The sequence below is a fragment of the Pseudomonas anuradhapurensis genome, from assembly GCF_014269225.2.
Classification (GTDB): domain Bacteria; phylum Pseudomonadota; class Gammaproteobacteria; order Pseudomonadales; family Pseudomonadaceae; genus Aquipseudomonas; species Aquipseudomonas anuradhapurensis.
Genome location: NZ_CP077097.1, coordinates 55,511 through 111,822 on the forward strand (window position 1 = coordinate 55,511; position 56,312 = coordinate 111,822).

Below are 56,312 nucleotides of genomic sequence, written 5' to 3' on the forward strand. Positions count from 1 at the left end.
ACCGCACCGCGAGTGCGTGGCCTGCGGCTTTACCGACACCCTCAACGAGCAGGGCCTGTCGGTGCCGAAGGAACTCGGCACGCGGGTCAACCAGCTGGCACCGAAAGCGGCGCCCGCCAAGGTTCAGACCGTGCAGTTCTTCCCCAACCCGAAGCTGAAGAAACCGGCTGACTGAAGCCGCAGTGCCGCCCGGGCGCATGCCCGGGTGGTAGATAGTCAGGCCTCGTGCCGCGCAGCAACCCTGCAAGCTCCCCTGCTCCCCACTACGAGCAAGGTGTAGCGTCATGGACAACCCGCTTCTGCAAAATAGCCATATCCCCGTCGATTATTCGGCGATCACCCTGGAAAACATGGCTGCTGCCTTCGCGCATGTGCTGTTGGCACATGAGCAAGGCATCGACCGCATCATCCGCGACCAGAAGGCGATGCCTACCTGGGATGACATGGTGTTGGCGGTGGATGGCCTGGATGCCCAGCTGCTGTCAGTGCTGTACGCCGCTTCACCCCTGGTTGGCCGGGATGATGACTGGGCCAATGCCATTATCGGGTTTTATGGCAGGGTTACGGCACGCTTCGACCAGAAGTTCGCCAACTCTGCGCTGCAGGCGCTGTATGAGCGCCTTGCCAACAGCGATATCGGCAAGCAGCTGGATGCCCGCAAACGCGCGACCTTGCGCTGGCATCTGGACAAGTTCAACGCCAATGGTGCGAAGCTCGACGCCGCCGGCAAGGCGCGCCTGGCCCAACTGCAGGCGCAAATCGGCACTGCACGCGAGGCTTTCCGCGCCAATATCAACCGGCCAGGTTTGAGCATCACCGATGAAACCGAGCTGAGCGGCATCCCGCAGCGGGTGCGCGATGAATGGGCCGAACGCGCGCGGGAAGCAGGGGAGTCGGGCTGGTTGATCGCCTGTGAAAGCGTGGCCACTGATGACGCGCTCAAGTACGCCAGTAACCGCCCGTTACGTGAGCGTGTGTATCGCGCTTACCATGCCCGCGGGGTCAGTGACGAGCCTGGGCAGGATAATCGCTTGCACTTGCAGCAACTGGCGACGTGGCTTGACGAAAAGGCGCGCTTGCTTGGCTTCGCCAGCCATCTGGAGCAAAGCCTGCTGGTGAAGAGTGCGGGCGCGGTGGACGAGGTACGGGGCTTTCTTCGCCACCTGGCGGACCAAGTCCGCCCTGGCATGTTGCAACGGCGCGCGGAAATCGAACGCCGGGCGGCTGCCCAAGGGCTGGCGCCTGTGCAGCCCTGGGACATTGCCTACCTCGAGGCAGGGCACACTGCTGTTCTCACCACCGAAACCCTGCGCGAATACTTCCCGCTCAATGCCGTCGTCACTGCGTTGCAACAGTTGGCGGAGCAGCTGTTGGGCGTAGTGTTGCAGCCCAGGCCGCTGGCCACCTGGGATGACAGCGTGCAGCCGTTCGAAGTGTGGCAGGACAACGCCTTCATCGGTTTCCTCTACCTGGATGCCGTACAGCATGCTGGCAAGCAGCCTGACTCGGTGTTCACCACCTATATACGCAACCGCCGGGTCGATGCCGAAGGGATCTACCAGGCGGCCTCGGTGGTAGTCTTCAGTGACGTGCCGCAAGCGTTGCCGGGTGACCAGCCGTTGCTCGACCACCTGTCGCTTCGCAAGCTGTTCCATGAGTTCGGCCACGCCCTGCACCATTTGCTGGTGCGCACGACCAATCATGTGATGTCCAACGTTACCGAACTCGGTACCGATGGCGTGGAACTGGTCGGCAAGTTGTTCGAGCGCTGGGTCTGGGACGCGGATTACCTGGTGGCGATCTCGTCGCACCAGCTGGATGGCAGGCCGCTTGACCGTGCGCGGGTCGGTGAATGTCTGTATCGCTTGCGCCAGCAAGGCGTGGAAGAGATTGCGCGTGATCTGAGCCTGGCGCTGTTCGATCTGGACCTGCATGCCACGCCAAACGACGGCAGGACGCTCGAGCAACGCCTGGAGCAGGCTCGCGAGCGTTGCGGTTATTGGCCCCTGGCAGGCTTCGAGCACCCGGCGCATGCCTTCGACCACCTGGTGAATGGCTACGATGCAGGCTATTACGCGTACCTGTGGTCGGATGTGCACGCCTTCGACCTGTTCACCCGCTTTGAAGCGGCAGGGCTGCTGGACCGGGCGACTGGCCGTGAACTGCAGGAGGCGCTGTTCGCGCCAGGGGCATCGCGGCCATTGCGCGAAGGCATCGAGGCATTCCTTGGCCGACAGGCGAGCCCTACGGCATTCCTGCGCTGGCATGGTTTGGCGTGAAGGTGTGCTGACCAGAGGTGCTGGAAAGATCGTGGCGCACCCTTTACTGTGTATGGATACAGTGTCGAGGTAGGGCCATGATTCATCCAGCACCGCCAAAGGGCCGTGGTACGGCGCACAATCCGTATAACCGTTTCGCCCCGAGCCATTCGGTGGCGGAGGATGACGGCTGGTACCAGGAGGTGCCGCAAACCCAGGGCACCGAGGTGCGGGTCGAGATGGCCAAGTCGGTAATCAGCCGCAATACCTCGCCCGACCTGCCCTTCGACCGTTCGATCAATCCTTACCGCGGTTGCGAGCATGGCTGCATCTACTGCTACGCCCGTCCTTCGCATGCTTACTGGGACCTTTCCCCCGGCCTGGATTTCGAGACCAAGCTGATCGCCAAGACCAACGCTGCCGAGGTGCTGGCGCAACAACTGAGCAAGCCGGGTTATGTCTGCGCGCCGATCAACCTGGGCTCCAATACCGACCCATACCAGCCAATCGAGCGGGAACAGATGTTGACCCGTCGCCTGCTCGAAGTGCTGCTGCGCTTTCGCCACCCGGTGACCATCGTCACCAAAGGCGCGCTGGTCTTGCGCGACCTCGACCTGCTGGCCGAAATGGCCAGCCAGCGCCTGGCACGGGTGATGATCAGCCTGACAACCCTGGACGATGGCCTCAAGCGGGTGCTCGAGCCGCGTGCGGCCTCGCCCAAGGCAAGGTTGCGTGCCATTCGCGTATTGCGCGAGGCCGGCGTGCCGGTAGGTGTGCTGTGTTCACCGATGATTCCGATGATCAACGACAGTGAGTTGGAGCACCTGCTCGAAGCGGCCCGGGAGGCCGGTGCACAGAGTGCGGCCTACATGATGCTGCGGCTGCCGCTGGAGGTGGCGCCGTTGTTCGAACAGTGGCTGCAGGACCATTACCCGCAACGGGCGGCACACGTCCTGAGCCTGATCCGTCAGAGCCGTGGTGGTGAGCTGTATGACAGCCGGTTTGGTGCGCGCATGCGCGGTGAAGGGGTGTTCGCTGATTTACTGGCGCAGCGGTTCGCCAAGGCCATGAAACGGCTGGACTTCGAGGGACGGGAAGCGCAGGCGCTGGATTGCTCGGCGTTCTGCCCGCCCGGTGGACAGATGGCACTGTTCTAGTGGGAAAAGCGCACGTTGCAAACCCTCAGTGAGACTCATGCAAGCAAATAATTGTGGTAATGGCTCTTGGCAGTTGATGGTTTTTTGCTATTATTCAATTCCCGCCTCTTTGTTCTGGAACGGCCGTTCTAGAGCTGTCGAATTAAGTTTCAGTTAAGTTTTCCCCGCTAGCGTAGCAAATCAGTTTGCAGCGACTGTGATCTATGGCCCATGCGCGTCATCTAAAACCCTGCATAGCCAAAATCTTTCACCGGTAAAATGGATTTACCTACACACCGTCAAGAGGATGAATCATGCCCATCAAGGACCCATCCAAGGTTGTTCCGCAGGTCCCCGCGGAGAGCGCCGATGCCGCCCTTAAGCACATCGTCGACGGCTTCCTGCGTTTTCACCATGACGTTTTCCCCGAGCAGCAAGAGCTATTCAAGAAGCTCGCCACCGCGCAAACCCCACGTGCCATGTTCATCACCTGCGCCGACTCGCGCATCGTTCCCGAGCTTATCACCCAGAGTTCGCCAGGCGACCTGTTCGTGACCCGTAACGTCGGTAACGTAGTACCGCCTTATGGCCAGATGAATGGCGGCGTTTCCAGCGCTATCGAGTACGCGGTGCTGGCGTTGAAAGTGCACCACATCATCGTCTGTGGCCACTCTGACTGCGGCGCAATGCGTGCAGTGCTCAACCCGCAATCGCTGACCAAGATGCCGACCGTTTCCGCCTGGCTGCGCCACGCCGAAGTGGCCCGCACCGTGGTCGAGAACAACTGTTCGTGCGGTAGCGAACACGAAACGATGCAAGTGCTGACCAAGGAAAACGTCATCGCTCAGTTGCATCACCTGCGCACTCACCCTTCGGTGGCTTCGCGCCTGGCAGCCGGTGAGCTGTTTATCCATGGCTGGGTCTACGACATCGAGACCAGCAAGATCGAAGCCTACGACGCTGCCAGCGACAGCTTCCTGCCGCTTGCCGCTGGCGAGCCGGTCCCCTGCGCTACTCCGAGAGGCCGCTACTAAGCGACCCATCCACCCGCTGGAACCTTGATAGCCGGCTGCACCCTGCTGGGGTGTGGCGCGGCTTTCGGCTGCCCTGAATTCCCTGACTGCCCTGCCGGCATGCCTGCTGGCGGCCCGCGCCTGCGCGCTTGTCAGGGGCAAACGTGCCCATGGCCAGGGGAATGGCTGTGTGACAGAGAAAGGAGAAACAACGGTGAACATTACACAGTTGAAAGCGGCCCTGCCGCGTGAGTTGCTGGCGTCGGTGGTGGTCTTCCTGGTAGCCCTGCCGTTATGCATGGGTATTGCAATCGCTTCGGGGATGCCGCCGGCCAAAGGCCTGATTACCGGCATCATCGGCGGCATCGTCGTGGGTTTCCTCGCTGGCTCGCCGCTGCAGGTGAGTGGCCCGGCCGCTGGCCTGGCCGTGCTGGTGTTCGAACTGGTGCGCCAGCATGGCATGGCCATGCTCGGGCCGATCTTGCTGCTGGCTGGCCTGCTGCAATTGCTGGCCGGGCGCCTGCGCCTGGGGTGCTGGTTCCGTGTCACCGCCCCGGCGGTTGTTTACGGCATGCTCGCAGGTATCGGTGTGCTGATCGTGCTGTCCCAGGTGCATGTGATGTTCGACACAACACCGCAGCCTTCGGGCCTGCAGAACCTGGTGGAATTTCCTTCGACCGTGGCGGCTGCCCTGCCGGTGGAGAATGCGGGCTCTGGTTGGCAAGCCGGTGCACTCGGGCTGGGTACCATCGCCATCATGTGGGGGTGGGAGCGCTTGCGGCCGCGCAAGCTGCGTTTCGTTCCCGGTGCCTTGTTGGGCGTGGCAGCGATGACGGTTATCGCCATGTGGCTGGCACTGCCGGTGAACCGGGTACAGGTGCCGACGGACCTGACCGAAGCCATCGACTGGATCCGCCCCGATGACCTCATGAAGCTGGCCGATCCGTCCCTGCTGGTGGCCGCTTTCGCATTGGCCTTCATCGCCAGCGCCGAAACCTTGTTGTCCGCCGCTGCGGTGGATCGCATGCATAGCGGGCAACGTTCAGACTTCGACCGTGAGCTCTCGGCACAAGGGATTGGCAACATGCTTTGCGGGTTGCTGGGCGCGCTGCCAATGACTGGCGTCATCGTACGCAGCTCGGCCAACGTACAGGCAGGTGCACAAACACGGGCTTCGGCCATTCTGCATGGCGCATGGTTGTTGGCGTTCGTCGTGGCTCTGGGCAGCGTGCTGCAGCAGATTCCGGTGGCGAGCCTGGCGGGCGTGCTGGTGTACACCGGCGTGAAGCTGGTCGACTTCAAGGCCCTGCGCGGCCTGAGCCGCTACGGCAGGATGCCGATGTTCACCTATGTGGCAACAGCCGTGACGATCATCTTTACCGACCTGTTGACCGGGGTGTTGCTGGGCTTTGCCCTGACGCTGCTGAAGCTGGCCTTCAAGGCGGCACGCCTGAAGATCAGCCTCGCCCAGCTCGAGACCAGCGGCCATATGGAGTTACGCCTGAGCGGTGCGGCAACCTTCCTCAAGGTACCTGCCCTGACCCAGGTACTCGATAGCGTGCCTGCGGGGACTACGTTGCATGTGCCGCTGGCCAACCTGACCTACATCGACCACTCCTGCCTGGAGCTGCTGGAGGACTGGAGCAGAACCAGTGGCTCGATCCTGCGCATTGAACAACGAGGGCTCAAGCGCAGGGTGGAGGGACGTCTGCGAAGCGTGGCGGGTGCCTGAGGTCAGTTCTTCACCTCGATCATCTCTGGTGAACCCGGCCAGGTACCGGTCAGGTTGACCGTACGGGTGCCACCCAGCCACTCGGTGGCGGGGGTGTTCCACTTCAGCGATTTGCGGGTATTGGCGCCGATGTTGACGAATTCCGCTGTCAGCACCATCTCGGTGGCTGTCAGCGGGATATCGCCAAAGCTCGCCGAGCTACCGCCGATTACGGTGCTGGAATGTTCCACAGGGCCAGAGGGCGTCTGGTAGGCGAGTGTGACTTTGGTGACGTAGGTAGTCAGAGACGAGGCCTTGCTGTCGACATGCAGGTTCAATACGCCGATCTTGCCGACCCAGCTCGGAATCAACACCCGGCTGCCTGCGTACGATGCGAAGTAATAGGCCACAGGCAGGGGGGCTGTTGCCACTTCACCGCTTTTGGCCGGCAGGGTGTGTGTCTCGACTTCACTTGAGTTGCTGGTGAACAGGTAGCTCGCCTTGCCGTTGCCCGAAATGCCCTCTTCACCGAGCAACCGGTTCAGGCCAGTCGCGCTGCCGGCAACGGTGAAGCTTGCCTTGCTCTTCTTTGACACCGCATTCAGGCCACTGCTGGCGTAGACCACCGAGGTGACGACGCCAAAACCTTCCGATATACCGGCGCTGGTTGCCATGTTCACCTTGCGTGCCTGGGCAAGCAGCCATTCGTACTGATCGTCCAGCACGCAAAGGTTGCAGATGCTGTGCTCACCGGCGATGGCAAACTCGGAGGTAATGGCATTTTCCTTGTCGAAGGTCCACTCCAGTGCGGCATCCGGTTTGACCTCGACCCCCGTGCCCGGATCGAGGATCACTCCCTGCCCTTTGGCGCTGACGCTCCTGCAGGTCACGCCACTGGACTTGAAGTCCCACTTGCGGCTCTGCAGATTCTTGCTGACCTCGACGCCGGGCAGGGCATCGGCGACCAGCTTGAAGTCGCCGGAATCGGAATCGACGATGCCGACGGCGCCAGGCTTGATCGATGGGTTGAGGCCCCAGTTGCCCCATATCGTGCCATAGGTACCACGCAGCAGGTCCGTGAACATTCGGTTTCTTCTGATCGTCATTGTCATCACCTTGAAATAGTAAAGCGCCGCCTTCAGACGGCGGGATGACAGTAGCGATGAGCCCGAATGGGCAGCAGAAGGACCGCCTTCCCCGGACGGTCGTGCGGGTCAGGCGCCTGTCTGGCCGAACGCCACGTTCAACTGACGGGACAGGCACGGCCAGCGCTTCCAGGCCGCGCCTGTCTGCGGGCTGCTCAGGGCTGCGCGATAGGCTTCCACCGATTCGCTGGCGAAGCTCTCGTCGTCGAGCATCTGATCCACCGAATGATGCACCACCTCATCCAGCTGGTTGGCGAAGGTTTCACCAATCAACTGGTGGGCGACCAGGTTGGCCACGGTGGTATCCACAGGTATCAGCGGTTGCTTGAAATGGCGGATGTACAGGTCGTTGACCTCCTCCACCAGGCGGTGAGCCAGGTAGGCTTCATCCAGCAGGCAATCCAGCCCCACATGCCCTTGCACCATGCTTGGCGGCTGCAGGAAATAAGCCTCGGCAATCTTCAGTACAGGGGTGATCTGCGATTCGATACCGGCTTCACGGGCGACCTCGTGTGCCGCCTCCAGCAATTCCGGTACCTGGTCGATGTAGGCTCTGACGAAGCGCGCCAAAGTACCCTGGGCGTCCTGCTCAGGCAGTTGGATCGAGGGATGCAGGTGGGGCAGTTGTATCTCGAGACGCTTTTTCAGCTGGCCGGTACGGCTTTCGTGATCGTGGGCTTGGCTAATCTGCTCGCGTACAGCAGCGATGTTCATGACAACTCCAGGGACGTTACGTTTCAAACGGAAGACACTAAATTAGCTCGGTATACAGAATACCTAAGACGCATTTGTTATAAGTGGCGCGACGCTGTGCATGCTCCGGCATATCGAAATGCCATTATCGCGCCATGCCCCGTCAAGTGCGCGGTTTTCCGGGGTGATCGGGCATTTCATGAAGTTCATTTCACGGGTGTCGTTGCGTGCCATTGGTCGCTGTCTATACTCCCGGTGAACGTGATTCGTTGATGAGGCCCAACTGCTTTTAGCAGGGGCTCGGTCGTCGAAGCCAGCAGTCTTGACCGCCGTTCCCTCTTGCCGCAGGCCACGCCTCCGGGACAACAAGAACGAGAAGGGGAACCCGCAATGATGCGACATCCACATGTCTGGATGGGCCTCCTGTTGTGGTCGGTTTTTGCTCAGGCCAACGCTGCCTGGACCGTGAACATGCACCCAGGGGCGACGGAAGTCTCCAACGCCGTCTTCGACCTGCACATGACCATCTTCTGGATCTGCGTGATCATCGGCGTGGTTGTGTTTGGCGCGATGTTCTGGTCGATGGTCATCCACCGCCGCTCCACCGGCCAGCAGGCTGCGCATTTCCACGAGCATACCTGGGTGGAAATCCTCTGGACCGTAGTCCCTTTCCTGATTCTGGTGGCGATGGCCATACCGGCCACCAAGACCCTGATCAACATCTACGACGCCAGTGAGCCGGACATCGACATCCAGGTCACCGGCTACCAGTGGAAGTGGCACTACAAATACCTTGGCCAGGACGTGGAGTTCTTCAGCAACCTGGCCACCCCTGCCGACCAGATCCATAACCAAGCACCCAAGGACGAGCACTACCTGCTCGAAGTCGACCAGCCGCTGGTACTGCCGGTCGGCGCCAAGGTGCGCTTCCTGGTCACCGCTGCCGACGTCATTCACTCCTGGTGGGTGCCGGCGTTTGCGGTCAAGCGTGATGCCATCCCCGGTTTCGTCAACGAAGCCTGGACTCGCATCGACAAGCCCGGCATCTACCGTGGCCAGTGCACCGAACTGTGCGGCAAGGATCACGGCTTCATGCCGGTGGTGGTCGAGGTCAAGTCCAAGGCCGATTACGACACCTGGCTCGGCGAGCGCAAGGCCGAAGCCGCCAAGCTCAAGGAACTGACCAGCAAGGAATGGACCCTGCAGGAGCTGGTGGAGCGCGGCGACAAGATCTACCACACCACCTGCGTAGCCTGTCACCAGGCCGAAGGCCAGGGCCTGCCGCCGATGTTCCCGGCGCTCAAGGGCTCGAAGATCGCTACCGGGCCCAAGGAGGCCCACCTGGGCATCGTCTTCCATGGCAAGCCGGGTACCGCCATGGCGGCGTTCGGCAAGCAGCTGTCGGAGGTCGATATCGCCGCCGTGGTCACCTACGAGCGCAACGCCTGGGGCAACAACAAGGGCGACATGGTCACGCCGAAGGACGTGCTGGCGCTGAAGCAGGCAGAAGCGCAATGAACCGGGTTACTCGCGGCAATCAGCGGATTGCAGGAGGCAGGACATGAGTGCAGTGATCGACGACCACGCCCACGGCCATGAGCATGCACACGGGCCGGCCAAGGGCCTGATGCGCTGGGTGCTGACCACCAACCACAAGGACATCGGCACGATGTACCTGTGGTTCAGCTTCATCATGTTCCTGCTCGGTGGCTCGTTCGCCATGGTGATCCGCGCCGAGCTGTTCCAGCCCGGGTTGCAGATCGTGGAGCCGGCGTTCTTCAACCAGATGACCACCATGCACGGCCTGATCATGGTGTTCGGCGCGGTGATGCCGGCCTTCGTCGGCCTGGCCAACTGGATGATCCCGCTGATGATCGGCGCACCCGACATGGCCCTGCCGCGGATGAACAACTTCAGCTTCTGGCTGCTGCCGGCGGCCTTCCTGCTGCTGGTCTCGACCTTGTTCAGCCCGGGCGGCGGGCCGAATTTCGGCTGGACCTTCTATGCCCCGCTGTCCACCACCTATGCCCCGGCCAGTGTCACCTTCTTCATCTTCGCCATCCACCTGATGGGTATCAGCTCGATCATGGGCGCGATCAACGTGATCGCCACCATCCTCAACCTGCGTGCCCCGGGCATGACCCTGATGAAGATGCCATTGTTCGTCTGGACCTGGCTGATCACCGCGTTCCTGCTGATTGCCGTGATGCCGGTACTGGCTGGCGTAGTGACCATGATGCTGATGGACATTCATTTCGGCACCAGCTTCTTCAGTGCCGCCGGTGGCGGTGACCCGGTGCTGTTCCAGCACGTGTTCTGGTTCTTCGGTCACCCCGAGGTGTACATCATGATCCTGCCGGCCTTCGGCGCGGTCAGTTCGATCATCCCGGCGTTCTCGCGCAAGCCGCTGTTCGGTTACACCTCCATGGTGTACGCCACCGGCGCAATCGCCTTCCTGTCGTTCATCGTCTGGGCCCACCACATGTTCGTGGTCGGCATCCCGGTGGTCGGCGAGCTGTTCTTCATGTACGCCACCATGCTGATCGCCGTCCCCACCGGGGTAAAGGTGTTCAACTGGGTCAGCACCATGTGGGAGGGCTCGCTCACCTTCGAGACCCCGATGCTGTTCGCCATCGCCTTCGTCATCCTGTTCACCATCGGCGGCTTCAGTGGCTTGATGCTGGCCATCGCGCCGGCCGACTTCCAGTACCACGACACCTACTTCGTGGTGGCGCACTTCCACTACGTGCTGGTGCCCGGGGCCATCTTCGGGATCTTCGCCTCGGCCTACTACTGGCTGCCGAAATGGACCGGCCACATGTACGACGAAACCCTCGGCAAGCTGCACTTCTGGCTGTCTTTCGTGGGCATGAACATGGCGTTCTTCCCCATGCACTTCGTCGGCTTGGCCGGCATGCCGCGGCGGATCCCCGACTACAACCTGCAGTTCGCCGACTTCAACATGGTGTCCTCGATCGGTGCCTTCATGTTCGGTGCCACGCAGGTGTTCTTCCTGTTCATCGTCATCAAGTGCATCCGCGGTGGTGCGCCAGCGCCGGCCAAGCCTTGGGATGGCGCCGAGGGCCTGGAATGGTCGATCCCCTCGCCTGCGCCCTACCACACCTTCCAGACACCACCGGAAGTGAAATAGGAACGCTGCCATGAATGGCCTGTCGTTGAAACGCCTGGTATTGCGCCTGCTGATGCTGACGGTGGTGATGTTCGCCTTCGGTTTCGCCCTGGTGCCGATCTACGACGTGATGTGCAAGGCCTTCGGCATCAATGGCAAGACCGGCGGGCAGTATGAAGGCAGCCAGCTTGCCGACCCGACGCGTTCGGTGCGGGTGCAGTTCATGTCGACCAATGCCAGCGACATGGTCTGGGACTTCTACTCCACGGCCGATCAGCTGGAGGTCAACCCGGGAGCGGTGAACCAGATGATTTTCGTCGCCCACAACCCGACCGACCGGCCAATGAGTGCCCAGGCCATCCCCAGCATCACCCCGGCCGAGGCCGCGGCGTACTTCCACAAGACCGAGTGCTTCTGCTTTACCCAGCAGGTGCTGCAGCCCGGCGAACGCATCGAGATGCCAGTGCGCTTCATCGTCGACCGCGACCTGCCGGCCAGCGTGAAGCACCTGACACTGGCCTACACCTTGTTCGACATCACCGCTCGCCACCCGCCGGTCGCGCACGTTGCGGCCCAAGACGTCCAGGGCGCCCGTTAAGGGAAGGAGAACAGCAATGGCAAGTCACCAGCACTACTACGTCCCGGCGCAGAGCAAATGGCCAATCATCGCCACCATCGGCATGTTCATCACGGTGTTCGGCCTGGGGACCTGGTTCAACGACATGAAGGCCGGCCACCCCGAGTCGCACGGGCCGCTGATCTTCTTCGTTGGTGCATTGTTCCTGGCCTACATGCTGTTTGGCTGGTTCGGCTCGGTGGTGCGGGAGAGCCGCGCGGGGCTGTACAGCCCGCAGCTGGACCGTTCGTTCCGCTGGGGCATGAGCTGGTTCATCTTTTCCGAGGTGATGTTCTTCCTGGCATTCTTCGGTGCGCTGTTCTACGTGCGCGTGCTGGCCGGGCCGTGGTTGGGGGGTGAAGGGGCCAAAGGGGTGGCGCACATGCTGTGGCCATCCTTCGAATTCACCTGGCCGCTGCTGCACACGCCGGACCCGAAACTGTTCCCGCCGCCCAAGGAAGTGATCGATCCGTGGCACCTGCCGCTGATCAACACCATCCTGCTGGTGAGCTCCAGCGTGACCATCACCATTGCCCACCATGCGCTGCGCCGTGACCACCGCGGTGCGCTGAAATTGTGGATGGCGCTGACCATCGTCCTGGGGGCCAGCTTCATTGCGCTGCAGGCCTACGAGTACCACGAGGCCTACACCAAGCTGGGGCTGACGCTGGGCTCGGGGATCTATGGCGCGACGTTCTTCATGCTGACCGGCTTCCACGGGGCCCACGTGACACTTGGCACGATCATCCTGATCGTGATGTTCCTGCGCATCCTGCGCGGGCACTTCAACCCGGACAAACACTTTGGTTTCGAGGCCGCCAGCTGGTACTGGCACTTCGTCGACGTGGTGTGGGTGGGGCTGTTCATCTTTGTGTACGTGCTTTGACAAACGGCGCGGTCCCTGTAGGAGCGGCCTTGCGTCGCGATGGGCCGCGTAGCGGCCCCAATCCTGCGACCGCCGATACCTCTGATAGGCCGCATTGGCTGCCTTTGGGGCCGCTACGCGGCCCATCGCGACGCAAGGCCGCTCCTACAAGGTGTCTCGTAGGATCAGAAGGGGGCGTGAGAAACCAGCTGGCCACTGATGAAGCCCCAAGCGACCAGGCCGATGGTCAGGGCTGCCAGGGTCACCCGCACGGTCAGCGCCTTCAACAAGCGGGTCGAGTTTTCGTCGTCCTTGACCAGAAACACCAGCCCACTGAACAGGCTGGCAATCGTGGCCAACAGCATCAGGACAATCGCGGCCTTGAGCATGGCGATACTCCGGGGGGATGCGGTGATGTGGACAAGTATAGCGAGCGACCTGGCGAGGCACCGATGAGGCCGTTTCGCCCGGGCTGGGTACCCACCCTGGTGGTGCTTGCGCTACTGCCGGGGCTGATCGCGCTGGGCTGCTGGCAGCTCGGCCGCGCCACGGAAAAGCGCACGCTGCTGGCCACCTATGCCGAGCGCCGGGCCGAGGCGCCCCAGGCCATGGCCCAGTTGACCGCGGACCAGGACAACGCCTTCCGCCGCGTGCACCTGTATGGCCGCTTCGATGGCGAACACAGCTTGCTGCTGGACAACCGTCTGCGCGATGGCCAGGCCGGTGTCGAGTTATTGCAACCCTTTCATGACCAGGCCAGCGGCCTGTGGCTGCTGGTCAATCGCGGCTGGCTGCCATGGCCTGATCGCCGCGTGCCGGTGCACTTCGATACGCCGGCCCAGGCGTTGGCGCTGGACGCCTCGGTGTATGTCACGCCCGGCAGCTCGTTCCAGTTGCACCCCGACCCAACAGGCGGGCAATGGCCGCATTTGCTGACTGCCGTTGATGCCGCACAGCTATGGCAGCAACTCGACCGCGAAGGCTTCGCCCACGAACTGCGCCTGGAACGCGGCCCGGCAGCCTATTGCCTGGACTGGCCGGTTGTCGCCATGGGCCCGGAAAAACACCTGGGGTACGCCGTGCAGTGGTTCGCCCTCGCGGCTGCGCTGGTGCTGCTCTACCTCTACTTCGGCTGGCACCACAACAAGGAGAAACGCCATGGCCACCGCCACTCCACTGGACGTGCCTGAACGCAGCAAACCCAGAGCCCGTGGGCGTTTGCAGCTGATCCTGATCCTCCTGGTGGTGCTCGGGCCGATGATCCTCGCCACCAGCATGTACAAGCTCAAGTTCTGGGTACCGGAGGGTCGCAGCTACCACGGCGAGATGATTGGCAATGGTGAGAGCCGTGCCGATCTTGGCGTGGCGGGCCAGGACGAGCGCTGGCAGCTGCTGGTGAGTGCCCCCGCCGCCTGTGCCGACGATTGCCAGCGCCTGGTGTACCTGGCCCGGCAGATCCAGGTGGGCCTGGGCCGTGACGCCAGCCGTGCCAGCCATGCGCTGGCCAGCGCGCAGCCGCTGAGCGCCGACTACCAGGCGCTGCTTGGCCGCGAGTACCCGCAGTTGCAGCGTTACCCACTGAATGCGCAACGCTACCTGCAGAAGGTCGGCGAGGCCGGCCCGCAGCTGTGGATCATCGACCCGCACGGCAACCTGGTGCTGCGCTACGACGCCAAGGTCAACGGCAAGCATGTGCTGGACGACCTGCGCCACCTGCTCAAGCTGTCCAATATTGGCTAGGAGCCTGCCATGGCCAGACCCGGATTCCGCCTTGCTGTGTTCGCCACCTTGCTGGCGCTGCTGGTCGTCCTGCTCGGTGCCTATACCCGCCTGACCCACGCCGGCCTCGGTTGCCCCGACTGGCCAGGCTGTTATGGCTTTATCAGCGTGCCCAAGAGCGAAGCGCAGCTGGCCCATGCCGAGCTGCATTTTCCCGATCACCCGGTGGAAGCTGCCAAGGGTTGGGCCGAGATGGTGCATCGCTACTTCGCCGGTACGCTGGCGCTGGTAATCGCCCTGCTCGCGTTCCAGGCGGTGCGCCGTCATGCCCGCGATGGCCAGCCTTATCGTCTGCCCTTGCTGCTGCTGGGCGTGGTGCTGGCCCAGGCCGCTTTCGGCATGTGGACCGTTACCCTGCAACTCTGGCCGCAAGTGGTAACTGCCCACCTGTTGGGCGGCTTCACCACGCTGAGCTTGCTGTTCCTGTTGTCCCTGCGTCTATCCCGGGCATTTGCGCCTTTGCCAAAATTGCCGCTGAGCCTTCGTCGGGTCGCTGCGCTGGCGTTGCTGATAGTGATTGGCCAGATCGCCCTGGGTGGTTGGGTCAGCTCCAATTACGCCGCCGTGGCCTGCATCGACTTGCCCACCTGTCACGGTGAGTGGTGGCCGGCAGCCGACTTCAGCAATGGTTTCCACCTGACCCAGCAGGTCGGCCCGAATTACCTGGGCGGCCAGCTCGACAGCGACGCTCGCACCGCTATCCACATCAGCCACCGCCTGGGAGCGCTGGCAGTGACGCTAGTGCTGTTGCTGCTCAGCTGGAAGCTGCACCGCAACCAGCTCAATGGCCTGGCGCGCCTGGTGTTGCTGGCGTTGGCGCTACAGGTGAGCCTGGGCCTGGCCAATGTGCTGTTGCACCTGCCACTGGCCGTCGCCGTGGCGCACAACGCTGGCGGGGCGCTGCTGCTGCTGACCATGGTTTTCCTGAACTACCGCATCCGGGTGGCTGACCAAATTCATATCAGCCATGGCTGGCGCCTGACGCCGATGGCCGGCGCGGGCGTCGCCCCACACCCGAGGAATGCACTGTGGCGACGCTTCTGAAAGCACAGGGACAACGTGCCGGCTGGCGCGACTACCTGGAACTGACCAAGCCCAAGGTGGTGGTGCTGATGCTGATCACCTCGCTGGTGGGCATGCTGCTCGCCACCCGTGCCGGGGTGGCGTGGCAGGTGCTGGTGTTCGGCAACCTCGGTATCGGCTTGTGCGCGGGCGGGGCGGCGGTGGTCAATCACGTCGTGGACCGGCGTATCGATGCGTTGATGGCGCGTACCCACAAGCGCCCTCTGGCCCAAGGGCGCGTCGAGCCGCTGCCAGCGCTGCTGTTTGCCTTGGGCCTGGCGCTGGTGGGGATGGCCTTGTTGCTGGTGTTCACCAATCCCCTCACGGCCTGGCTGACCCTGGCTTCGCTGGTGGGTTATGCAGTGATCTATACCGGCTTTCTCAAGCGTGCCACGCCACAGAACATCGTCATCGGCGGCCTGGCCGGGGCCGCCCCGCCGCTGCTTGGCTGGGTCGCGGTCAGCGGGCATGTCAGTGCCGAACCGCTGTTGCTGGTGCTGATCATCTTTGCCTGGACACCACCGCATTTCTGGGCCCTGGCCATTCACCGCAAGGCGGAATACGCCAAGGCCGACATCCCCATGCTGCCGGTGACCCACGGCGAGCGCTACACCAAGCTGCATATCCTGCTGTACACCCTGGTGCTGCTGGCGATCACCCTGCTGCCCTATGTCATCCACATGAGTGGCCCGCTGTACCTGGCCTGTGCCGTCCTGCTGGGCGCGCGCTTCCTCCATTGGGCCTGGGTGTTGTACCGTGGCAGCCGGCCGCACGCGGCGATCGGCACCTTCAAGTACTCTATCGGCTACCTGTTCGCGCTGTTCATCGCGTTGCTCGTTGACCACTACCTGTTGCTGAACTTATGACCCGAACCCAGAAAACCGTCTTCATCCTCGTTGCCCTGGTCGCGCTGATTCTGGGCCTGACCGTCAACAAGGTGCTCAATGGCCGCGGCCAACCCAATCCGACCGAGCTGATCGATGCCGGCATCATCCTGCTGCCGCAGAGCCGTGCCGTGGCCGACGTCACCATGACCAACCAGGATGGCCAGCCGGTGCGCCTGGATGACCTGAAAGGCAAATGGTCGCTGTTGTTCTTTGGCTACACGTATTGCCCGGATATCTGCCCGACCACCCTGGCACAACTGCGCCAAGTCAAGAGCGAGCTGCCCAAGGAGGCGGTCGATCGGCTGCAGGTGGTGCTGGTGAGCGTGGACCCGAACCGTGACACACCGACCCAGCTGAAACAGTACCTGGGTTATTTCGACAAGGACTTCGTCGGGGTGGCGGGGTCGATCGAGGATACCCAGAAGCTGGCCAATGCCTTGAGCATTCCGTTCATTCCGGCGGATACCAGCAAGCCAGGCTACACCGTGGACCACAGCGGCAACCTGGCGGTTGTGGGGCCGGACGGGCGCCAGCGCGGGTTCATTCGGGCACCGTTCAACAACCAGAAACTGGTGGCGCAGTTGCCGGGGCTGGTGAAGCGGGACTGAGTGGGGCCCCTGAAAAGCTTCGCGGGCACGCCCGCTCCCACAGAGATATCACCAGGCCTGAGGCTAGCGATGTACCTGTGGGAGCGGGCGTGCCCGCGAAAAATCCAGCGCGATAGTTCGGATCAGAACGCCGGAACCACAGCGCCCTTGTACTTCTCGTTGATGAACTGCTTGACCTCAGGCGAGTGCAGCGCCGCGGCCAGCTTCTTCATCGCCTCCGAGTCCTTGTTGTCCGGGCGGGCGACCAGGATGTTCACGTATGGCGAATCGCTGCCTTCGATCACCAGCGCGTCTTTTTCCGGGTTCAGCTTGGCTTCCAGCGCATAGTTGGTGTTGATCAGGGCAGCATCGACCTGGGTCAGTACGCGTGGGATGGTGGCTGCTTCCAGCTCACGGAATTTCAGGCCTTTCGGGTTCTCGGCAACATCCTTCACGGTGGACAGGATGTTCTTGTTGTCCTTGAGCTTGATCACGCCGGCCTTGTCCAGCAACAGCAGGGCGCGGCCACCGTTGGTAGCGTCGTTGGGGATGACCACGGTGGCGCCGGAGGACAGCTGGTCCAGCTTCTTGATCTTGGCCGAGTACACGCCCAGCGGCTCGATGTGCACGCCAGTCACGCTGACCAGCTGGGTGCCCTTGGCCTTGTTGAACTCATCCAGGTACGGCTGGTGCTGGAAGAAGTTGGCATCCAGGCGCTTTTCCGCCACTTGCACGTTCGGCTGGATGTAGTCGGTGAATTCCTTGACCTTCAGCTCCACACCCTCTTTTGCCAGGGCAGGTTTGACGAAGTTGAGGATTTCGGCGTGTGGCACCGGGGTGGCGGCGACGGTCAGGGACTCGGCGTGGGCCGAGAAGGCCGCGACAGCGGCGACAACAGCAAGCAGCTTCTTCATTGATCACTCCTTGTGAGGGCCGCGACGGCCCCCGAACGGGTCGGCCGGGCCGACCCCATTGGGGTTATTTACGGGAAAAATGCACGACCAGTTTGTCGCCCACGCTTTGCAGTACTTGAACCAGTACCAGCAGCAGAACCACGGTTACCACCATCACATCGGTCTGGAAACGCTGGTAACCGAAGCGAATGGCCAGGTCGCCAAGGCCGCCGGCACCCACCACGCCCGCCATGGCGGTGTACGACACCAGGGTGATGGCGGTCACGGTAATGGCCGCGAAGATGCCCGGGCGGGCCTCCGGCAGCAATGCACTGGTGATGATCTGGCGGGTAGTGGCGCCCATCGACTGGGTGGCTTCGATGATGCCGCGGTCCACTTCACGCAGGGCGGTTTCCACCAGGCGTGCGAAGAACGGTGTGGCACCGACGACCAGTGGCGGAATGGCACCCGCGACGCCCAGCGAAGTGCCGGTGATCAGCACGGTGATCGGGATCATCACGATCAGGAGGATGATGAACGGCAGCGAACGCAGGATGTTGACGACCAGCGACAGCAACGCGTACACGCCCTTCTGTTCGAACATCTGCTTGGGGCCGCAGAGGAACAGCAACACGCCCAGCGGCAAGCCCAGCAGCACGGTGAAGAACAGCGAGCCGAACAGCATGATCATGGTATCGACGGTGGCCAGCCAGATTTCGGCCCAGTCGACGTTGGCGAAGAAATTCAGGGCGTCCATCAACGCAGTACCTCCATATGTACGTCAGCTGCCTTGAAGCGGGTGAACGCCGCTTCCATGTCACCGCCGATCAGGGCGAGAGTCAGCTGGCCATAGGGCACGTCCTTGATGCGGTCGATGCGCCCGGCGAGGATGCTGTAGTCCACACCGGTTTCACGGGCGACGGTGCCCAGCAGCGGTGCATAGGTGGCGTCGCCCTGGAAGGTCAGGCGCACGATGCGTCCTGGCACGTGGGCAAAGTCGTCGCGCTGCTCGCCTTCGTCGACCTGCTCGTCTTCCTGGACAAAGCGTTTGGTGGTGGGGTGCTGCGGGTGCAAGAACACCTCGGCCACCGGGCCTTGCTCGACGATCTGGCCGGCGTCCATCACCGCCACGCGGTCGCACACCCGGCGGATCACGTCCATCTCGTGGGTGATCAGCACGATGGTCAGCTTCAGCTCACGGTTGATCTCGGCCAGCAATTGCAGGACCGAGGCCGTGGTCTGTGGGTCGAGGGCGCTGGTGGCCTCGTCGCACAGCAGGATCTTCGGGTTGGTGGACAAGGCGCGGGCGATGCCGACGCGCTGCTTCTGGCCGCCGGACAACTGCGCCGGGTACTTCCTGGCGTGGTCGGAAAGGCCGACACGGGCCAGCAGCTCGGTGACACGCTTGTCGATTTCGCTGCGCGACAGTTCGCCGGCCAGGGTCAGGGGCAGGCCGACGTTGTCGGCGACGGTCTTGGAGGCCAGCAGGTTGAAGTGCTGGAAAATCATCCCGACCTGCTGGCGGAAGCCGCGCAACTGGCTGGCGTTGAACGCGGTGACATCTTCGCCGTCGACGATGATCTTGCCGCCGGAAGGTTCTTCCAGGCGGTTGATCAGGCGCAGCATGGTGCTCTTGCCGGCGCCGGAATGGCCGATCAGGCCGAACACCTGGCCATTCTCGATGGTCAGGGTGGTCGGATTCAGTGCGGGAATTTCCCTACCGGCAACGCGGTAGGTCTTGTGTACCTGTTGGAACTCGATCACGTAGCGAACCTTGTGGGGCGCATGGAAATTTGGGTCAGCGGTTGGCTGGGGTCGCGCATTTTAGCCTTTTCCAATAGCTGTTCTTAGCATTTATTTCGTATTGCACCAATCCTTCGGGCATATCGCGACAACCGGTAAAGTCAATTGAACGCAACCAAGCGGCCTCCAGTCACTACTTGAACATGCCCTGAAGGGCGGCCTGAAGACGGATGAGGAGAGCCACGATGCCCAGCAAGAAGACGGATTCGCCAAGACACAGCCAGCTCGCCGGCACCGATACGCCTGACCGTGCCAATACCAATGCCAAGCTGCAAAGCCTGGAAGACGTACGCAGCGATGCCACCGGCCAGGCACTGCGTACCAACCAGGGCGTGCGCATCGCCGACAACCAGAACACCCTGAAGGCTGGCGACCGCGGCCCCTCGCTGCTTGAAGATTTCATCATGCGCGAGAAGATCACCCACTTCGACCACGAGCGAATTCCGGAGCGCATCGTGCATGCCCGGGGCACCGGGGCACATGGCTATTTCCAGAGCTATGGCGACCACGCAGCGCTGACCAAGGCAGGTTTTTTGCGCGATCCGGCAAAAATCACTCCCGTCTTCGTGCGCTTTTCCACGGTACAGGGCCCGCGCGGGTCGGCCGACACCGTGCGTGACGTGCGCGGTTTTGCAGTCAAGTTCTATACCGATGAAGGCAACTTCGACCTGGTTGGCAACAACATGCCGGTGTTCTTCATCCAGGATGCGATCAAGTTCCCGGATTTCGTCCACGCTGTGAAGCCGGAGCCGCACAACGAGATCCCTACCGGTGCCTCGGCCCACGACACTTTCTGGGATTTTGTCTCGCTGGTGCCGGAGTCGGCCCATATGGTGATGTGGGCAATGTCGGACCGCGCGATCCCGCGCAGCCTGCGGATGATGGAAGGGTTCGGCGTGCACACCTTCCGCCTGGTCAACGACCAGGGCGTGGCCAGCTTCGTCAAGTTCCACTGGAAACCGCGTCAGGGCGTGCATTCGTTACTGTGGGACGAAGCACAGAAGCTGGCGGGGAAAGACCCCGACTTCCAGCGCCGCGACCTGTGGGAAGCCATCGAGACGGGCGATTACCCGGAGTGGGAGCTGGGTGTGCAGATCGTGCCGGAAGCCGACGAGCACAAGTTCGACTTCGACTTGCTGGACCCGACCAAGATCATCCCGGAAGAACTGGTCCCGGTTACACCGCTGGGCAAGATGGTGCTGAACCGCAACCCGGACAACTTCTTTGCCGAAGTGGAACAGGTGGCGTTCTGCCCAGGCCATATCGTGCCGGGCATCGACTTCAGCAACGACCCGCTGCTGCAGGGCCGGCTGTTCTCCTACACCGACACCCAGCTTAGCCGCCTGGGCGGACCGAACTTCCACCAGATCCCGATCAACCGCCCGGTCGCCCCCAACCACAACAACCAACGCGATGCCCTGCATCAGCATGTGGTACACAAAGGGCGCGCCTCCTACGAGCCGAACTCCATCGATGGCGGCTGGCCGAAAGAAACCCCGCCGGCGGCGCAGGATGGCGGTTTCGAGAGCTACCAGGAGCGCATCGATGCATACAAGATCCGCCAGCGCAGCGAATCGTTCGGCGACCATTTTTCCCAGGCGCGGCTGTTCTTCCAGAGCATGAGCCCAACCGAGCAGCAGCACATCATCAAGGCCTACAGCTTCGAGCTGGGCAAGGTCGAGCGCGAGGCGATCCGGGCGCGGGAAGTGAACGAAATCCTGGCCAACATCGACCTCAAGCTGGCGGCGGCGGTGGCGGCAAACCTCGGCCTGCCCGCACCAACGGCGGGTACCGTGCAGGTGAAGGGCAGCCAGTTGGCCCAGTCGCCCGCGCTGAGCCAGCTGAATCACCCGGGTGTGGTCGGTATCAAGGGGCGCAAGATCGCGGTACTGGTGGCGGATGGTGTGGACGCTGCCAGCGTGGACAAGCTGGTCAAAGCCTTGGAAGCACACAGTGCCCGACCATTGCTTCTTGGGCCGACCTCAGCACCGGTGAAGGCTGCGGACGGCAAGCAACTACCGGTGGATGCCTCCATGGAGGGGATGCCATCGATCATGTTCGATGGGATTGTCGTGCCTGGTGGCCAGGCTTCGAACGATGCGCTGGCGGCCAGCGGCTTGGCCAGGCACTTCCTGTTGGAGAGCTACAAGCACCTGAAGGCGATGGTGTTGTCCAAAGAGCTTTTGGGCAGCTTGGGGCTGAAAGAGGACAAGGGGTTGCTGCTGGGAGATGAGCAGAAGACCGTGGATGCCTTCGTAAAAGCGGTAGAACGGCATCGGGTGTGGGAGCGGGAGGCGGCTGCGGAGGCTGTGCCGGCCTAAGGGGCTGCTGCGCAGCCCATCGCGACACAAGGCCGCTCCTACAGGAGATCGCGTCCTTTGTAGGAGCGGCCTTGTGTCGCGAAAGGGGCGCGCAGCGCCCCCGGCGTTCTTAACGCTGGTGCGGAACCAGAACCACCTGCGCCGGCAGCGATCGCTGGATCTCGTGCTTCTGCTTCAACTCGAACCCGCTGTCGATCTTGCGCACGCGCTTCTCCAGCAAGGTCTTCAGCCAAGGCGCATCCTCGGTGCGCGGCACCTGGAACACCACGTCGCACTGGTAGCTGACCACGTCGGCAGCAATGTCATCCAGTTGGCGGCGCATGGCGCGGCTGTCGGTGGTTTTCAAGGCCACCACGGTGCTGGGCGCCGTCGGGTCGATGATCCGCGCCTTGGGCTTGGCTTCGGCGGCTTTCAACGCTGCCTCGGCTTTTTCCAGCTCGGCTTTGCGGGCCTGGGTCACGGCATCGCCACCGGTCACTGCCGGGGCCTGCGGCATCAGTGCACGAGCGCGGGCCAGGGCGGTGGCCGCCGCGTTCACATCGCCCTTTTGCAGGAACACCTGGCTGCGCTGCAGGTAGGCCTCGGCCAACTGGCGCTGGTATTGCTCCAGGCGCGCGTCAGCCGGCGACTGGGCCTGCAGGGCGGCCAGCTGGTCTTCGGCGGTTGCCAGCTCGTTGCTGGCGATGTTCTGTTGCAACTGCTGCCAGGCATCGGCTTGGGCAGGTACGGCGGCCTGTTCGACCGGCGCGCTGGTACAGGCAGCCAGGAACAGGGAAAACGCGGCAACAAGCAGATAACGGGAGGCGAACGGCTTCATTCCTGCGACTCTCTATTTGCGCAAAAAGCGAGCAAGTCTACACCCAGGTGCGCACGCTCGAAAACAAGTCTTACAGACCCTTTACGTGCGAAAAGGTTGCAGGGCGCGCCTTCACGCGCCCTGTTTTTTCAGCGTTTGGGCAGGGCCAGGCTCAGCAAGAATAGCACCGCCGCGCACACCACGATCGACGGGCCGGCGGGGGTGTCCTTGAACCAGGACATGGCCAGGCCACCGCATACCGCAGTCACGCCCAGCAGGCTGGCGCCCAGGGCCATCTGCTCGGGAGAGCGGGCGTGGCGCTGTGCCGCAGCGGCGGGGATGATCAGCAACGAGGTAATCAGCAGCACGCCGACGATCTTCATGGCCACGGCAATCACCACCGCGATCAGCAGCATCAGTGCCATGCGCAGGCCGGCTACGGGCAGGCCTTCGACCATGGCCAGCTCTTCGTGCACGGTGATGGCCAACAGCGGCCGCCACAGCATGGCGAGCAGCAGCAGGACCAGCACGCTGCCGCCGAGGATCCAGGCCAGGTCGGTGGGGCTGATGGCCAGCAGGTCGCCGAACAGATAGGCCATCAGGTCGATGCGCACGTCATGCATGAAACTCAGTACCACAAGGCCCAGCGACAAGGTGCTGGGGGCGAGGATGCCGAGCAGGGTATCGGAGGCCAGCGGCTGGCGCTGCTGCAAGGTGACCAGCAGGATCGCCAGCAGGAGGCAGCCTACGGTTACCGCCAGCGCCGGGCTGACGTCCAGGGCAAAGCCGAGGGCTACACCAAGCAGGGCGGCGTGGGACAGGGTGTCGCCAAAATAGGCCATGCGCCGCCACACCACGAAGGAGCCCAGCGGGCCGGCCACCAGCGCCAGGGACAAACCGGCAAGCAGGGCGTAGAGAAGAAAATCAGCCATGCTTGCAGTGCGCTCCGTGAACATGGGTGCCAGGGGCGACCACCGAGCCGTGCAGGTCGTGGCTGTGGTCGTGATGGTGGTGATAGATGGCCAGGCTGGGTGCGGCGGCCTGGCCGAACAGCTCGACGAATGCCGGGTCGCCGCTGACTTGCTCGGGGTGGCCCGAGCAGCATACGTGGCGGTTCAGGCACACCACCTGGTCGGTGGCGCTCATGACCAGGTGCAGGTCGTGGGAAACCATCAGCACGCCACAGCCGTGGCGGTCGCGCAGGCGGGTAATGAGGTTGTACAGCTCGGCCTGGCCGACCACGTCGACGCCCTGCACCGGTTCGTCGAGCACCAGTAGCTGGGGTTCGCGCAGCAGGGCACGGGCCAGCAGCACGCGTTGCATCTCGCCACCGGAAATGGTCTGGATCGGGCTGTCGATGACCTGCTCGGCTCCCACTTCCTGCAAGGCCGACAAGGCTGCTGCACGGTCTACTCCGGGCACCAGGCGCAGGAAGCGCAGCACCGACAGCGGCAGCGTGGCATCCACCTGGATCTTCTGCGGCATGTAGCCAATGCGCAGCTTCGGCTTGCGCCAGACCTTGCCGTGGTGCGGCTTCAGCAGGCCGAGCACGGCGCGCACCAGGGTGGTCTTGCCCGCGCCGTTGGGGCCGATCAGGGTAACGATCTGGCCGGGTGCAACCGACAGGTCGATGCTATCGAGCACCGCCTCGCCGCCGAAGGTGACACCGACCTGCTCCAGGCGGATCAGTGCATCGCTCATGCCGCGCTCCGGCAGTTGCTGCACAGGCCAACCACCTCCACGGTCTGACCCTCGACCGTGAAGCCTACGCCCTTGGCGCTGTTGATGATGGCTTGGCTGATGCTGTCCTGTTCCAGCTCGATGGCCACATGGCAGGCCTTGCAGATCAGGAACTGGCCCTGATGCACATGTTCTGGGTGGCTGCAGCCGATGAAGGCGTTGAGCGAGGCGATGCGGTGTACCAGGCCGTTCTCCAGCAGGAAATCCAGCGCGCGATATACCGTAGGCGGCGCGGCGCGGCGGCCATCCTGCTCGCTGAGCACGGCGAGGATGTCGTAGGCACCCAGCGGCTTGTGGCTTTGCCACACCAGTTCCAGTACCCGGCGGCGCAGCGCGGTCAGGCGCAGGCCCTGGCGGGTGCACAAGGCGTCGGCTTCAGCCAGTGCGCTGTGCACGCAATGGGAATGATCGTGAGGACGGTTGGCCAGCGGCGTGATGGACATGGGCAGCGACGGTTCTTTATGGAGACGTTATTATGTTACCTGTTTCTGACGACTCGAGTACTCACCGTGTCCCGATTCCTAGCTCTGTTTGTCGCTTTTATCGCATTTTCCGCCCAGGCCGACGTACGTGTGCTGACTACTATCAAACCCCTGCAGCAGATTGCCGCTGCGGTGCAGGATGGTGTCGGCAGCCCCGAGGTATTGCTGCCGCCGGGGGCGTCGCCGCACCACTATGCGCTGCGCCCGTCCGATGTACGGCGGGTGGCGGACGCCGACCTGCTGTACTGGATCGGCCCGGACATGGAGAACTTCCTGCCGCGAGTGCTGGGCAATCGCAGCAAGCCCACAGTGGCCGTGCAGTCGCTGCCGGGCATGAAGTTGCGCCACTTTGGCGAGGACAGCCAGTCCCATGAAGAAGACCATGATGACCATGATCACGACCACCGCCCGGGCAGCCTGGACGCGCACTTGTGGCTATCGTCGGTCAACGCGCGTGTTATTGCTGCGAAGATGGCGACGGACCTGGCCCAGGTCGACCCGGCCAATGCGGCGCGCTACCAGAGCAACCTGAAGGCGTTCGACGAGCGCCTGGACGCACTGGACGGGCGGATCAAGGCGCGCGTGGCCGGTATTGCCGGCAAGCCGTACTTCGTGTTCCACGAAGCGTTCGATTATTTCGAAGCCGAGTACGGCCTGAAGCATACCGGCGTGTTCACCGTGGCAGCCGAGGTGCAGCCCGGCGCGCAGCATGTGGCCGCGATGCGCAAACGCCTGCAGGAAGTGGGCAAGACCTGTGTGTTCAGCGAGCCGCCGTTGCGACCGCGCCTGGCCGAAACCTTGACCGCCGGCTTGCCGGTGCGCCTGGCCGAGCTGGATGCCTTGGGCGGTAGCGAGCCTGTGGATGGCAAGGGCTATGAGCGCTTGCTGGAAAAGCTGGGTAGCGACCTGGCCGGATGCCTGGAGCAGCTCTAGCCTGTACCGACCTCTTCGCGGACGTGCCCGCGAAGAGGCAAAAGTGCATTAGAGGGCGAACGGCAGGTGCAAGGCCACCTGCCGGCGCTGCGCCAGGCGCACTTCGAACTCGCTCGGGTCGTGGATCATCACGTCCATTCCGGCAAACGATTCTGCAGCAATCAGGCGCGACAGCCAGAAGCGTACGCACCCTACCCGCAACATTTCCGGCCACAGCTCGGCCTCGGCAGCGGTAAATGGCCGCAACGCCGCGTAAGCGGCCAGCAGCGCCTGGGCACGCGGTACATCCACAGCGCCGTGCTCATCCAGGCACCAGTCGTTCACGGTGATGGCGATGTCATACAGCATCGGCCCGGAACACGCATTGTAGAAGTCGATTACACCGGTCAGGTGGGTGCCTTCGAACATCACGTTGTCGCGGAACAGGTCGGCGTGCAGATTGGCCCGTGGCAGGGCCAGGATCTGCGCCTTGTGCGCGCGGATTTCATCCAGCGCCGGTTGCAGCAGAGCGGCTTGCTCGGTGGTCAGGCGCGGCAGCAGCTCGGCACCGGAAGCCAGCATCCAGTCCAGGCCACGGTCGGTACGGCGCTCGATGATGTGCTCGCGGGTGGCCAGGTGAATGTGCGCCAGCAATTCGCCGACCTGGGCGCAGTGCTGGGCGTTCGGCGCCTTGATGTGCTTGCCCGACAGCCGTGGCTGCAACAGCGCTGGCTTGCCACACAGTTCACGCAGGCCGTTGCCGTCGCGGTCCCGTATCGCATAGGGCACTGGCATGTCGGCGGCGTGCAGGGTATCGAGCAGCTCGATGAAGAACGGCATGTCCTCGCTGGGCCCGCGCTCGATCAGCGTCAGGACGAACTCCCCCTGTTCGAGGCTGACGAAGAAATTGCTGTTCTCGGTGCCGGCGGCAATGCCCTGGAAGTCGAGCAGACGGCCCAGCGCGTACGGTGCCAGAAAGGTTTCCAGCTCAGGCCGGGTCACGGGGGTGAAGACTGACATGATGAAAAGTTGCCCATACGGGCACTTCCGCCGGGAAGTGCCAGGTTGATGTGAACGGTGCGCGTCAGATTACCACTCGAAGATCTTCCAGGACGGAATCAGCATGTCCGGCTGGTCGGATCGAATGAAATTGCCATCAGAGCCATCGGCGCGTACCAGGAAATAAGGCTTGCCGTGTTTCGGCGTGATCTTGATCGCATACAGGAACCCGTTCTGCCGGTATTCCTGGATGGTTTTGTCGCCTTCCGTGCGAATGGTCACCTCGGGATCGGCCGAGGGGGCGTCGTCCGCCGCCAGGGTGACGACAGGCATGGTTGCCAACAGACCGAGCAGTAACAGGCGATTGAGTGTACGCATGATAACCTTGTCCCTTTGTCGTCAATGATTCTGGCTATTCTAGCGCCGGACCCGTCGAAAAGGTTGATTCTGCTCATGAGCCAAGCGCCCCTCGTCCTGGTGGACGGTTCCTCCTACCTGTACCGCGCCTTCCATGCGCTGCCGCCGTTGACCACCTCCAAGGGCATGCCGACCGGCGCGGTGAAGGGGGTGCTGAACATGCTCAAGAGCCTGCGCAAGCAATACCCCGACAGCCTCTTTGCGGTGGTGTTCGACGCCAAGGGCGGCACCTTCCGCGATGCCATGTTCGCCGAGTACAAGGCCAACCGCCCGAGCATGCCGGACGACTTGCGCTTGCAGATCGAGCCGCTGCACGCCAGCGTCAAGGCGCTGGGCTACCCGCTGTTGTGCGTCGAGGGTGTCGAGGCCGACGACGTGATCGGCACCCTGGCGCGCAGCAGCGCCGCCCTTGGCCGGCCGGTGATCATCTCGACCGGTGACAAGGACATGGCGCAGCTGGTGGACGGGCACATTACCTTGGTCAACACCATGACCGGAAGCGTGCTGGACGTTGCTGGCGTGCACGAGAAATTTGGCGTCGGCCCGGAACATATCATCGACTTCCTGGCCCTGATGGGCGACAAGGTCGACAACATTCCCGGCGTGCCGGGTGTCGGCGAAAAAACTGCAGTGGGCCTGCTGACCGGCATCGGCGGCGGCCTCAGCGACCTCTATGCCAACCTGGACAAGGTGCCGACGCTGCCCATTCGCGGCGCCAAGACCCTGCCGGCCAAGCTCGAAGAGCACCGCGACGCGGCGTTCCTGTCGTATGAGCTGGCCACCATCAAGATCGATGTGCCGCTGGATATCGAGGTCGACGCCCTGGTATGCGGGGAGCCGGATCGCGAAGCGCTGCTGGCGTTGTACAGCGAAATGGAGTTCAAGAGCTGGGTCGCCGAAGTGCAGCGCGACGCGGCGAAGGCCGGTGATGACATCGCGCCGATCGCGGAACCGGTGGCCAAGGTCGAGCCCAGGTACGAAACCATTCTTGACCCGGCCCGTTTCCAGGTCTGGCTGGAGAAGCTGCGCCAGGCACCGCTGTTCGCATTCGACACCGAGACCACCAGCCTGGATGCCCAGCAGGCGCAGCTGGTTGGCCTGTCGTTCGCCGTCGAGCCGCATGAAGCGGCCTACGTGCCGCTGGCCCATGATTACGAGGGAGCGCCAGCGCAGTTGGACCGCGACAGCGTGCTGCTGGCACTCAAGCCGTTGCTCGAAGACCCGGCCAAGGCCAAGGTCGGGCAGAACGCCAAATACGATATCAACATCCTCGCCAATGGCACGCCGGCCATCGAAATGCGCGGCGTAGCCTATGACACCATGCTCGAGTCGTATGTGTTGAACTCCACGGCCACCCGGCATGACATGGATAGCCTGGCGCAGAAGTACCTCGACCACACCACCATTGCCTTCGAGGACATCGCCGGCAAGGGCGCCAAGCAGCTGACCTTCAACCAGATCCACCTGGACAAGGCCGGCCCCTACGCCGCCGAAGACGCCGACATCACCCTGCGCCTGCACCACGCGTTGCAGGCGCGCCTGGCGCAGACACCGAGCGTGCAGCCGGTACTGATGGACATCGAGATGCCGCTGGTGCCGGTGCTGGCCAAGATCGAGCGCCAGGGTGCGTTGGTCGATGCTGCGCTGCTGCGGGTGCAGAGTGGCGAGCTGGGGGTGAAGATGGCCGAGCTGGAGCAGCGTGCCTATGAGCTGGCGGGTGAGGAATTCAACCTCGGCTCGCCCAAGCAGCTGGGTGCGATCCTCTATGACAAGCTGGGCATGCCGGTGCTGAGCAAGACCACCAAGGGCCAGCCATCCACTGCAGAAGCGGTGCTCGACGAACTGGCCGAGCAAGGCTATCCGCTGCCTGAGGTATTGATGCAGTACCGCAGCCTGAGCAAGCTCAAGAGCACCTACACGGACAAGCTGCCAGGGCAGATCAACCCGCGCACCGGGCGTATCCACACCTCGTACCAGCAGGCGGTGGCGGCTACTGGCCGGTTGTCCTCGAGCGACCCGAACCTGCAGAACATCCCGATTCGTACGGCCGAAGGGCGGCGCATCCGCCAGGCCTTCGTCGCCAGCCCGGGCTACAAGTTGCTGGCGGCCGACTACTCGCAGATCGAGCTGCGCATCATGGCCCACCTGGCCAAGGATGAAGGCTTGCTGCATGCCTTCCGCAACAACCTGGACGTGCACCGCGCGACGGCGGCGGAAGTGTTCGGCGTGGCCCTGGAAGACGTCACCACCGACCAGCGCCGCAGCGCCAAGGCCATCAACTTCGGCCTGATCTATGGCATGAGCGCGTTTGGCCTGGCCAAGCAGATCGGTGTCGATCGCAAGCAGTCGCAGGACTATATCGACCGCTATTTCACTCGCTACCCTGGCGTACTGGCCTACATGGAGCGCACCCGCGCTCAGGCTGCCGCGCAAGGCTTTGTCGAAACCCTGTTTGGCCGGCGCCTGTACCTGCCGGACATCAATGCCAAGAACCCGGCCTTGCGCAAAGGCGCCGAGCGCACCGCGATCAACGCGCCGATGCAAGGCACCGCGGCCGACATCATCAAGCGCGCCATGGTCAATGTGGATAACTGGCTGAGCGAAAGCGGGCTGGATGCCCGGGTCATCCTCCAGGTTCACGACGAACTGGTGCTGGAGGTACGCGAAGACCTGGTAGACCAGGTCAAAGATGAAATTCGCCAGCGCATGAGCCAGGCGGCGCAGCTGGATGTGCCGTTGCTGGTGGAAGCAGGAATTGGTGCGAATTGGGACGAAGCTCACTGATCGAGCAGGTAAAGCTGTGTAGGATCTGCGACGTAGGGACGCGGATCCTGGCGCCGCTCAGTGCCATGGGTGCTGACGCTTCATGAAACTATCGCAAATAGTTTCCAGGGCTTCGGAACTAAACCGGTGAAGCGGAACTCAGAGTATCTGAATGGCTGGTGAAGCCTTTCGATGCTCCTATGTTGTGTTAAGTGTTGGCAGATATCCGGACCCCGCCCTAGCGGTCCGGACTTGGACCCCGAACTTCCCCCTCCCCATACGAAGTCCGGGGTTTTTTTTGCCCGGAATTCCTTGGTGATGCGGTCTTTGTGTAGGCGCGACACAAGGCCGCGTCTACACGAAGACGCGCAGGCCTTCAGGCCACTGGCTTGTCTTCCAGCTCCATCCAGCCCGCCAGCACCCGGTAGGCCTCTTCCACGCCCAGGCGCTTGGGTGCCGAGAACAGCTGGATGGTCACGCCATCGCCCCAGCCCTTGCGGATTTCCGACTGCACCTTGAGCAGGGTGTTCTTGCCTGCGCCGTGGGTCAGTTTGTCGGCCTTGGTCAGCAGGATGTGCATCGGCATGCTGCTGGCCTTGGCCCAGTCGAGCATCATCTTGTCGAAGTCGGTCATCGGGTGGCGTACGTCCATCATCAGGATGACGCCACGCAGGCATTCACGGCTGCCCAGGTAGGCTTCCAGGTGTTTCTGCCAATGTTGCTTCAGCGGAATCGGCACTTTTGCATAACCGTAGCCCGGCAGGTCGACCAAACGCCGTTCATCGTCCAGACTGAAGAAATTCAACAGCTGGGTGCGCCCGGGGGTTTTCGAGGTACGCGCCAGGCTGGCATGAGTCAGGGTGTTGAGGGCGCTGGATTTGCCGGCGTTGGAGCGGCCGGCGAAAGCCACCTCGTAACCCTGGTCGTCCGGGCATTGTTCGACCTTGGCAGCGCTGAGGGCGAATGTGGCTTTCTGGCAGAGGCCGAGGATGGGGTTCTTGACTTGCATGGGATATCCGATGTGGGTGTTGCCTGACTCTGTAGGCTCGAGCCTGGCAAGCGGTGTCGTTTCCGTTTGGATGGCGGAAGTATATAATGCCCCAGTTTTTGTGTGCTCATTCTCCCGGCAAAGGGGAACGAGCATGGGGTGTCGAACAATAGCTCGCGCAACAGAACGCAGCGCGGCCCCCAACCCTGAAGGTCGTTCCGCATGGCGAAATGGCTGCTTGCTGTCGGTATGTTCCTGCCGTTTTTCAGCGCACAGGCTACACAGGATCCCGAGGTGTTGTACAACCGCACGTGTGCGGCCTGTCACGCCGGGCAGTTGCCACAGGCACCCAGGCAGGGTGATCGGGCAGCATGGGAGCCAAGGCTGGCGCAAGGCATGGAGGTACTGGTGAAGCACGTGACCCAGGGTTTCAAGGCTATGCCGCCGCGTGGATTGTGCATGGACTGCAGTGCCGAGGACTACCGTTTGGTCATCCTTTGGATGAGCGGCAGTCCCGATACATAACATTTCACCCTTAGCCGTGTTGGATTAGCTGATGAACAAACTAGTCGTGAGTCTGCTGTTGACCCTGGGTGTCGCAGGTGCGGCCACTGCTGCGCAACCTATCAAAGGCGATGCCGCCGCCGGCCAGGCCAAGACTGCCGTGTGTGGCGCCTGCCACAACCCCGACGGCAACAGCCTGGCGCCGAACTTCCCGAAACTGGCCGGCCAGGGCCAGCGCTACCTCGAAAAACAACTGCACGATATCAAGTCGGGCAAGCGCACCGTGCTGGAAATGACCGGGATGCTGGCCAATTTCAATGACCAGGACCTGGCTGATATCGCCGCCTACTTCTCCAGCCAGAAAGGCAGCGTTGGCGCTGCCGATCCCAAGCTCGTCGAGCGTGGCCGTGCGCTGTTCAACGGCGGCGACCTGGAGAAGGGCATGCCTGCCTGCACCGGTTGCCATTCGCCCAATGGCGCCGGCATCGCCCTGGCCGGCTTCCCGCACCTGGGCGGCCAGCACGCGCAGTATGTGACCAAGCAGCTCACCGATTTCCGCGAAGGCAACCGCACCAATGATGGCGATGCCATGACCATGCGCACCATCGCCGGCAAACTGAGCAACCACGATATCGAGGCGTTGGCCAGCTACATCCAGGGGCTGCACTGAGACCCTCGACAGCCTGCCATGGCCCTATCGCTGGCAAGCCAGCTGCCACAGGTACTCCATCGCCTGAGGTCGATGCGGTCGAGGTGGGCGCCGGCTTGCCGGCGATAAGGCCATTACAGGCGGCGCATTAACTTTCAGTTAATGTTGTAAGCCAATGATGAAAAGGGCGGCCGGACCGCCCTTTTTTCAGTCCGCAGCCGTTACACTACAGAACTCGAGCCCTTCCCGGCCTGTCACAGTGCAGGTCGCGTCGGGGCGACCCAAGACTGCTCAGGAGTAAAGCATGCGTAAACTGATTCTCAGCGCTGCGCTGGTCGCCGCCAGCGTATTCGGTATGACTGCCGTCCAGGCCGCAGAGCCTGTGGCTGGCAAGGAATACATCGAGCTGAGCAACCCTGTTCCGGTTTCCGTGCCTGGCAAGATCGAAGTCGTCGAGCTGTTCTGGTACGGCTGCCCACACTGCTACCACTTCGAGCCGACCATCAACCCTTGGGTTGAAAAGCTGCCCAAGGACGTCAACTTCAAGCGCGTACCGGCCATGTTCGGTGGCCCATGGGATGCGCACGGCCAGATGTTCCTGACCCTCGAGGCCATGGGCGTCGAGCACAAGGTGCACGCGGCGGTGTTCGATGCCATTCAGAACCAGCACAAGCGCCTGACCGACAAGAATGACATGGCCGAATTCCTCGCCACCCAAGGCGTGGACAAGGACAAGTTCCTGGCCACCTACGACTCGTTCGCCATCAAGGGCCAGGTCAACCAGGCCAAGGAACTGGCGAAGAAGTACGAAATCACCGGCGTACCAAGCATGGTGGTCAACGGCAAGTACCGCTTCGACCTGGGTACCGCCGGCGGGCCGGAAGGCGTGCTGAATGTTGCCGACCAGCTGATCGACAAGGAGCGCGCCGCTAAGTAAGCGGCGCAGCCCATGCCCCGCTTCAGGTCCACGCGTGGCATTGGCCTGCACCAGCCGCAGGTCAACGAGCACCACCTGCAGGCCCCTGGCCTGCCTGAGGATGGTCGCCTGCGGCTGCTCAGTTTCAACATCCAGGTGGGCATCAGCACCGAGCGTTATCGGCATTACCTCACCCGCAGCTGGCAGCACCTGCTGCCGCACAACGGGCGTGCCGGCAACCTGCAGAAGATCGGCAAACTGCTGGGTGACTTCGACCTGGTGGCCTTGCAGGAGGCCGATGGTGGCAGCCTGCGTTCGGGCTACGTCAACCAGGTCGAACACCTCGCCCACCTGGGTGCTTTCCCCTACTGGTACCAGCAGCTCAACCGCAACCTCGGGCGTTTTGCCCAGCACAGCAATGGGGTGCTCAGCCGCATCAAGCCACACGTGCTCGAAGATCATCCGTTACCCGGCCCGGCCGGGCGCGGAGCGATCCTGGTGCGTTTCGGCGAGGGTGACGATGCCCTGATCGTGGTCATGATGCACCTGGCCCTTGGTGCCAAGACCCGCGCGCTGCAGTTGGGCTACATTCGTGAGCTGATTGGCGGCTACCGCCACCAGGTGTTGATGGGTGACATGAACACCCATGCCACCGACCTGCTGGAGCACTCGCCGTTGCGCGACCTGGGCCTGATTGCCCCGCAAGTCGAGGCCACCTTCCCGAGCTGGCGGCCACAGCGTTGCCTGGACCACATCCTGCTCAGCCCAAGCCTCACGCTGGAGCGTGTCGAGGTGCTGGCACAGCCAATTTCTGACCACCTTCCCGTTGCCGTCGAGATTCGATTGCCTGATGCATTGACTGTGGATACGCTGCCGGTCCCGAGCTAATTGCCATCACCGTTTGCGGACCCGGGCATGACTGAAGACGCTGAGCGCTGGAAAGAAAAATACCTTAAAAGCATCGAGCAGCAGGAACGGCTCGAGCGCCGTTGGGAGGCCCGTCTCGACTTGCTGCGCCGCGGCCTGGTCCGCAGCACCCTGGCTGCCGAAGGCAGTGACAAGGTGGTGGACCAGTGCATGAAGGAAATGCGCGAGGTCATCCGCAGCGACAACATGGACGCTGGCCTCGCCGGCCTGATTCCGCGCCTGGAGAAAGCGGTGCTGGATTCCGAGCAGCGTCGGGAAACCCGCATGAACCAGGTCGGTGACGCCTTGACCGCACTGGTTGGCCAACTGCAAGGCCTGCCGCTGCCGAACGAAGTCTCGCGGCCGTTGAAAAAACTGGCGAAGAAGCTCGAAGGCGGCGTCGCCCAGTCACGCGATCTGCCGCCGTTGCTGGGTGAACTGAGCGGCTTGCAGGGCCGCGCACTGTCAGCCCTGGGCAAGCGTGGGGAAGAGGCCCGGCCGGGTTTGTTGCAGCGCCTGTTCGGCAGCCGTGAGGAAGACACCCCAGGCGCACCGACGCCTGTAGCGGTGGCGCCGCCTGCTGTAACCACGCAGCCCCAGGCGATTGATGCCGCGCAGGCCGACGATGTGGATGCGTTGCAGCCGCTGCCAGCCCCCCAAGCCGCTGTTGACGATGTACCTGTGGCGGCGGAGGCCGAGCTGGAAGTGCCTGGCCCGGCGTTGATCGAAACGGCCGAACTATCGCCAGCCCCGTTGCCGCCGCCAGCTGCGCACGACGAACCCCTACCGCAAGCCTCCGGTGGCGAGCTGCTGGCTGAAGCAGAGCCGCCACAAATACCTGAGGAAACCCCTGGCGAAGACGGCACCTATGCCCTGCCGGATGCGGTCGAGCCGCCCTACAGCCAGGTGGCTGCGCATATCGAGCAGACCCTGCTCGGCCTGCTCGATGATCTCAGCCTGCCCGAGCGGCACAAGGCCCAGGCGCTGGAGATGCGTGAACGGGTTGCCCGCGGCCTGAACTGGTATGAGCTGATCCCGGTGCTGGACGACCTGGCTGTGCTGATGCTGGCGATCACCGACAGCGGCCAGCATGAATTCGAAACCTACCTGCAGCAGCTCAACGAACGCCTGGAAGGCTTCCAGAGCCACTTGCACGAGGCCAGTGTTGGCCATGCCGACAACAGTTCTGCTGCCCGCGAGCTGGATAACCAGCTGCGCGAGCACGTCGACGGGCTGCAAAGCAGCGTGCAAGGTGCTGCCGATGTGGACAGCCTCAAGCACATCCTGGACAACCGCCTGGAAGGCTTGCTGGTAACCATGGACCAGCACAAGCATGAGCGCGATCGCCGTGAGCAGGAGCTGGCAGGGCGCCTGCAAGGGTTGTCGGAGCGGGTGGCGAACATGGAGCAGGAGGCGCTCGGCTATCGCGAGCACCTGGAAGAACAGCGGCAGAAAGCCTTGCTCGACCCGCTTACCGGCCTGCCCAACCGTGCGGCATGGAGCGAGCGGGTCGAGCGCGAAATGATCGAGTGGCAGGATAAAGGTGGCCACCTGACGATGGCGATCCTCGACCTTGACCATTTCAAACGCATCAACGACGGCTACGGGCACCTGGCCGGGGACAAGGTATTGAAAATTGTCGCCGACCAGTTGCGCAAGCGCCTGAACGGTCGCGGGTTCATCGCCCGGTTTGGTGGCGAAGAGTTTGTCCTGTTGCTGCCGCAGACCTCGTTGGCAGCGGCTGCCGAGGTGGCCGAGGCTCTGCGCGCTGCCGTCGAGGCGTGCCCGTTCCACTTCAAGGGCGAACGGGTGGTGATCACCACGTCCATCGGCCTGAGTGCGTTCCGTTCCGGCGAGCGTGGCGACCAGGTGCTCAAGCGCGCCGATGCGGCGCTGTACCGGGCCAAGGACCTGGGGCGCAATCGCGTCGAGCAGGGGTAGTCGGCTGTTGCTGAATCGCGGCACGCACGGTACCAGGGGAGCACGTTATACTGTAGCGCTCATACGCTGAGGCCACTGACGTGCTTTCCACGCTTAAAAGAACGCTGATTTCCTTCTTGCTGTTGTCTGTCGCCGGTTGCTCGACGGGCCTGCGCATCGACCGTAGCCATCCTTCGGCCAACCAGGACAACCGTATACAGTTCGTTGTCCTCCATTACACCAATGCTTCGCTGGATAGGTCCCTGGCGTTGCTGACCCATGGCGAAGTCAGCAGTCACTACCTGATTGGCGATGGCCCGGGCACGGTGTACCAGTTGGTGGATGAGAGCCGTCGCGCCTGGCATGCAGGGGATAGCCAGTGGCAGGGGCGAACCTGGCTGAATTCTTCTTCCATTGGTATCGAAATCGTCAACCCAGGCTTTACCGACACGCCGAACGGCCGGGTCTGGCACCCTTACAGCGAAGCGCAGATCCAGTCGCTGATCGCGCTGCTCAAGGACATCGTGAAGCGTAACCACATCGAGCCCCGCCACATCATTGGCCACAGCGACATCGCGCCGCTGCGCAAGCTGGATCCGGGGCCGCTGTTCCCCTGGAAGCGGCTGGCCGATGCCGGGCTGGGGATCTGGCCGGATGCCAATGCAGTGGCGCGCCAGCAGGCCTATTTCAGCGTCAACCCACCCAGTGTCGGCTGGTATCAGCAGGAGTTGGCGCGGTTTGGCTATGCGATCGAGCAAACCGGCGTACTGGATGTCGCCACCCGCCATGTGATCGCCGCATTCCAGATGCGCTTCCGCCCACAGCGTTTCGACGGCATGCCGGATGCCCAGACAGCGGCGATGCTGCAGGTACTCAACCACATGCGTTAAGCCTGTCGCAGCGGCCGGCAGAGGTTCAATCCAGGCGCCAGACGGCAAAGGTGATTCCCGATCCAGTTGCTATACCTTAGTAATCAACTGGATGCCGTCGATGTCAGCGCTCACCGTGTTGCTGCGCCAAATTTTTTTCCATCCCTGGTTGCTGGCCACCCTGGCAGCATTGGCCAGTGCCGCACTGTTGCTCTCCGCCAGCCTCGGCATTGCCTTGCAGCAGATGAAGCAAAGCGAGAGCGAACAGATGAATGCCCAGGGCGAACGCTTTCTGGAGCGCCTGGAGCAGGTGTTCGGCCAGTTGCGTGAAGGGGTCGACCTGTTGCAGGCCCAGCCCTTGCGCGGTTGCAGCCCGGCGATGCTCACGACACTGCAGCAGGTAAGCCTGAGTTCGCGGTTCATTTATGAGGCGGCGTACGTGGATGGGAGCGTCGCCTGCTCCAGCCGTGGTGACGAGCGGGCCTTCGAACGCTTGCGTGCCCCTGACATTCAGGGGCCGACCTACAGTTATTGGTTGAACACCACGACCGAGCCGAACGAGAACCTGGCCGCGCTGATGTTGGGGCGAGGCAAGTTCGTGGTGTCCACCTCCCGTGGCCACCTGACCGATGTGGTCGACCTTCCTCCAGGCGGTAGCCTGGTGGTGGTATTGGATAATGGCGCCCGGGCCATTCCGGTCCTGGGCCCGCCGCAGGTCTGGCCGCCACCCTCGGCCTGGTCGACCAGCCAGAAGTCGCTGCTCGAACTCAGCGACCGCTTGATCTACCGCATGCCGACCAAGTCACCGGATTACCAGCTGGTGCTGATCGCCCCGCGGGCGAAACTGCCGCTGCGGATGAACGGCATGCTCTGGCTACTGTTCCCCGGTAGCGTGCTGGCAGCCTGCTTCATCGGCTGGGTGGTGCTGCAATTGATCCTGCAGAAGCGCTCGATGAGTTCGGAATTGCAGAACGCCTTGCGCCGCGGTGAGCTGCAGGTGCTCTATCAACCGATCTTCGAACTCGACAGCCGACGCTGCGTGGGGGCCGAGGCCTTGGTGCGCTGGCGCCGCCCGGACGGGACGCTGACCAGCCCGGACCTGTTCATTCCGCTGGCGGAAAACACCGGGCAGATTCGCCAGATCACCGACTTTGTCCTGCAGCGAGTGCTGGAGCAGTTGGGCCAGCTGCTGCGCTCGCACCCCGACTTGTACATTTCGGTGAACCTCGCGGCTTGCGATGTGATGGTGCCGCGGATAGGCCGGGTGGCGGCACGCTTGCTGGCCTTGCACAAAGTGGCGGCCAGGCAGATTGCCTTCGAGGTGACCGAGCGTGGCCTGATCGATGTGGTGGTGGCGCGCGATAACCTGCAGGCACTGCGGGCGGTGGGCCATCAGGTGTTGATCGATGATTTCGGCACGGGTTATTGCAGCCTGGCTTATCTGCAGACCCTGCCGGTGGATTGCCTGAAGATCGACAAGGCGTTCATCGATGCCTTGGGGCATGACGCCGCCAGCAGTGGGGTTGCCCCGCATATCATCCGCATGGCCCATGACCTGCATCTGCGGGTGATTGCCGAAGGCATCGAGAGCGAGGACCAGGCGCTACTGCTCAGTAGCGAAGGGGTTCATTATGGCCAGGGCTGGCTATTTGCCCGGCCGTTGAATGCCCGCCAGTTTGCCGAGTTGGTGACCCGCGGGCGTCAGGCCGGCAGCGCCATGTAGAACTGGGTGCCCTGCCCTGGCCGGGAGAAAACCCCCATGCGCCCGCCATGCAGCTGCACGATCTCCTTGCACAGCGCCAGCCCCAAGCCAGCCCCGCCCTTCTTGCGCCCTACCTGCACGAACGGTTCGAAGATGCGCCCCTGCTGCCCATAGGCGATGCCCTCGCCGTTATCCTCGACGCTGATGATCACCCGTTCCGCATGGCGTCGTGCATGCAGGCGAATCCGCCCGCCGCTGGCAGTATGGCGGATGGCGTTGTGCAACAGGTTGTCCAGGACCCGGTCGAGTTGGGCGACGTCGGCCTGGATGCGTGGCAACGGCGGTTCCAGCTCTCGGATCAGCTCGATCTGCTTGTGCGCTGCCTGCTCGGCAAAGCGCAGTTGCGCACGTTCCAGCAGCTCGTCGATGGCGCACGGGGCCAGCTCGAGCTTCTGCAGCCCGCTCTGGTAGCGACTGAAGTTGAGCAAGTCATTGATCAACTGGGTAAGGCGCTGCATTTCTTCGCCAATGGTTTCCAGCAGGTCCTGCTCGCGAGCCTCGGGTGGGAACTTGAGGCGCTCGCGCAGCAGCCCGAAGGCCATGTGCATGCCGGTTACCGGGGTACGCAGCTCGTGAGAAGCGCGCAGCACGAACTCGCTGCGCACGCGTTCGAAAGCGCGTTGCTCGGTCACATCGTGCAACACCATCACCGCACCGAGGATTGGCCCTTGCGGGTGGCTGACCGGGGTCAGGCTGTAGGTGAGCAGGCGGGTTTCTTCATCGACCTCGATGTTCAGGTCATCCGGTGGGCGGTCGAGGTTGCCGCCGCGCAGCACCTGGCGAATTTGTTGTTCCAGTTCCGGGCGCTGCAAGGCGTCGGCCAGGCTGCTTCCCACGCGGCTGTCGGACCAGCCCAGCTGGCGCTGGGCCACCGGGTTGAGGTGTTCCAGGCGGCCCTGGCGGTCGATGATCAGCAAGCCGTCGTCGATACTGTCCAGTACAGCCTGCAGGCGTTGCTGGCCGGCCAGCAGTTCATCGACATTGGTGGCCTGGTGCTTGCGCAAGGCCTCGGCCATCATGCCGAAGCGGCGGGTCAGCTGGTTGAGCTCGGCGGCCTGGGTCACCGGCAGGGTGACATCGAAATTGCCTTCGCCAAGCTGGTCGGCCGCTTTGGCCAGTGCTTCGATCGGCTGGCCAAAGCGCCGCGCGATGTTGTGCGCAGTGACGAAGCCCAGCACCAGCACTACCAGGCCCATCAGGCCAAGCACGCCGCTGATCAGCAAGGCGTGGTCGCGGGTGAGTTCCTCGCTGCGGGTAATATGCTCCAAAGCCTGTTTGTGGGAATCGATCAGGTCGCTGCGAACCTGGTTGAAGGCGGCGCCCAGCGGCTGCTCTGCACCCATGCTGCGGGCGGGCGCGGCGCTCTCCCGGTAGGCCTGGAGAAATGCCTGGTAATTGCGGCTGGCCTTGCTGAAGCTGGGACGCTCGCCGCCCTGTTCCAGGGCCTGATTGAGCAGGGCCTGGAAATCTTCCTGCAGCAGCCGCAGGCTTTCCGGGGTGGTGTCCTCGTCAAGAATCAGGGTCATCTGTTCGCCGAGGTTCTGGCGCAGTTTCAGCCCAACCTCCAGGACATGGGTCGTATCGCGCACCAATTGCTGTTGCACTGCGGCCATCTGCAGAACACTGACCAACCCCAGCAACAGGCCCAGCAGCGCCACGGTAACCAGCGCCGAAATGCTGAGGAACAGCCGCGTGCGCAGCTTCATGGGTGGCCACTTCATAGGTTGTACTGCTTGCGCTTGCGGTACAGGGTGGAGGCATCGATGCCCAGGGTCTTGGCGGCTTGGTCCAGGGTGTCGCTGGCAGCCAGCACCGCGCCGATATGGGCGCGCTCCAGCTCATCCAGGCTCAGGGCCGCGCCAACGCGCGGGGTGTTGCCTGCGGGCTGCTCGCCCATGCCCAGGTGGCTGACTTCCACGCGCTCCTGCGGGCAGATGATGCTGGCCCGCTCCACCACGTTGCGCAGTTCACGGATGTTGCCGGGCCAGCGGTAGTTGAGCAGCGCTGTTCGGGCTTCGTCACTGAACCCGCGCGCGGGTCGGGAGTATTCCTTGACGAAGCGGGCGAGGAAGCGGTCGGCCAGGGTCAGGATATCTTCACTGCGCTCGCGCAGCGGCGGCAGGTGCAGGGTGATGACGTTCAGGCGGTACAGCAAGTCTTCACGGAAGCGGCTTTCGCGCACCATTTCTTCGAGGTTGAGGTTGGTGGCGGCGAGGATACGTACATCGGCACGGCGGGTGACTGGGTCGCCGACGCGCTCGTACTCCTTGTCCTGAATGAAGCGCAGCAACTTTGGCTGCAAGGTCAGTGGGAAATCACCGATTTCGTCGAGGAACAGCGTGCCGCCGTCGGCCTGGTTGACCCGCCCCAGGGTGCTTTCGCTGGCGCCGGTAAAGGCGCCGCGGGTGTGGCCGAACAGCTCGCTTTCCATCAGTTCGGCGTTCAGCGACGGGCAGTTGATGGTCACGCAGGCTTTGCGCGCCCGCTTGCTCCAGCCGTGGATGGCCCGGGCCAGTTCGCCTTTACCGGTACCGGACTCACCAAGGATGAGGATATTGGCGTCGGTGGTGGCAACCTGGCGGGCGGTTTCCAGCACCGCCATCATCGCCGGGCTGTGCGAGTCCAGGCCGTCCTTGGGCTTGCGCACTTCGCCTTCGAGGGCTTCCAGGCGTGCAGACAGTTGGCGCACTTCCAGCTGCTTGGCGGTGGCCAGGCGCAGCTGGTCGGGGCTGCACGGCTTGACCAGGTAATCGGCCGCGCCGGCCTGGATCGCATCCACCGCCGTGTCGATCGCCGAGTGCGCAGTCACGATCACCACTCGCATCCAGGGGGCCTGGATACGCATTTGCGCCAGCACGTCGAGCCCGTTGTCTTCGCCCAGGCGCAAATCGAGGAAACACAGGTCGAATACCTGGCGCTGCAGCAGGGTTTCGGCCTGCGCCGCGCTATTGGCCGTGGCCACGCTATAGCCCTCATCCTCCAGGCAGTAGCGGAAAGTGCGCAGGATCGCGGACTCGTCATCCACCAGCAGAATGCGGCCTTGAGTGTCCTGAGCTGATTCCATGTCCTGCGCTCCTTAGGGTTAGGTCTTCAAATTAGTGTGGGAAAAATCGGGCAAGTTGCATGGTCAATTCTGAAGGAATCTGTCCTTTGCATGCTAGCCAATGGCCAATCAAAGCCCAGAGGCCGCGCTATTCCGATGATTTGCTTAGAGATGCCGGGTGGCACATTGGTTGCGATGATTTTCAGTATTTGCCTACAGAAGGAGGCATTGCCATGAGCTTTCACCTGCGTACCGCCGTGTTGGCAGCCGCCTTGCTGCCGGTGTTCACCCCGGCATTCGCCGACCCGGTACAGGACGCGCGCCTTGAAGGTGCGCTGCAAACAGCCCTGTCGCTCAACCGCATGCTCGACCTGTTCCGGATCGACGTCGAAGTAAACGGCAAGCAGGCGCGGCTTTCCGGTGAAGTGGAGAACGACGTCGAGCGCCAGTTGGCCGAGCAGGTAGCCCTGGCCACCCGCGGCATCGACAGGGTGGACAACCAGCTGCGGGTCAACGCCCAGCTGGTGGAGCGCCCGCTGGAATTGCGTGCCTACGCCCAGCGTCTGGAAGACGCCACCCTGGCGGCCGTTATCCGCGCCCGGCTGCTGTGGAGCCGCACCACCGAGAACGCCCCTATAGATGTACAAAGCAGCGAGGGCGTGGTGACCCTGCGCGGCAAGGTCGACAGTGCCGAGGCCAAGGAACTCGCAGGCGTGGTGGCGCGTACCACCGATGGCGTGCAGCTGGTGAACAACCTGGTCAGTCTTGATTCGGCTGCCATGGCCAAGGGCAGGGAAGCCCCGGCGGGCGTACCGACCGGGCCGCAACCGAGCGACAGCTGGATCATCGATAAAATCCAGAACAGCTACCGCTTCAGTCGCAACCTTGACGGCCTGAACCTGAAAGTGGCCAGTGAAGAAGGCCTGGTTCGGTTGTCAGGCGAAGTGGTCAGCAGCGAACAGAAAACCATTGCCGTCGAAATCGCCCGGCAGATCGTCGGTGTGCGGGGCGTCGATGCCGACCTGCTCAAGGTGGCGACCAAGGTCGAGGGCTGAGCGATCGTGCAATTCGCACGACGGCCAGGCGGGCATCGTGCAGGATACGAGCTTCGCTGGGTTGGCGATTACTCATAACTCATTGATTTAAAAGGATTTTGCTGAGATTCCTAGGCTGGCATGCTGGCTGCAATTACCTGTTCAGGTTTGAACAAAAATTACAGCAGGAGGAGCCGGCATGAACCGTCAACCCGTCAACCGCTCGCAAGACGCCGCACTGCCCCTGCGCCAGATGCTTTCACTCGCCATGGCGCTGCTGCTGACCTTGGCCGCTGGCCTGTTCTACTACAGCTGGCAGACCGCGCGCCTGGCCGAGCAAGTGGCGGCGCAGACCGCCCTGTTGACCCAGATCCAGGCGACTCATGCCAACACCCTGGTCAAGGCCACCGGCCCGATTTCAGCCGGCCAGGCCACGGCTTCACCGGCCACTGTGGAAACTGTCGTGCCGCAGGATCGCTGGGTCTTCTGACCCGACGGCCAGACCGATTTCGATAAAGAAAGGAGAACCATCATGCTGAGCTGGGCTATCACTTTCCTCATCATCGCCATTGTCGCCGCGGTACTGGGCTTCGGTGGTATCGCAGGCGCTGCAACAGGTATCGCGAAGATTCTGTTCATTGTCTTCCTGGTGCTGTTCGTAGCCTCCTTCTTCTTTGGACGTGGACGAGGTTGAAGATGGGCAGGAAGCGTTGGACAGCCCTGGCTGCCGCCCTGTTGATGGGCGGCAGTGCGGCGGCGATGGCGGCCAATGACGGCCAGGTCCGGGTCGACCAGTTGCTCGGCTCGGACCCGGAATATCGGGAAACCTGGCAGGACGCAATCGAAGGCGAGGAACGCCTGCCCGATTGGGTGGTCAATCTGACCGGCAGTTCCCAGCAACAGATGTCGGCCGTTACCGAGGATGGCGACAAGTATCTGGTTGGCCCGTTGTGTGAACGACAGGACAACTGCACCTACAAGCGCCTGATCGTGGCGTTCAGCTGGGACAAGGACGATGCATACGGGATGCTCGTGGAGGTACCCGAAGGCTTGCCCAAGGACAAATCGCCAACCCGCCATGCCCAGTATCGCTGGTTGGGTAAGCCGGATGACGGCATGAAGGCGATGCTGCAAGAGCAACTCAAGCGTGACCCGAACTGGTACTGAGCGCCTGCGCGGTACATATGAAGAGTCACGCACTGTCACGTAATAGAAGCCGAACCTTTCTATAGTTCGGCCTTCTATGATGCGCCGCCCCGAGGAGGGGCAGCACATGACCAAGGGGCCGGGCCGTTCTGATTGCTACAGGATCGGAGTGGCCTAGGGGTACAGGGAGTGCCTCCAGCATTGGGCCGGGTCAGGAAAGGCGGAATCGGAAGCATCAGGTCGGCGGTGCCACAAGGGCACCTGGCCAGACCTGGCTTCCGAGGAGCCATAGGGCAACCTCCTCTTTCCCTGCGCGAATTCCCTCCCGAGACACATTTTGTTTCGACCGTACATCATTTTTTTTTCCACAGCCGACTCGTCAATCAAGCGGCATTTGCGCCATTCGGATAGTCGAACAAGCCATCCTCCTAGCTCTTTCCACCCCGCCAAATCTGCCGAAAATTGGCGTTTTGGTCTTGTTCGGGATTCCGAACGTTATAAATCAAGCACTTGCGAACTCATCCTGGGGGTCAAAAAGCCTATGCACGAACGGCATGGGGTATGCGCTTCCGGCATTAGATTTCCCCCTTTGCCATCGCAATAGTTGCGGCCTTTTTCGCTGGCCGAGCGTTCTGTCGTTCGCCTGCGGTGTCCTTACATGAACTCGTCGGACGCACCATCCGTTGCCCATCAACAGGGCAATGGCTCTGTTACAAGCGTTCCGCCGGGTGCCCATGACCACTAGAACAAAGGGTAAAGACATGAAGAAGGCAAAACTGAGCCTCGCCTGGCAGATCGTCATCGGTCTGATCCTGGGTGTTGCAATCGGCGCGCTACTGAATCATTTCAGTGCAGAAAAGGCATGGTGGATCAGCAACGTCCTCCAGCCCGCTGGTGACATCTTCATTCGCCTGATCAAGATGATCGTCGTCCCGATCGTGATTTCGTCGCTGATCGTGGGTATCGCCGGGGTTGGCGACGCGAAAAAACTCGGCAGCATCGGCCTGAAGACCATCATCTACTTCGAAGTGGTGACCACCATCGCCATTGTCGTGGGTCTGGTCCTGGCAAACCTGTTCCACCCTGGCGCCGGTATCGACATGAGCACCCTGGGTACCGTGGACATCTCCAAGTACCAGGCTACTGCAGCCGAAGTGCAGCATGAGCATGCCTTCATCGAGACCCTGCTCAACCTGATCCCGTCGAACATCTTCGCAGCGCTGATGCGTGGCGAAATGCTGCCGATCATCTTCTTCTCGGTGATGTTCGGCCTGGGCCTGTCGAGCCTGCAGGCAGAGCTGCGTGACCCGCTGGTACGTACCTTCCAGGCGGTTTCCGAGACCATGTTCAAGGTCACCCACATGATCATGAACTACGCCCCGATCGGCGTGTTCGCCCTGATCGCCGTGACCGTTGCCAACTTCGGCTTCAGCTCGCTGCTGCCGCTGGCCAAGCTGGTGCTGCTGGTGTACTTCGCCATCGCCTTCTTCGCCTTCATGGTGCTGGGCCTGGTCGCCCGCCTGTTCGGCTTCTCGGTGATCAAGATCATGCGCATCATGAAAGATGAGCTGATCCTCGCCTACTCCACCTCCAGCTCGGAAACCGTGCTGCCGCGCGTGATCGAGAAAATGGAGAAGTACGGTGCGCCGAAATCGATCTGCTCGTTCGTGGTACCGACCGGCTACTCCTTCAACCTCGACGGTTCGACCCTGTACCAGAGCATCGCGGCCATCTTCATCGCCCAGCTGTACGGTATCGACCTGTCGTGGAGCCAGCAGCTGCTGCTGGTCCTGACCCTGATGGTCACTTCCAAAGGTATCGCTGGCGTACCGGGCGTGTCCTTCGTGGTCCTGCTGGCTACCCTGGGCAGTGTGGGCATTCCGCTGGAAGGCCTGGCCTTTATCGCCGGTGTCGACCGCATCATGGACATGGCCCGTACCGCCTTGAACGTGGTGGGCAACGCCCTGGCAGCCCTGGTCATCGCTCGTTGGGAAGGCATGTACGATGCTGCCAAGGGCGACAAGTACTACGCCTCGCTGATGGCCGACAAACAGGAAGCCGCGGTGGTTGGCGAAGCTGCCAAGCGCTGAGCCTCACCTACGTTTGACCAAGAGCCCCGACTTGTCGGGGCTTTTTGTTTTCCGGTGTGTTTGCGGTAGGCGCGGCCTTGCGTTGCGAAAGGGGCGCAGAGCGGCCCCGGTAATTTTGAGCAGCGAAGCTTGAGCCCTGGGGCGCTGCGCACCCTCTGGCGAGACAAGGCTGTTGCTACACGCAAGCGCGGCCGCCAGGGGCCGCGATACGCTATCATTCGGGCATTTTTCAGGGGGATCACACGGATGCTCAACGGCCTTTGGCTTGGTTTTTTCCTGGTGGCGGCAGTCTCCGCCCTGGCGCAATGGCTGGTTGGCGGCAACGCCGGTATCTTCGCGGCCATGGTCGAGAGCATCTTTGCCATGGCCAAGCTGTCGGTCGAGGTCATGGTGCTGTTGTTCGGCACCCTGACCCTTTGGCTGGGCTTTCTCAAGATTGCCGAGAAGGCTGGCATCGTCGAGTGGCTGGCCAAGGTGCTTGGCCCGTTATTCGCCCGCCTGATGCCCGAGGTCCCGCCCGGCCACCCTGCCCTGGGCCTGATCACCATGAACTTTGCCGCCAACGGCCTGGGCCTGGACAATGCTGCCACGCCGATCGGCCTGAAGGCCATGCGCGCGCTGCAGGAGCTGAACCCCAGCAGTACCACGGCGAGCAATGCGCAGATCCTGTTCCTGGTGCTCAACGCCTCGTCGCTGACCTTGCTGCCGGTGACCATCTTCATGTACCGGGCGCAGCAGGGCGCAGCGGACCCGACCATGGTATTCCTGCCCATCCTGTTGGCCACCAGTGTCTCGACCATGGTCGGCCTGCTGTCGGTGGCGGTGATGCAGCGCTTGCGCCTGTGGGATCCGGTGGTGCTCGCCTACCTGATCCCCGGTGCCTTGCTGCTGGGCGGCTTCATGGCGTTCCTCGGTACCCTGTCGGCGGCTGCGCTGGCCAGCCTGTCGTCGATCCTGGGCAATCTCACCCTGTTTGGCGTGATCATCCTGTTCCTGGTGATTGGTGCCCTGAGGCGGGTGCAGGTGTATGAAGCCTTTATCGAAGGCGCCAAGGAAGGTTTCGATGTAGCCAAAGACCTGTTGCCTTATCTGGTGGCGATGTTGGTGGCGGTGGGCGTGCTGCGCGCGTCTGGCGCCCTGGAAATGGCCCTCGACGGCATTCGCCACCTGGTGACCTGGATGGGCCTGGACACCCGCTTCGTCGAGGGCCTGCCCACGGCGCTGGTCAAGCCGTTCTCTGGCAGTGCCGCGCGGGCGATGCTGATCGAGACCATGCAGACCCAGGGCGTCGACAGCTTCCCGGCGCTGGTGGCAGCGACCATCCAGGGCAGCACCGAAACCACCTTCTATGTGCTGGCGGTGTACTTCGGTGCGGTGGGTATCCAGCGGGTGCGCCATGCGGTTGGTTGCGCATTGCTGGCGGAATTGTGCGGTGTCATAGCAGCGATCTTCGTCTGCTACTGGTTCTTCGCCTGAGTTATCTGCGCTACGGGCTGTTGTAGGAGCGGCCTTGCGTCGCGATGGGGCGCGAAGCGGCCCCGGCGATTTCTGCGTTGACGCTGGCCCGGGCCGCTGCGCGCGTCATCGCGACGCAAGGCCGCTCCTACACAACGCGGACAGGCTTTCAGGGCGCGGGAACGCTACCTGCCTGGGCAATGGTCCAGCCCACCACCTGCGAAGTCAGCTGGTCACAAGCCTGGCCAAAGCCTGCGACTACCGCTGACACCTGCCGTTCGGCCATTGGTTTGCGGATTTCGAAGCGTTTGCTGGCGAGGACGCGCTGAGTGCGCCCCTGTACCAGCCGTGCGTCATAGCGAATCACCACTTCCACCACCCCGTCCGCCCGGTATTCGCTTTGGAACGCCTGCAGCTCGCCGGCCAGTTCGAAGTCGGCCTGCAGATTGCTGTCGTCGGCGCTCAGCCGCCGTACCTGGCCGTCACGCTGAAAGCCGTCCAGCAGGCGATTGCGCAGCAGCACCGGCACCGCGTCGCTCCAGCGTGCGCCCTTGTAGCTGCTGACCACGTTGCCCTGGGGAATCACGGCAATCCGCGGACCGGCCAGCACCTCGCTGGCCAGCGGCTTGTTCAGGCGCAGTGACCAGTCCAGCGCTGGCACTGTACGGCTGGGTTGGTTGACCGGCAGGCGATAGAGGTCGACGGGTTCGCTCTGCGGCAGGATCGAGCAGGCACTGGCCAGGCTCAGCGCAGCCGCCAGGGCCAGCAGGCGCAGCGACGGTTTCATGGCTGGAACTCCTTGTTGTTGTCGCGGCCTAGCAGGTAGCCGCTGGGGTCGGCCTCCAGCTGCCGGGAAATACCCTTGAGTGCGTTGAGCGTTTCGCGCAGTTCGCGAATCGCCGGGCTGAGTTGGTTCAGGCCCTGGGCGCCGTCGCCGATCGCTTCGCGGTTGTCCTCGAGCAGGCGGTTGATGGTTGCGGTGCTTTCGGCCAACGACTGCATGGCCTGCTCGGCGCTGCCGATCGCCTGTTTGCCCTCGCTGCCCAGCAGGCCATTGGCATTACGCATCAGCGCCTGGGTTTCAGCCAGGGTGGCGCTGGCTTGCTTGCCCACCTCCACCAGTTGCTCGATGGCCTGGGTGATGCTGCCGTGCTGGCCGGCGAAGGCGCCAGTGGTCTTGTCGAGGTTGGCCAGGGTGTTGCTGAGGTGGCCAATGTTGTCGTCGGAGAACATCTGGTTGGCGTTGTGCAGCAGCAGGTTGATGTTGGTCACCAGGTCGCTGCTGTCATTGAGCAGCCGCGAGATCGGCGAGGGCGAAGCGATGATCACTGGTAGCTTGCCGTCCTTGCCTTTCAGTTCAGGGCTTTGCGGGGTGCCGCCGCTGAGCTGGATGAACGAGTTGCCGGTCACGCCGGCCAGGGTCAGCTTGGCCTGGGTGTCTTCCTTCACTGGGGTGTCTGCGCTCAAGCGCACCCGTGCCAGTACCCGGCGGGGGTCTTTCGGGTCCAGGCGCAGGGTCGACACGTCACCCACCTTGATCCCGTTGTACTGCACCGGGCTGCCGCGCGACAGGCCAGAGACCGCTTCGTTGAACACCACCTCGTAGTCCTTGAAGGCGTCGTCGACACTGGATTTGGTCAGCCACAGGCCGAACAGCATGGCGCCGGCCACCACCAGGACGGTGACCAGGCCGATAAGGACGTGATGGGCTCGGGTTTCCATTGCTCAGCGCTCCTGCCCGGCTCGGACGGCGGCCTGTTCGGCTGCGCGCCCGCGTGGGCCATGAAAATATTCTTGAATCCAGGCGTCGCTGGCCTGTTCGACCTCGGCCAGCGGGCCGGCGACCAGGACCTTCTTCTGCGACAGCACGGCGATGCGGTCGGTGATGGTGTAGAGGGTGTCGAGGTCGTGGGTGATAAGGAATACCGACAGGCCCAGCGCGTCACGCAGGGTCAGGATCAGTTGGTCGAAGGCGGCGGCGCCAATCGGGTCCAGGCCGGCGGTGGGCTCGTCGAGGAACAGGATGTCAGGGTCCAGCGCCAAGGCGCGGGCCAGTGCCGCGCGCTTGATCATGCCGCCGGACAGCGAGGCCGGGTACTTGTCAGCGGCTGAGATCGGCAAGCCGGCCAGGGCCAGCTTCACCCCGGCCAGATGCTCGGCATCGGCGCGGGACAGCCCGGCATGCTCGATCAACGGCAAGGCCACGTTCTCGGTCACCGTCAGCGAGGAAAACAACGCGCCCTTCTGGAACAGCACGCCGAAGCGCCGCTCGACCAGTGAGCGTTGCTCTTCGCGCAGGCCGGCCAGATCCTGGCCGAACACCTTGATCTGCCCCTCATTGGGCCGCCGCAGGCCGATGATACTGCGCAGCAGTACCGATTTGCCGCTGCCTGAGCCACCGACCACGGCGAGGATCTCGCCGCGGTACAGGTCGAGGTCGAGGTTTTCATGCACGCTCTGGCGGCCAAAGCGGTTGCAGATGCCCCGCGCCTCGATCACGCGTTCCCGGCCACTCACCAGCCCATCTCCATGAAGAACAGGGCGGCCACCGCGTCCAGCACGATGACCACGAATATCGACTGCACCACTGCCGAGGTGGTATGCGCCCCTACCGATTCGGCGCTGCCGCTGACCTTGAAGCCTTCCAGGCAGCCAATGGCGGCAATCAGGAAGGCGAAGAACGGCGCCTTGGCCAGGCCCACCAGGAAATGTTGTACGCCGATGTCGCTTTGCAGCAGCGACAGGAACATGGCTGGTGAAATGTCCAGCGACAGCGCACATACCACCGCGCCGCCGGCGATGCCGCAGATCATCGCGACAAAGGTGAGCAAGGGCAGCGAAATCAGCAAGGCCAGTACCCGTGGCACCACCAGCAGTTCCATGGGGTTCAGGCCCAGGGTGCGGATGGCGTCGATCTCCTCGTTGGCCTTCATCGAGCCGATCTGTGCGGTGAACGCACTGGCGGTGCGGCCGGCCATGAGGATGGCGGTCAGCAGCACGGCGAACTCGCGCAGGAACGAGAAGGCCACCAGGTCGACGGTGAAGATGGTCGCGCCGAAATCAGCCAGCACCGTGGCGCCGAGGAAGGCTACCACCGCGCCCACCAGGAAGGTCAGCAAGGCGACGATGGGCGCGGCATCCAGGCCAGTCTGTTCGATGTGCGCGACGACCGGGGTAAAGCGCCAGCGATGCGGTTGCAGGGCGCGGCGCATAAGGGTTTCGAGAATCACGCCAACGAAGCCGAGCAACTGCAGGCTGTCTTGCCACAAGGTGCCGACGGCGCAGCCGATGCGTTCCAGCAGCAACAGCAGCACGTTGCGCTCGGGCTCCTTGACCGGAATGCAGTAGTCCTGCACGGAGCAATACACGTTCTTCAGCAGTGCGCGGCTGGCTTCGGGCAGTTGGTCGGTGCAGTGCGACAGGCGCTCGGCACCGAGCAGTTCGGCCAGCAGCGAGGCCCCGGCGGTATCCAGGCGCCCCAGTTGGCTGAGATCGGCAACGGTATCGGCGGCGTACTGTGCGCGCAGATGCTCGCTGTCACGCTTGAGGCTGGCGTAATGCGCCAGCGTCCAGTCGCCGGTAATGCGCAGGCAAGCCGGTTGGCTACTGGTGTCCAGGGTGGCGCTGGGTGGGGTCATCGGGCTCCATGCTCCTGACTCGGCAGTGAGGCTCAGGGCCTGATCATAGCGCAGCGGGCAGGGGCTGTTTGGTGATTATGTGCTGTGTGGGGCACGGGGGGCACAACGTCTCTCCCTCATCATTGCGCTGGCGTGTCGTCGACCACTTTGAAGCGCAGTACGCCAATCACCTGCCCATCTTCGGTCAGTACCCTTACCTGCCACTTGCCCTCCGGGTTCGGCGGGAAGTTCTGTTTGTGCGTCCAGGCGCGGTAGCCTTCCTTGCGGCCGCCATGGATGTCCAGGGCAATGCGGTCGACCTCCTGGCCATCTTTTTGCCAGACGTGGTAGATCCGTTCGTTCAGGCCGCGTGGCGCATTGATCGCGGTATAGGCATACAGCCCGTCGCTGCTGATGCGGCTGGCCGCGATTTCTTTCAGCGAAGCGCCTGGTTGGCGGTTCTGCACCTCGGTGCTGACCGCGACGTCGGTCATCCACAGGGTCGCCGGTGGCACCCATGAGCGCAGCAGCCACCCGCCGCCGCCGACCGACAGGGTAACCAGCACCAGGGCGACGGCACGCCGCCAGTTGTTGATCGGGAAGCTGCTGGCCAGGCTGGGGAACGACAGTGCCATGGCGATGATCAGGGCCAGCTTGAAACTTTGCGCGGTGGTCAGGTGCAGGATGATCGGCAGCGCAGTGAGCAATGCGGCGAACAGGGTCAGCGTATGCAGCGCCAGGAACAGCCAACGCCGTGGTGCCAGCCACTTGTAGTAGAGCGGGTCGATGATCGAGACCAGGCCGGCGGCGCCGAGCAGGCCGGTGAACACCAGTTGGCTGCTGTTCCAGGTGGTGGTGACGAAGAAGAATGGCAGCACGAAGAACAGCGATTCCTGGTGAATCATCTGCGTTGCATAGCGCAACAGCGGTTGCGGAATTTCGCGGTTGAAGATCCGCGCGAACAGGCCGGTGAGGGTGTTCTCCAGCATCAGCCAGACCCAGCTGACCAGCATCAGCACGGCCACCCAGCTGGCCAGGCTGGCCTGACGGTCAACCAGGATGAAACTGCCGATGCCTGAAAGGAAACCGCCAAGCGCAATGATGCCGGGGTAGCGTTTGAGCAGATCGATGATGCGCTGGACGATGCGGGGTATGTGGGGCATTGGCTCTACAACGGAGAAGATGAGGTGGCTGTGCCGGCCGCTTCGCGGGCATGCCCGCTCCCACAAGGCTCAGCGATAAAGCGCTCCTTGTGGGTCGGGCGTGCCCGCGAAGCGGCCGGTAATGGCAAAAGGATACCGCCGATTACACGCTAGCGTGTAGCGCCGCCCGGTTTTTCCGGGCCATGCCGACGCCAGCGCAACAGCCCTGCCGCAAGGATCAGCCCCAACAGCAAGGCCGCCAGGCCATAAAGGTCATCATAGCCAAGCAACGGCTTCTCGACGCGCACATAACCATCCTTCTTGAGCAATGCCTTGAGCGCTTCATTGGCCTGCTCCAGGCTCACCTGGCGCAGCTTGCGCGCAGGGTCGGTGAAGCGCCCGTCGTTGTAGTCGTTCAGGGCACCCCAGTAATAGTCGGCCAAGGCACTGTTACCCTGGGTGCTCCAGCTTTCCTTGGCAACGCTGGCGTCCTTGATGCGGGCAAAGGTGTCCGGGTCGAGGCCTTCCTTGCGCAGGTGGTCGAACAACGCTTGCATCACCTTGACCGCCTGGTCGATGTCTTCGCGTTCAAGGTCGGCATTGAGGCTGAGCAGGCCGGTGTCGCCAAAGCTTTCACGTTGCGCCGAAGGGCCGTAGGACAGCCCGTTGCGCAGGCGCAGCTGGTCATACAGCGCCCATTCCAGGTAATGCGACAGCAGGTCAAGGGTGGCCTGGTGGTCGTTGTCCAGCACTGGCTCGACGAACAGCCAGTGCAGCTTGACGTTGTCACCCAGCCAGCCACGGGTCAGGTCGCGGCGCTGCTCGGCCTGCTGGCTGATGCTTTCCAGGGTACGGCGCTCTTCCGGCTCGCTGGCAGGCAGTTCGCCGAAGGTACGTTCCAGGTAGGCCGGCAGCAGGCGGTCGAGGCCGCCGACCATGATCAGGGTCATGTTGTTGGCCGCGTACCAGTGGTCACGCAAGGTTTGCACCTGCTCCAAGGTCATGTCGTCGAGGTTGGAGCGCTCCGGGCACTTCAGGCCCAGTTCGGTGGCCAGCTGGTCGCTGGCGGGGTGGCCGATGTCCTGGCGGTCGAGCCAGCGCTGCAGGTGGCCATAGTGGCCGCCATCCTCGCGCTCGATGATGCGCTTGGCGGTGGCCAGCGTTTTGGCATCGATCTGGGTGTCGCGGATAACTGCCAGCAGCAGGTCGAGGACCTTGCGCTGGTTACGCGCTGGCGCTTCGATGACGAACGTGGTGTCGGCGCTGCTGGTATAGGCGTTCCATTCGCCACCCAGCGCCTGCAGGCGCTCTTCCAGGCCACCTTCGCCGCTTTCATCGATGCCGCTGAACAGCAAGTGCTCAAGCAGGTGTGGCAGCTCCTTCTGCTCGCAATTGAAGTCGTCCAGGCCTACGCCGACTACCAGGCGGATCGCCACATGGTCACGTTCGTAGCCGTTTTTCAGGATGACCTGCAGGCCATTGGGCAACAGGTAGCCTTCAACCCGCGAGCGGTCGAGGGCGAATGTGGGCAGGCTGCAGATCAGCAGGCAAACGAACATCAGGCAACGCATGGGCGAGCTTGGGTCCTCAGGTAGGCGGAAATCACGGCAGGCGGGCTTCGTCCGGCACGCTGTCGAGCATCAGCCCGCCCGTGTCCGAGCCACCCAGTACCACATAGGCACTGCTACAGAACAAAGAGTTCAACCGCTTCATGTCGGCGATCAGCTCCAAGTGTAGCGAACTGGTCTCGATACTTTGCACCACCTTGCGCTGCAAGCGGCTGACGTGGGCGTGGGCCAGGCGCCGTTCCTGGGCGCGGAATCGGCGCTTCTCGCGCAACAGCAGGCGGGCGCTCTCCGAGTCGGCACTGAGGAATACCGACAGCCCAAGGCGCAGGTTGGCCAGCAGCTGTTCCTGCAGCCCGGTCAGCTCTTCCAGGCCCACCTGGGAGAATTCCCGGCGCTGGCTGGTTTTTTGTTGCTGGACCTTGCGCAGCATGCGTTCGATCAGGTCACAGGCCAGCTTGAGGTTGATCGCCAGCTCGATGATTTCCGCCCAGCGACGGTTGTCCTGCTCACTGAGGTCTTCACGCGACATTTGCGCCAGGTACAGCTTGATCGCGTTGTACAAGGCGTCGGCGTCTTCGCCCAAGGCGCGAACCTGCTGCGGCAAGGCTGTCTGGGTGCCGCGCAGGGCACCGAGCATGGCTTCGAGCAGGCTGTCGACGATGTCGCCGAGGCGCAGGGTTTCGCGGGCAGCGTTGGCCAGGGCCAGGCTGGGGGTTTCCAGTGCCGAAGTATCGAGGTGGCGCGGGCGTACCTGGCCATTGCCGTTTTCCCGGTCGGGTAGCAAGGTGTTGCACAACCGGCCCATCGGTTTCACCGTGGGCAGCATGATCAGGCAGCGCAGGGTGTTGTAGAGCAGGTGAAAGCCGATGACCAGCTCCTGCGCGCTGAAGCTCAGTGAGTCCATCCAGGCCACCAGCGGGTGCAGCACAGGGATGATCAGCAACAGGCCAATCAGCTTGTACAACAGGCTGCCCAGGGCCACCCGACGGCCGGCGGCGTTCTGCATGCTGGTGCTGATGAAGGCCAGCAGGCCGCTGCCGATGTTGGCGCCGACCACCAGGCCGATGGCCACCGGCAGGCTGATCACTTCGGCGCCCGCCAGCGTCGCCGTGAGCAGCACGGCGGCCAGGCTGGAATAGGAAACCATGGCAAACAGCGCACCGACCAGGGCATCCAGCATGATGTCGCCGGTCAGCGAGGCGAATAGCACTTTCACACCCTGGGCGTGGGTAATCGGCGTAGCGGCCTGCACGATCAACTCAAGTGCCAGGATGATCAGGCCGAGCCCGATGCCTACCCTGCCCAGCTGGCCGGCCCGCGTCTGCTTGCGCGAGAGGAAGAAGATCACGCCGAGGAAGATCAGCAGCGGCGATAGCCACGACAGGTCCAGGGTCAGCACCCGGGCCATCAGCGCGGTCCCCACGTCGGCTCCGAGCATGATCGCCAGGGCCGGGGTCATGGCCATCAGGCCCTGGCCGACGAACGAGGTGACCAGCATGGCGGTGGCGTTACTGCTTTGCACCATGGCGGTGACCAGAATACCGGCGACGAACGCCAGCGGCCGCTTGTTCATGTTGTGGCCGATGATGCGCCGCAGGCTCGAGCCGAATACCCGAAGGATGCCGGTACGTACGATGTGGGTGCCCCAGACCAGAAGTGTCACGGCCGAGAGCAGGTTGAGCAGGGTCAGCATGGCGACGGCCCCCTGATACATTGGCCCAGCGGGCCAAGAGATGAAGCGCGAGCGTTTGAAGAATTTTCAGTGCTCACTCAAAGCTTTAGTCGTTTTGCGTAGCTGTTGCCAGCTTCGCATGGCTGCCATTTATTTGAAACACGCTGGAAATGAATGATTGCCGGCATGAAAAAAAGGGCCCCGAAGGGCCCTTTTTGTACTGCGCTTCCTGATCTTATTGACCCGGAATGTCCTTGCGCAGTTTCACCGGTTCGTGCTCTTTGCCTTCCTTGCGGGCCAGGGCGGTGCGCATGCGAATGTTGATGGCCTCCACCGCCAGCGAAAATGCCATGGCAAAGTAGACGTAGCCCTTCGGCACGTGCACGTCGAAAGATTCGGCGATCAGCACGGTACCGACCACGATCAGGAACGACAGTGCGAGCATCTTCAACGACGGGTGCTTGTCGATGAACTCGCTGATGGTGCCGGCGCACAGCATCATCACCAGCACCGCGACGACGATGGCGGCGATCATCACCGGTACGTGGGACACCATGCCCACTGCGGTAATGACCGAGTCCAGCGAGAACACGATGTCGATGATGGCGATCTGGATGATGGTATAGAAGAACTTGCCACCCGCGCCTTTCGGCTCTTCAGCGTTCTCATCCTCGCCTTCCAGGCCGTGGTAGATCTCTTGCGAGCTTTTCCACAGCAGGAACAGGCCACCGAAGAACAGAATCAGGTCACGCCCGGAAATACCCTGGTCGAACACCACGAACAGGTCGGCGGTAAGGCGCATGACCCAGGTGATCGACAGCAACAGCATGATGCGGGTGACCATGGCCAGGGCGAGGCCGAAGATCCGGGTGCGCGGCTGCATGTGCTTGGGCATGCGGCTGACCAGGATCGAGATCATGATGATGTTGTCGATACCGAGGACGATCTCAAGCGCGGTAAGGGTGAAAAAGGCAACCCAGATTTCCGGGCTGGTCAGCCATTCCATGTGTTTTCCTTCGAGCG

Annotated in this window: 53 protein-coding genes (1 of these 53 cut by a window edge); 30 read left to right on the top strand and 23 right to left on the bottom strand. The window is 62.8% G+C overall.

Annotation, left to right across the window (positions count from 1 at the left end):
- The 5 genes from HU763_RS00280 to HU763_RS00300 form a co-directional block, all read left to right on the top strand.
- Positions 1-175: the 3' portion of a YheV family putative zinc ribbon protein gene (locus HU763_RS00280; RefSeq protein ID WP_170027626.1), read on the top strand. 107 nt of this gene lie to the left of the window's left edge; 175 of the gene's 282 nt are visible here — the last part of the coding sequence; the start codon falls outside the window, past its left edge; it ends in the stop codon at positions 173-175.
- Positions 176-284: 109 nt separating this feature from the next.
- Positions 285-2,279, top strand: a complete 1,995-nt coding sequence (locus HU763_RS00285) for a M3 family metallopeptidase (RefSeq protein WP_186683861.1) — start codon at positions 285-287, stop codon at positions 2,277-2,279.
- 77 nt (positions 2,280-2,356) lie between these two features.
- On the top strand, positions 2,357-3,415 hold the full coding sequence (locus tag HU763_RS00290) for a PA0069 family radical SAM protein (protein ID WP_186683860.1): 1,059 nt from the start codon (positions 2,357-2,359) through the stop codon (positions 3,413-3,415).
- A gap of 293 nt (positions 3,416-3,708) precedes the next feature.
- A complete protein-coding gene (locus tag HU763_RS00295; protein ID WP_063912352.1) occupies positions 3,709-4,428 on the top strand; it encodes a carbonic anhydrase in 720 nt (239 codons plus the stop codon).
- Positions 4,429-4,621: 193 nt separating this feature from the next.
- The gene (locus HU763_RS00300) at positions 4,622-6,139 is read left to right on the top strand and encodes a SulP family inorganic anion transporter (protein ID WP_186683859.1); all 1,518 of its coding nucleotides are present in this window, start codon (positions 4,622-4,624) and stop codon (positions 6,137-6,139) included.
- 2 nt (positions 6,140-6,141) lie between these two features.
- Here the strand turns inward: HU763_RS00300 and HU763_RS00305 are convergent, their stop codons facing one another.
- Positions 6,142-7,230 carry a hypothetical protein gene (locus HU763_RS00305; protein WP_225931911.1) on the bottom strand — a complete coding sequence of 363 codons (1,089 nt, stop codon included), beginning with the start codon at positions 7,228-7,230 and terminating at the stop codon, positions 6,142-6,144.
- A 102-nt stretch (positions 7,231-7,332) separates the two neighbouring features.
- A complete protein-coding gene (locus tag HU763_RS00310) occupies positions 7,333-7,977 on the bottom strand; it encodes a hypothetical protein (RefSeq protein ID WP_170027636.1) in 645 nt (214 codons plus the stop codon).
- A gap of 369 nt (positions 7,978-8,346) precedes the next feature.
- Between HU763_RS00310 and coxB the strand changes: the two genes are divergently transcribed.
- Genes coxB through HU763_RS00330 form a run of 4 tightly spaced genes read left to right on the top strand, consistent with a single transcriptional unit; the run spans position 8,347 to position 12,588 of the window.
- A complete protein-coding gene (coxB, locus tag HU763_RS00315) occupies positions 8,347-9,474 on the top strand; it encodes a cytochrome c oxidase subunit II (RefSeq protein ID WP_186683858.1) in 1,128 nt (375 codons plus the stop codon).
- 43 nt (positions 9,475-9,517) lie between these two features.
- On the top strand, positions 9,518-11,107 hold the full coding sequence (gene ctaD / locus HU763_RS00320; RefSeq protein ID WP_170027640.1) for a cytochrome c oxidase subunit I: 1,590 nt from the start codon (positions 9,518-9,520) through the stop codon (positions 11,105-11,107).
- Between the two features lie 10 nt (positions 11,108-11,117).
- The gene (locus tag HU763_RS00325; protein WP_170027642.1) at positions 11,118-11,684 is read left to right on the top strand and encodes a cytochrome c oxidase assembly protein; all 567 of its coding nucleotides are present in this window, start codon (positions 11,118-11,120) and stop codon (positions 11,682-11,684) included.
- Positions 11,685-11,700: 16 nt separating this feature from the next.
- Positions 11,701-12,588 (top strand): cytochrome c oxidase subunit 3, encoded by an 888-nt coding sequence (locus HU763_RS00330; RefSeq protein ID WP_170027644.1) that lies wholly within the window; start codon positions 11,701-11,703, stop codon positions 12,586-12,588.
- A 164-nt stretch (positions 12,589-12,752) separates the two neighbouring features.
- Here the strand turns inward: HU763_RS00330 and HU763_RS00335 are convergent, their stop codons facing one another.
- The gene (locus HU763_RS00335; protein WP_003258925.1) at positions 12,753-12,956 is read right to left on the bottom strand and encodes a twin transmembrane helix small protein; all 204 of its coding nucleotides are present in this window, start codon (positions 12,954-12,956) and stop codon (positions 12,753-12,755) included.
- Between the two features lie 63 nt (positions 12,957-13,019).
- Here HU763_RS00335 and HU763_RS00340 point away from each other — a divergent pair, with 63 nt between their 5' ends.
- The 5 genes from HU763_RS00340 to HU763_RS00360 are packed head-to-tail and all read left to right on the top strand — an operon-like array spanning position 13,020 to position 16,903.
- Positions 13,020-13,757, top strand: coding sequence for an SURF1 family protein (locus HU763_RS00340; protein WP_186690242.1), 738 nt, complete (start codon positions 13,020-13,022; stop codon positions 13,755-13,757).
- Complete coding sequence (locus tag HU763_RS00345) at positions 13,726-14,307, top strand: hypothetical protein (protein ID WP_186690240.1); 582 nt, start codon at positions 13,726-13,728, stop codon at positions 14,305-14,307. The genes HU763_RS00340 and HU763_RS00345 overlap by 32 nt, the downstream gene beginning before the upstream one ends.
- Positions 14,308-14,316: 9 nt before the next feature.
- The gene (locus HU763_RS00350; protein ID WP_186690238.1) at positions 14,317-15,390 is read left to right on the top strand and encodes a COX15/CtaA family protein; all 1,074 of its coding nucleotides are present in this window, start codon (positions 14,317-14,319) and stop codon (positions 15,388-15,390) included.
- Positions 15,375-16,274: a heme o synthase gene (gene cyoE / locus HU763_RS00355; protein ID WP_186690236.1), complete on the top strand. Its 900-nt coding sequence runs from the start codon at positions 15,375-15,377 to the stop codon at positions 16,272-16,274. The genes HU763_RS00350 and cyoE overlap by 16 nt, the downstream gene beginning before the upstream one ends.
- Positions 16,271-16,903 carry an SCO family protein gene (locus HU763_RS00360; RefSeq protein WP_170027655.1) on the top strand — a complete coding sequence of 211 codons (633 nt, stop codon included), beginning with the start codon at positions 16,271-16,273 and terminating at the stop codon, positions 16,901-16,903. Before cyoE ends, HU763_RS00360 begins: the two co-directional genes overlap by 4 nt.
- Before the next feature lie 122 nt (positions 16,904-17,025).
- On the opposite strand, the gene HU763_RS00365 is transcribed toward HU763_RS00360, so the two are convergent.
- The 3 genes from HU763_RS00365 to HU763_RS00375 all read right to left on the bottom strand — a co-directional run bounded on the left by HU763_RS00365 (position 17,026) and on the right by HU763_RS00375 (position 19,539).
- A complete protein-coding gene (locus HU763_RS00365; RefSeq protein ID WP_170027657.1) occupies positions 17,026-17,796 on the bottom strand; it encodes a MetQ/NlpA family ABC transporter substrate-binding protein in 771 nt (256 codons plus the stop codon).
- 64 nt (positions 17,797-17,860) lie between these two features.
- Positions 17,861-18,532 carry a methionine ABC transporter permease gene (locus HU763_RS00370; protein ID WP_009683598.1) on the bottom strand — a complete coding sequence of 224 codons (672 nt, stop codon included), beginning with the start codon at positions 18,530-18,532 and terminating at the stop codon, positions 17,861-17,863.
- Positions 18,532-19,539, bottom strand: a complete 1,008-nt coding sequence (locus HU763_RS00375; RefSeq protein ID WP_170027661.1) for a methionine ABC transporter ATP-binding protein — start codon at positions 19,537-19,539, stop codon at positions 18,532-18,534. The genes HU763_RS00370 and HU763_RS00375 overlap by 1 nt, the downstream gene beginning before the upstream one ends.
- Before the next feature lie 224 nt (positions 19,540-19,763).
- Here HU763_RS00375 and katE point away from each other — a divergent pair, with 224 nt between their 5' ends.
- Positions 19,764-21,899, top strand: a complete 2,136-nt coding sequence (gene katE, locus HU763_RS00380; protein ID WP_186690234.1) for a catalase HPII — start codon at positions 19,764-19,766, stop codon at positions 21,897-21,899.
- Between the two features lie 109 nt (positions 21,900-22,008).
- On the opposite strand, the gene HU763_RS00385 is transcribed toward katE, so the two are convergent.
- The 4 genes from HU763_RS00385 to zur form a co-directional block, all read right to left on the bottom strand.
- Positions 22,009-22,716 carry a PA5502 family lipoprotein gene (locus tag HU763_RS00385; protein ID WP_186690233.1) on the bottom strand — a complete coding sequence of 236 codons (708 nt, stop codon included), beginning with the start codon at positions 22,714-22,716 and terminating at the stop codon, positions 22,009-22,011.
- A 128-nt stretch (positions 22,717-22,844) separates the two neighbouring features.
- Positions 22,845-23,627, bottom strand: coding sequence for a zinc ABC transporter permease subunit ZnuB (gene znuB / locus HU763_RS00390; RefSeq protein WP_170027667.1), 783 nt, complete (start codon positions 23,625-23,627; stop codon positions 22,845-22,847).
- A complete protein-coding gene (gene znuC, locus HU763_RS00395; protein ID WP_170027669.1) occupies positions 23,620-24,396 on the bottom strand; it encodes a zinc ABC transporter ATP-binding protein ZnuC in 777 nt (258 codons plus the stop codon). Before znuC ends, znuB begins: the two co-directional genes overlap by 8 nt.
- Positions 24,393-24,878 carry a zinc uptake transcriptional repressor Zur gene (gene zur / locus HU763_RS00400; RefSeq protein WP_186690231.1) on the bottom strand — a complete coding sequence of 162 codons (486 nt, stop codon included), beginning with the start codon at positions 24,876-24,878 and terminating at the stop codon, positions 24,393-24,395. Before zur ends, znuC begins: the two co-directional genes overlap by 4 nt.
- Before the next feature lie 18 nt (positions 24,879-24,896).
- On the opposite strand from zur, the gene HU763_RS00405 reads away from it, so the two are divergent.
- Positions 24,897-25,850: a zinc ABC transporter substrate-binding protein gene (locus tag HU763_RS00405; RefSeq protein WP_186690229.1), complete on the top strand. Its 954-nt coding sequence runs from the start codon at positions 24,897-24,899 to the stop codon at positions 25,848-25,850.
- 48 nt (positions 25,851-25,898) lie between these two features.
- Here HU763_RS00405 and HU763_RS00410 read toward each other — a convergent pair whose 3' ends face one another.
- Positions 25,899-26,849, bottom strand: a complete 951-nt coding sequence (locus HU763_RS00410; RefSeq protein WP_170027675.1) for a homoserine kinase — start codon at positions 26,847-26,849, stop codon at positions 25,899-25,901.
- Between the two features lie 69 nt (positions 26,850-26,918).
- Complete coding sequence (locus tag HU763_RS00415; RefSeq protein ID WP_170027677.1) at positions 26,919-27,206, bottom strand: DUF2782 domain-containing protein; 288 nt, start codon at positions 27,204-27,206, stop codon at positions 26,919-26,921.
- 75 nt (positions 27,207-27,281) lie between these two features.
- Here HU763_RS00415 and polA point away from each other — a divergent pair, with 75 nt between their 5' ends.
- The gene (gene polA / locus HU763_RS00420) at positions 27,282-30,029 is read left to right on the top strand and encodes a DNA polymerase I (protein ID WP_186690227.1); all 2,748 of its coding nucleotides are present in this window, start codon (positions 27,282-27,284) and stop codon (positions 30,027-30,029) included.
- Between the two features lie 355 nt (positions 30,030-30,384).
- Here the strand turns inward: polA and yihA are convergent, their stop codons facing one another.
- Positions 30,385-31,017 carry a ribosome biogenesis GTP-binding protein YihA/YsxC gene (gene yihA / locus HU763_RS00425; RefSeq protein ID WP_186690225.1) on the bottom strand — a complete coding sequence of 211 codons (633 nt, stop codon included), beginning with the start codon at positions 31,015-31,017 and terminating at the stop codon, positions 30,385-30,387.
- A 201-nt stretch (positions 31,018-31,218) separates the two neighbouring features.
- Here yihA and HU763_RS00430 point away from each other — a divergent pair, with 201 nt between their 5' ends.
- The 7 genes from HU763_RS00430 (at position 31,219) to HU763_RS00460 (ending at position 38,483) form a co-directional block, all read left to right on the top strand.
- Positions 31,219-31,521: a c-type cytochrome gene (locus HU763_RS00430; RefSeq protein ID WP_170027683.1), complete on the top strand. Its 303-nt coding sequence runs from the start codon at positions 31,219-31,221 to the stop codon at positions 31,519-31,521.
- 31 nt (positions 31,522-31,552) lie between these two features.
- Positions 31,553-32,170, top strand: a complete 618-nt coding sequence (locus HU763_RS00435) for a c-type cytochrome (protein ID WP_170027685.1) — start codon at positions 31,553-31,555, stop codon at positions 32,168-32,170.
- A gap of 283 nt (positions 32,171-32,453) precedes the next feature.
- Positions 32,454-33,086 carry a thiol:disulfide interchange protein DsbA gene (gene dsbA, locus HU763_RS00440; protein ID WP_170027687.1) on the top strand — a complete coding sequence of 211 codons (633 nt, stop codon included), beginning with the start codon at positions 32,454-32,456 and terminating at the stop codon, positions 33,084-33,086.
- A 12-nt stretch (positions 33,087-33,098) separates the two neighbouring features.
- Positions 33,099-33,953 carry an endonuclease/exonuclease/phosphatase family protein gene (locus HU763_RS00445; RefSeq protein WP_170027689.1) on the top strand — a complete coding sequence of 285 codons (855 nt, stop codon included), beginning with the start codon at positions 33,099-33,101 and terminating at the stop codon, positions 33,951-33,953.
- Positions 33,954-33,980: 27 nt separating this feature from the next.
- Positions 33,981-35,912 carry a GGDEF domain-containing protein gene (locus HU763_RS00450; RefSeq protein WP_186690223.1) on the top strand — a complete coding sequence of 644 codons (1,932 nt, stop codon included), beginning with the start codon at positions 33,981-33,983 and terminating at the stop codon, positions 35,910-35,912.
- Positions 35,913-35,992: 80 nt separating this feature from the next.
- Positions 35,993-36,781, top strand: coding sequence for an N-acetylmuramoyl-L-alanine amidase (locus HU763_RS00455; protein ID WP_186690221.1), 789 nt, complete (start codon positions 35,993-35,995; stop codon positions 36,779-36,781).
- Positions 36,782-36,881: 100 nt separating this feature from the next.
- On the top strand, positions 36,882-38,483 hold the full coding sequence (locus HU763_RS00460) for an EAL domain-containing protein (protein ID WP_186690219.1): 1,602 nt from the start codon (positions 36,882-36,884) through the stop codon (positions 38,481-38,483).
- On the opposite strand, the gene HU763_RS00465 is transcribed toward HU763_RS00460, so the two are convergent.
- Both HU763_RS00465 and algB read right to left on the bottom strand, forming a co-directional pair.
- Positions 38,462-40,243, bottom strand: coding sequence for a KinB sensor domain-containing domain (locus HU763_RS00465; RefSeq protein ID WP_186690217.1), 1,782 nt, complete (start codon positions 40,241-40,243; stop codon positions 38,462-38,464). The two genes, HU763_RS00460 and HU763_RS00465, sit on opposite strands and share 22 nt — an antisense overlap.
- Positions 40,240-41,586, bottom strand: coding sequence for a sigma-54-dependent response regulator transcription factor AlgB (gene algB, locus HU763_RS00470; protein WP_170027695.1), 1,347 nt, complete (start codon positions 41,584-41,586; stop codon positions 40,240-40,242). Before algB ends, HU763_RS00465 begins: the two co-directional genes overlap by 4 nt.
- A gap of 212 nt (positions 41,587-41,798) precedes the next feature.
- Here algB and HU763_RS00475 point away from each other — a divergent pair, with 212 nt between their 5' ends.
- From HU763_RS00475 to HU763_RS00500, 6 genes are all read left to right on the top strand, one after another.
- Positions 41,799-42,620, top strand: a complete 822-nt coding sequence (locus tag HU763_RS00475; RefSeq protein WP_186690215.1) for a BON domain-containing protein — start codon at positions 41,799-41,801, stop codon at positions 42,618-42,620.
- Between the two features lie 178 nt (positions 42,621-42,798).
- Positions 42,799-43,089 (top strand): hypothetical protein, encoded by a 291-nt coding sequence (locus HU763_RS00480; protein WP_170027697.1) that lies wholly within the window; start codon positions 42,799-42,801, stop codon positions 43,087-43,089.
- Positions 43,090-43,131: 42 nt separating this feature from the next.
- Positions 43,132-43,293, top strand: a complete 162-nt coding sequence (locus tag HU763_RS00485; protein WP_003252966.1) for a DUF1328 domain-containing protein — start codon at positions 43,132-43,134, stop codon at positions 43,291-43,293.
- A 2-nt stretch (positions 43,294-43,295) separates the two neighbouring features.
- Positions 43,296-43,766 carry an inhibitor of vertebrate lysozyme family protein gene (locus HU763_RS00490; RefSeq protein ID WP_170027698.1) on the top strand — a complete coding sequence of 157 codons (471 nt, stop codon included), beginning with the start codon at positions 43,296-43,298 and terminating at the stop codon, positions 43,764-43,766.
- Between the two features lie 740 nt (positions 43,767-44,506).
- Positions 44,507-45,835 carry a glutamate/aspartate:proton symporter GltP gene (gene gltP, locus HU763_RS00495; RefSeq protein WP_186690213.1) on the top strand — a complete coding sequence of 443 codons (1,329 nt, stop codon included), beginning with the start codon at positions 44,507-44,509 and terminating at the stop codon, positions 45,833-45,835.
- Between the two features lie 246 nt (positions 45,836-46,081).
- A complete protein-coding gene (locus HU763_RS00500; protein WP_186690211.1) occupies positions 46,082-47,311 on the top strand; it encodes a nucleoside recognition domain-containing protein in 1,230 nt (409 codons plus the stop codon).
- A 148-nt stretch (positions 47,312-47,459) separates the two neighbouring features.
- On the opposite strand, the gene HU763_RS00505 is transcribed toward HU763_RS00500, so the two are convergent.
- The 8 genes from HU763_RS00505 to HU763_RS00540 form a co-directional block, all read right to left on the bottom strand.
- The gene (locus tag HU763_RS00505) at positions 47,460-48,077 is read right to left on the bottom strand and encodes an ABC-type transport auxiliary lipoprotein family protein (protein WP_186690209.1); all 618 of its coding nucleotides are present in this window, start codon (positions 48,075-48,077) and stop codon (positions 47,460-47,462) included.
- The gene (locus HU763_RS00510; RefSeq protein ID WP_170027702.1) at positions 48,074-49,012 is read right to left on the bottom strand and encodes an MlaD family protein; all 939 of its coding nucleotides are present in this window, start codon (positions 49,010-49,012) and stop codon (positions 48,074-48,076) included. The genes HU763_RS00505 and HU763_RS00510 overlap by 4 nt, the downstream gene beginning before the upstream one ends.
- A gap of 3 nt (positions 49,013-49,015) precedes the next feature.
- Positions 49,016-49,807: an ABC transporter ATP-binding protein gene (locus HU763_RS00515; RefSeq protein WP_186690207.1), complete on the bottom strand. Its 792-nt coding sequence runs from the start codon at positions 49,805-49,807 to the stop codon at positions 49,016-49,018.
- A complete protein-coding gene (locus HU763_RS00520; RefSeq protein ID WP_186690205.1) occupies positions 49,804-50,928 on the bottom strand; it encodes an ABC transporter permease in 1,125 nt (374 codons plus the stop codon). The genes HU763_RS00515 and HU763_RS00520 overlap by 4 nt, the downstream gene beginning before the upstream one ends.
- A gap of 119 nt (positions 50,929-51,047) precedes the next feature.
- Complete coding sequence (locus HU763_RS00525; protein ID WP_186690203.1) at positions 51,048-52,070, bottom strand: DUF5924 family protein; 1,023 nt, start codon at positions 52,068-52,070, stop codon at positions 51,048-51,050.
- Between the two features lie 149 nt (positions 52,071-52,219).
- The gene (locus tag HU763_RS00530) at positions 52,220-53,620 is read right to left on the bottom strand and encodes a M16 family metallopeptidase (protein WP_186690201.1); all 1,401 of its coding nucleotides are present in this window, start codon (positions 53,618-53,620) and stop codon (positions 52,220-52,222) included.
- 31 nt (positions 53,621-53,651) lie between these two features.
- A complete protein-coding gene (locus tag HU763_RS00535; RefSeq protein ID WP_186690199.1) occupies positions 53,652-55,310 on the bottom strand; it encodes a Na/Pi cotransporter family protein in 1,659 nt (552 codons plus the stop codon).
- Positions 55,311-55,524: 214 nt separating this feature from the next.
- Positions 55,525-56,295, bottom strand: coding sequence for a TerC family protein (locus HU763_RS00540; protein WP_170027708.1), 771 nt, complete (start codon positions 56,293-56,295; stop codon positions 55,525-55,527).
- Between the last annotated feature and the right edge of the window lie 17 nt (positions 56,296-56,312).

Coding starts and splice junctions, on each gene's coding strand:
- HU763_RS00285 (WP_186683861.1), top strand. CDS start 285: ATGGACAACCCGCTTCTGCAAAATAGCCATATCCCCGTCGATTATTCG.
- HU763_RS00290 (WP_186683860.1), top strand. CDS start 2,357: ATGATTCATCCAGCACCGCCAAAGGGCCGTGGTACGGCGCACAATCCG.
- HU763_RS00295 (WP_063912352.1), top strand. CDS start 3,709: ATGCCCATCAAGGACCCATCCAAGGTTGTTCCGCAGGTCCCCGCGGAG.
- HU763_RS00305 (WP_225931911.1), bottom strand. CDS start 7,230: ATGACAATGACGATCAGAAGAAACCGAATGTTCACGGACCTGCTGCGT.
- HU763_RS00310 (WP_170027636.1), bottom strand. CDS start 7,977: ATGAACATCGCTGCTGTACGCGAGCAGATTAGCCAAGCCCACGATCAC.
- coxB (WP_186683858.1), top strand. CDS start 8,347: ATGATGCGACATCCACATGTCTGGATGGGCCTCCTGTTGTGGTCGGTT.
- ctaD (WP_170027640.1), top strand. CDS start 9,518: ATGAGTGCAGTGATCGACGACCACGCCCACGGCCATGAGCATGCACAC.
- HU763_RS00325 (WP_170027642.1), top strand. CDS start 11,118: ATGAATGGCCTGTCGTTGAAACGCCTGGTATTGCGCCTGCTGATGCTG.
- HU763_RS00330 (WP_170027644.1), top strand. CDS start 11,701: ATGGCAAGTCACCAGCACTACTACGTCCCGGCGCAGAGCAAATGGCCA.
- HU763_RS00335 (WP_003258925.1), bottom strand. CDS start 12,956: ATGCTCAAGGCCGCGATTGTCCTGATGCTGTTGGCCACGATTGCCAGC.
- HU763_RS00340 (WP_186690242.1), top strand. CDS start 13,020: ATGAGGCCGTTTCGCCCGGGCTGGGTACCCACCCTGGTGGTGCTTGCG.
- HU763_RS00345 (WP_186690240.1), top strand. CDS start 13,726: ATGGCCACCGCCACTCCACTGGACGTGCCTGAACGCAGCAAACCCAGA.
- HU763_RS00350 (WP_186690238.1), top strand. CDS start 14,317: ATGGCCAGACCCGGATTCCGCCTTGCTGTGTTCGCCACCTTGCTGGCG.
- HU763_RS00360 (WP_170027655.1), top strand. CDS start 16,271: ATGACCCGAACCCAGAAAACCGTCTTCATCCTCGTTGCCCTGGTCGCG.
- HU763_RS00365 (WP_170027657.1), bottom strand. CDS start 17,796: ATGAAGAAGCTGCTTGCTGTTGTCGCCGCTGTCGCGGCCTTCTCGGCC.
- HU763_RS00370 (WP_009683598.1), bottom strand. CDS start 18,532: ATGGACGCCCTGAATTTCTTCGCCAACGTCGACTGGGCCGAAATCTGG.
- katE (WP_186690234.1), top strand. CDS start 19,764: ATGCCCAGCAAGAAGACGGATTCGCCAAGACACAGCCAGCTCGCCGGC.
- HU763_RS00385 (WP_186690233.1), bottom strand. CDS start 22,716: ATGAAGCCGTTCGCCTCCCGTTATCTGCTTGTTGCCGCGTTTTCCCTG.
- znuB (WP_170027667.1), bottom strand. CDS start 23,627: ATGGCTGATTTTCTTCTCTACGCCCTGCTTGCCGGTTTGTCCCTGGCG.
- znuC (WP_170027669.1), bottom strand. CDS start 24,396: ATGAGCGATGCACTGATCCGCCTGGAGCAGGTCGGTGTCACCTTCGGC.
- zur (WP_186690231.1), bottom strand. CDS start 24,878: ATGTCCATCACGCCGCTGGCCAACCGTCCTCACGATCATTCCCATTGC.
- HU763_RS00405 (WP_186690229.1), top strand. CDS start 24,897: ATGGAGACGTTATTATGTTACCTGTTTCTGACGACTCGAGTACTCACC.
- HU763_RS00410 (WP_170027675.1), bottom strand. CDS start 26,849: ATGTCAGTCTTCACCCCCGTGACCCGGCCTGAGCTGGAAACCTTTCTG.
- HU763_RS00415 (WP_170027677.1), bottom strand. CDS start 27,206: ATGCGTACACTCAATCGCCTGTTACTGCTCGGTCTGTTGGCAACCATG.
- polA (WP_186690227.1), top strand. CDS start 27,282: ATGAGCCAAGCGCCCCTCGTCCTGGTGGACGGTTCCTCCTACCTGTAC.
- yihA (WP_186690225.1), bottom strand. CDS start 31,017: ATGCAAGTCAAGAACCCCATCCTCGGCCTCTGCCAGAAAGCCACATTC.
- HU763_RS00430 (WP_170027683.1), top strand. CDS start 31,219: ATGGCGAAATGGCTGCTTGCTGTCGGTATGTTCCTGCCGTTTTTCAGC.
- HU763_RS00435 (WP_170027685.1), top strand. CDS start 31,553: ATGAACAAACTAGTCGTGAGTCTGCTGTTGACCCTGGGTGTCGCAGGT.
- dsbA (WP_170027687.1), top strand. CDS start 32,454: ATGCGTAAACTGATTCTCAGCGCTGCGCTGGTCGCCGCCAGCGTATTC.
- HU763_RS00445 (WP_170027689.1), top strand. CDS start 33,099: ATGCCCCGCTTCAGGTCCACGCGTGGCATTGGCCTGCACCAGCCGCAG.
- HU763_RS00450 (WP_186690223.1), top strand. CDS start 33,981: ATGACTGAAGACGCTGAGCGCTGGAAAGAAAAATACCTTAAAAGCATC.
- HU763_RS00460 (WP_186690219.1), top strand. CDS start 36,882: ATGTCAGCGCTCACCGTGTTGCTGCGCCAAATTTTTTTCCATCCCTGG.
- HU763_RS00465 (WP_186690217.1), bottom strand. CDS start 40,243: ATGAAGTGGCCACCCATGAAGCTGCGCACGCGGCTGTTCCTCAGCATT.
- algB (WP_170027695.1), bottom strand. CDS start 41,586: ATGGAATCAGCTCAGGACACTCAAGGCCGCATTCTGCTGGTGGATGAC.
- HU763_RS00475 (WP_186690215.1), top strand. CDS start 41,799: ATGAGCTTTCACCTGCGTACCGCCGTGTTGGCAGCCGCCTTGCTGCCG.
- HU763_RS00480 (WP_170027697.1), top strand. CDS start 42,799: ATGAACCGTCAACCCGTCAACCGCTCGCAAGACGCCGCACTGCCCCTG.
- HU763_RS00485 (WP_003252966.1), top strand. CDS start 43,132: ATGCTGAGCTGGGCTATCACTTTCCTCATCATCGCCATTGTCGCCGCG.
- HU763_RS00490 (WP_170027698.1), top strand. CDS start 43,296: ATGGGCAGGAAGCGTTGGACAGCCCTGGCTGCCGCCCTGTTGATGGGC.
- gltP (WP_186690213.1), top strand. CDS start 44,507: ATGAAGAAGGCAAAACTGAGCCTCGCCTGGCAGATCGTCATCGGTCTG.
- HU763_RS00500 (WP_186690211.1), top strand. CDS start 46,082: ATGCTCAACGGCCTTTGGCTTGGTTTTTTCCTGGTGGCGGCAGTCTCC.
- HU763_RS00505 (WP_186690209.1), bottom strand. CDS start 48,077: ATGAAACCGTCGCTGCGCCTGCTGGCCCTGGCGGCTGCGCTGAGCCTG.
- HU763_RS00510 (WP_170027702.1), bottom strand. CDS start 49,012: ATGGAAACCCGAGCCCATCACGTCCTTATCGGCCTGGTCACCGTCCTG.
- HU763_RS00520 (WP_186690205.1), bottom strand. CDS start 50,928: ATGACCCCACCCAGCGCCACCCTGGACACCAGTAGCCAACCGGCTTGC.
- HU763_RS00525 (WP_186690203.1), bottom strand. CDS start 52,070: ATGCCCCACATACCCCGCATCGTCCAGCGCATCATCGATCTGCTCAAA.
- HU763_RS00530 (WP_186690201.1), bottom strand. CDS start 53,620: ATGCGTTGCCTGATGTTCGTTTGCCTGCTGATCTGCAGCCTGCCCACA.
- HU763_RS00535 (WP_186690199.1), bottom strand. CDS start 55,310: ATGCTGACCCTGCTCAACCTGCTCTCGGCCGTGACACTTCTGGTCTGG.
- HU763_RS00540 (WP_170027708.1), bottom strand. CDS start 56,295: ATGGAATGGCTGACCAGCCCGGAAATCTGGGTTGCCTTTTTCACCCTT.